The following is a 56516-nucleotide window of genomic DNA, read 5'->3' as shown; positions in this document are numbered from 1 at the left end:
GTGCCCTGGCCGGGTTCGCCGCGTTCACCGGCAACGAGGACGCCGCCCGGCACGCCCTGTTCGTGTCTGTCGTCACGACGTTCATGTGGGCCGGAGGGTTCGCCTGGTCCATCCTCACCGGCACCTCCGCCGGCTGGTCCGGGGTGATCGTGTGGTCCGCGCTCGCCGCGAAGGACCTCACGATGCTCCGCGACCCGCTGCGGAACCCGTTCGAGGACCTCGTCCGCCACGGCTCGCAGGGGTGAGCGTGCAGCTCGACCCGGCCCTCGCGACGGTCATCGTCGCCGCGATCGGCCTCCTCGGGTCCTGGTTCGCGACCCGCGCGACCCGCTCGGGGAAGGCGAAGGAGGCCGCACTCGCCCGGGCCGCGGAGGAGCGCGCCGACCGCGACGAGCAGTTCGCGTACATGGAGCGCTCCCGCGACGCGGCGATCGAGGACGCCGACCGCGCCCGCGCCGAACGCGACCGGATGCGCCTCGAGCGCGACGACTCCGAAGCCCACAACGCCGTCCTGATCCAGGCGCTCATCGCCGTAGGCCAGCCCGTCCCGTCCCGAACCGAGAGGTGACATCGATGCTGATCCTGACCCGTGCGTGGTGGGTGGCCGCCGGCCAGCGTGCCACGTACACCGCCCTGGCCGCGCTCCTGCCGCTCGCGGCGCTGCTGATCGCCGGGGACGTCACGGTCCTGTACGTGGGGTCCGTGACCGTCCTCGCGGCGCTCGTGTCGCTCACGACGTCCCTCGCCGGGCTCCCCGAGCTCAACGACGCGCACGTGCCGCTGTGGCGGGCTGTGCTGTCCCGGGCCGCGAAGACCGCCGGCCAGGTCGCTGCGCCCGTCCTGGGGTCGGTCGTGCTTCTGCAGGACGTCGGGTGGCGCGAGCTCGGAGTGACGGTCGCCGGTGCGGTGGCGACCACGATCATCCGCACGCTGCTCGCGAGGCTCCCCGAGACGGCCGACTGATGCACCCCTGCAAGGCCTGCGGCCGTAACTGGCCGTCGAAGCTCGCCGCGGCCGAGTGCTGCGACCCCGCATGGGAGCCGGAGCCGCAGCGGGCCCCGTGATGCGTCGTCGACGTCCTTCCCACGGTGTCAGTACTGCTTCGGGTCCTTCGACGCCACGTAGTCCGAGCCCTGCATGAAGGTGCACCAGAGCGCTCGTGCGCTGTACTCGCGACCGAGACGCAGCCGGCTGCACCCCTGCCACGTGAACACCTCCACGCGCGCGTGACCAAGGTCTAGCGCCGTCTCGATCGCGGGCATGAGGTCCGTGTCGCGGGAGGCGAGGATGAGAACGTCCGCGGACTTGTCGATCGCGGCACGCACAAAGTCGATCGCGAGGCGAACGTCAACGCCCTTCTCCCTCGCTCGTGTCCTCGGCCAGTCGCGTGGGTACCTGAGCGGCCTGTTGTACATCCGGACGCGGGGATCTCGGGACCACTCCGCCGACTGTGCTTTGTTCCGGGCGGCCTGCTCGACCTCGCGGTCAGAGCTCGGCTGGCCGCGGTACACGTGGATCTGTTCGAGCGTCCCTCCGAGCCCTTTCGCGGCGCGGCGGCCCATCAGTGCGTCGCCGAAGCGCCCCGGGTGGATGAGGGTCGTGTGAGGCGGGGTGCCAGGTGGGGCGAACGCCTCGCCGACCGATAGATGGACGTTCTGGTAGTCCACGAAAAGGTGTACCCGCTCCGTCACGGCGCCCCCAGGTAAGAAAAAGCCCCACCAGGCCCGGAGGACGGTGGGGAGCTATGGCTCGAAGGTAGGGCACCGTGTTGCGTGAACGCAACACTCGAGGGACGTGATGTCCGCCATACGGGCGAAGCGCTCAACCCTAGTGGAACACACGTTCGATGCCAAGGCAGTCGAGATTCGATCGTCGAGCCTGCCAGGCTGACCGCATGGATCGCGACGACCGGCCGGACGAGGCATGGCGCACCGCCGACCCCGCCACGGAGTGGTGGCCTGCACTGCCGCAGCGTGTCAGCCCCCCGGCGCACGATGCCGGGGTGGACCTCACGCAGACCACCCCCGGCGGCATGGCGCGCGTGCGCGCCGCCGTCCCCCTGCTCAACGCGCGCCCGGTCCCCCGCGGCACGCACCACGACGTCGACGACCCCATCCCCGTCTCCGTGACCCTGCGGTGGGCCACCGGCGATGAGCAGCTCGACACCGTCGCCGTCGAGTGGTGGGGCGCCGGCCCCGGCGCCGTCGTCCGCGTGCGCATCGGGGACCTGCGCGTCATGACCGGCGCCGTCTGGCTTCCGGCGGCGGACGTCCGGCGCCGGGACGTCAGCGGATCCGGCGCCTGATCGCCTGCCAGAGCAGCTCGTCGACCGCCCGGGACGCGGGGTGCGCGAGTACGCGCGCGAGGTCGTCGTGGGCCGGCCAGTCGGCGTGGCCCCACCATGCCGCGCGCGCCGAGAGCATCGTCCCGAGCACATCGGGCGGGAGGCCGGCGGCGAGGGCGCGGTCCATCGCTGCTGCCGCGGCGGCGACTTGCTCCGGGGTGCGGCGGGGCTGTTGCGGGGTGTCCACGTTGGGGGCTCCCTGGGGGCTCTGCGTTCCGGTCGATCCGCGTTTGCCCTGGTCAGGGCTGGTAAGCCGCGAGCCTCCATTCGGCCCCCAAGCCAGCGCCTGGCGAGTGTTTGCGCTGGTCAGGTGCCATGAAGTGCGGATGAGCTGGCCGGTACGCCGGGTTCTGTCCCCGTGCGCGGTTGCCCCCGCACGGGTGGCGGCCATCCATCTACGACGCACGTCGCCGTGCGCCTCCAGCGGCCTACCCGGGAGCTCGGGCGGGCAGCCCTCGAACGCTCCCTGTCTGGCCTTGCTCCGGGTGGGGTTTACCGAGCCGTGCCGGTCACCCGGCACGCTGGTGGTCTCTTACACCACCGTTTCACCCTTACCCCCTCACGGCCCGGAGGTCGTGCGGGGGCGGTCTGTTCTCTGTGGCACTGTCCCGCGGGTCACCCCGGGTGGGTGTTACCCACCACCCTGCCCTGTGGAGCCCGGACGTTCCTCGGCGAGCCTTCCGGCTCGACGCGGCCGCCTGGCCAGCTCATCCGCGGCCCCAGCCTACCCGGTCCGCGGACCCGCCGAGCGCCGCCTACAGTGCGGGGCGTGCTGATCCTCCTGCCGCCCTCCGAGGGCAAGACCGCTCCCGTGCGGGGCGACCGCCTGGACCTGTCCGCCCTGTCGGAGCCGGTGCTGACGCCGACGCGGGAGCGGGTGCTGGACGCGCTGGTCGCGGTGAGCGCGCGGCCGGACGCGGCGGACGTGCTCGGGGTCGGCGCGGGGATCGCGGACGAGGTCGCCCGCAACACCGCCCTGCGGGGGGCTCCGACGGCGGCAGCGAAGCGGGTGTACACCGGCGTGCTGTACGCGGCTGCGGGGCTGGACCGGCTGACGCCCTCGGCGCGGCGGCGGGCGGCCGGGTCGGTCCGGGTGGTGTCGGGGCTGTGGGGGCTGGTCGGCCCGGAGGACCCGATCCCGGCGTACCGGCTGTCGATGGGCGTCGACCTGCCGGGGGTCGGCCCGCTCGCGGCGGCGTGGCGCGAGCCGCTGCGGGAGGTGCTGGACCCGCGGGCGGCGTCCGGGGAGCTCGTCGTGGACTGCCGTTCGGCGACCTACCTCGCGGCGTGGCGGCCGGCGCGGGACGTGCACCGGACGTGGGTGCAGGTGCGGGTGCTGCGCGAGGTGGCGGGGCGCCGCTCGGTGGTCTCGCACCACGCGAAGCACACCCGCGGGGTGCTGACCCGCCACCTGGTCACGCGGCGCGGGCGCGAGCCACGGACGGCCCAGGAGCTCGCCCGGGCGGCGTCGGAGCTGGTGGGGACGGAGCTGCTCGCGGTGGAGCTGGACGCGCCGCAGACCGGCCCGGCGACGCTGTCGCTCGTCGTCGCCTGACGCGGCGCGCAGCACCCGCCCGGCTCAGCCCCGCCCGGTCCACCCCTCGCTCGGCGCACCGGCCACGGCGACCTCGTCCCGCTTGTCCTCGAACAGCCGGATGATGCTCACGGACGCCGGGGCGACGCGGAGCTGGCTCCACGAGCCGGGCTGCGCGCCCATGGTGCGACCGAGCGCCGCGCGGATCGCCACGGCGTGCGAGACGACCACGACGGTCCGGTCGGTGCCCGCGGCGAGCAGCCCGTCGAGCCCCGCGCCGATGCGCCGGCCGACATCGGCGATGGACTCGCCGCCCTCGGGCCGGACGTCCGCGCGGGTGTGCCAGGGCTCGAGCTGCCCGGGCCAGCGCTCCTCGATCTGCTCGGCGGTGAGCCCCTGCCAGGCGCCGAAGTCGGCCTCCTGGAACGCGGCGTCGACCCGCGGCGTGAGGCCGAGCTTCTGCCCGATCACGGCCGCGGTCTCCTGCGTGCGGACCATCGGCGAGGCGATCAGCTCGGTCGGGAACGGGATGTCGCCCCACAGGTCGTGACCGACGCGGCACACCAGCTCCCCCGCCGCCGCGGCCTGGGCGCGGCCCCGGTCGGTCAGGGACGGGCCGGGCTCGGACGAGCCGGAGTAGCCGCGCGAGACCGTCATCTCGGTCTCGCCGTGCCGCACCAGGATGACCGTCGTCGGCAGGGCGTCGTCGAACCGCACGCCCGCGCCGGACGGTCGCACCGGACGCCGCGACGACGGCGCGGGCGTGCCGGCCTCGGGCTCGAGCGACGCCGAGCTGTTCCCGGGGCCCGGCCCGTCGGCGGCCATCAGTACGCGTCCTCGCCACGCACGAGGATCCGGCCGGAGTCCTCGCAGTACACGATCTCGTCCTCGGGCGTCGCCTTGATCTTCGCCAGCTCGGTGGCGGGGACCGGCAGGCCGCTGCCCTCGGACCGGCCCCGGCGCAGGGCGGCCACCGCGACACCGCCGAGCCGCGAGCGCAGCCGGTCGTACAGCTGGATCAGCCGCTCCTCCAGGGGCGCGGCCATCGCGTCGCGCTCGGCCCGCACCTGCGCGGCCTGCTGGTCGAGCACCTCGACCTCGGCGTCCCGCTCCGCGGCGACCCCGGCGCGCTCGTTCAGCAGCGCGGCGTGGGCGGTCGTGAGCTCGCCGAGCGCCGCCTCGTGGGCCTCGAGCCGCTCCATCGCCTCGAGCTCGACGTCCTCCAGGTCCCCCTGGCGGCGGGCCAGCGACGCCAGCTCGCTCTGCAGCGCCTGGAGGTCCTTCGCGGAGCCCGCGCCGGAGTCGAGCCGGGCCTGGTCCCGTGCGGCGCGGTCGCGCACCTGCTGGACGTCCGCCTCGGCCTTCGTGACCTCCCGGCGGATGTCGCCGACGGCGGTGCGGGAGGCGGCGATGGCGGTGTCCAGGTCGGCGAGCTGGGCGTCGAGCTCGGCGATCCGCACGTGCTTCATCAGCGCGGCCCGCTTGTGCGCGATCTGGTCGAGCCGGGTGTCGAGCGCCTGGAGGTCGAGCAGCCGCCTCTGGTCCTGCGGGGTCGCCTTGGTCACGGGTGGTGTCCTTCCGACGGGTCGGTGCTGCGGGGGTCCGCCGGGACGCGGCCGGTCCACGGGTCGGTGCGCACGGTGCTGACGCGCGTGTCCACCGTAGTGCCGTGCGCGGCCAGGTCGGCGCGCAGGTCGCGCTCGGCCCCGGGCAGCCACGGCCACTCCGACGCGAAGTGCGCGGCGTCGACGAGGTAGGGCGGGCTGGCGGCCGCGCCGCGGGCGGCGAACTCGGCCTGCTCGCGGAGCTCGGAGGCCGGGTGGTGGCGCAGGTCGGCGGTGACGTAGACGTCCGCGCCGGAGGCTCGCACCGCGTCGAACAGGGAGTCGCCCGCTCCCCCGACGACCGCGACCGTGCGGACCGTCGCGTCGGGCGGCCCGGCGTAGCGGATGCCCTGGGCGGTGGCGGGCAGCGACGCGGCGACGCGCTCGGCGAAGCCGTGCAGCGTCAGCGGCTCCGGCAGGTGCCCGACGCGCCCCGTGCCGGTGGCGCCGTCCCAGCGCGCGAGCTCGAGCACGTCGAACGCCGGCTCCTCGTACGGGTGGGCGGCCCGCATCGCCGCCACGACGGCCGCCCGCGACCGGCGCGGCGCGACCATCTCCACGCGCGCCTCGACGACGCGCGCGACCTCGCCCACCCGGCCGATCGCGGGCGACGCGCCCTCGGTCGGCGTGAACGTCCCCTCGCCCGTGGCGGTCCACGCGCACCGGCGGTACTCCCCCAGCGCGCCGGCGCCCGCCGCGGCCAGGGCGTCGACGAGGCGCTCGGCGTCGGCCGCGGGGACGAAGACGACGTGCTTGTCGAGCGCCTCGGCCGGCGCGGGGACCAGCGGGCGCGTGTCCTGCAGGCCCAGCAGCCGGGCGAGCTCGTCCGCGACCCCGCCGACCGCCGCGTCCGCGTTCGTGTGCGCGGCGTACAGCGCGATGCCGGCGCGGATCAGCCGGTGCAGCAGGGCGCCCTTCGCGGTGGTCGCTGCGACGGAGTGCACGCCGCGCAGCAGCAGCGGGTGGTGCACGACCACCAGGTCCGCACCCCACGCGACGGCCTCGTCGACCACCGCCGCCACCGGGTCGACGGCCAGCAGCACCTTGCGCACCGGCTGGTCGGGGTCGCCGGTGACGAGGCCGACACGGTCCCACGACTCCGCGGAGCCCGGCGGGTACCGGCGCTCCAGCAGCCGCACGACGTCGGCGAGCGTCGCGACGGTCGCGCTCGCGGCGCCGCCGGGGGAGGTCGGGGTGGGAGGGAGGTCGTGCTCGGGCTGGTCCACGCCGCCGAACCTACCCGCGGACGCGGGCCCGCGGCGCGTGGTCCCCAGGGCGGATCAGGGCAGCAGCATGGACTTGATCGCGCGCCGCTCGTCCATCGCCGCGTAGCCCTCGGCCACCTGGTCCAGCGGGAGCACCAGGTCGAAGACCTTCCCCGGTGTGATCGCCCCGGACCAGACGTCACGGGCGAGCTCCTCGAGGTGCGCCCGGACCGGGGCGACACCGCCGCAGACGCCGACGTTGGTGCCGAACATCTGCTGCACGGGCAGCTCCGGCCCGCCGGCCGGGACGCCGACGAACCCGACGCGACCGCCCGGCCGAGCCGTGTCGAGCGCCTGCTGCATGGACTCCTTGGTCCCGACGCACTCGAGCACCTGGTCCGGGCCCACCCCGCCGAGCAGGTCCAGCACCGCCGCCGCGCCCTCGTCGCCGCGCTCGGCGACCACGTCGGTGGCGCCGAACTCGCGCGCCAGCGCCTGCCGCGACGCGTGCCGGGACATCGCGACGACCCGCTCCGCACCGAGCCGGCGTGCCGCGAGCACGGCGCACAGGCCGACCGCGCCGTCGCCGACCACCGCGACCGTCGATCCTGGCCGGACGCCCGCCGACAGGGCCGCGTGGTGCCCCGTGCCCATCACGTCGGTCAGCGCCAGGACGCTGGGCAGCAGGTCCTCGTCCGGGTGGTCGGGCATCGCCACGAGGGTGCCGTCGGCGAGCGGGACCCGGACGTACTCGCCCTGGCCCGCGTCCGTGAACACGCCCTCGGCGTCCGGCCCGCCCCAGCCGCTCGACCGCTCGCACGACGTGTGCACCCCGTTGCGGCAGTGCACGCAGGTGTTGTCCGAGACCATGAACGGCGCGACGACGAACTGCCCGGGCCGCAGGGTCCGCACGTCTGCGCCGACCTCCTCGACCACGCCGACGAACTCGTGCCCGATGCGGCGCGGTTCGCGCGTCGGGCGGATGCCCCGGTAGGGCCACAGGTCGGAGCCGCACACGCAGGCCGCGACGACACGCACGAGGGCGTCGGTGGGGCGCTGCAGCGTCGGGTCGGGGACCTGCTCGAGGCGGATGTCGTGGGGGCCGTGGATGAGGGTCGCGCGCACGACGGCAGCCTACGACCGGCGCGGTGGCCGCGTGTCGGTGACCGGCCGCACACTGGCCCCATGTGTGGCCGCTACGCCCAGACCCGCGCCGCCGACCAGCTCGAGCGCGACCTCGCCGTCGACAGGATCCTCGGCGAGCGCCGGGGCCCGTCCTGGAACGTCGCGCCCACGCAGGACGTCCCCGTGGTGCTCGAGCGCGTCGAGGACGACCGGCCGCAGCGCCAGCTCCGCACCGCCCGCTGGGGACTGGTGCCGTCGTGGGCGAAGGACGTGTCGATCGGCTCCCGCATGATCAACGCGCGCTCGGAGACGGTCCTGGAGAAGCCGGCGTTCCGCAAGGCCGCGGCCCGCCGTCGCGCGCTGGTCCCGATGGACGGGTACTACGAGTGGCAGGCGCACGAGCGCGGCCCGAAGACGCCGTACTTCCTGCACGGGGCCGAGCCGCTCGCGGCGGCCGGGCTGTACGAGCTCTGGCGGGACCACACGAAGGCCGACGACGACCCGGACCGCTGGCTGTGGTCCGTCACGATCATCACGCGGCCCGCCACGGACACGCTGGGCCACATCCACGACCGCTGCCCCGTGCTGCTCCCCCGCCCGCTGTGGGACGACTGGCTGGACCCGGCGACCACCGCGGCGGACGAGGTCGGCGCGATGCTCGTCCACGTCCCCGAGCCGCACCTGACGCCGCGCGAGGTCGGACGCGCGGTGGGGAACGTCGCGAACGACGGCCCGGAGCTGGTGGTGCCCGTGCACCCCGGGGAGTGACCTCGCCGGGACGTCGGACGCCGGCTGGGCCCTGGGTCCGTGGCGCGCACCGGGCGGCGTGTGGCGGGATGGAGGGGTGGACGGCCCCCGCATCGAGCTCGCGTGGATCCCGCTCGGCGCGGGCGGCTCGCCCGTCGTCCGCTTCAGCGGCCGCGCGTACGAGGCGCTGCTCGCGCGCCGGGACCACCGGGAGCGGTGCGCGCTGGTGCACGCGGCCCTGCTGCTGACGCACGACGCCGGGACCACGGTCGTGGAGGTGACACCCGTGTGGGGCCAGCCGCCCGGGGACCGCGGCGTCGTGGCGGAGGGCCCGGTGGGCGCGCGGGTCCTGGGCCGCAGCCGGTGGTTCCGCTACGAGGTGCGGTGCTGGCGCGGGGGCACGGTGCCCGACCTGGCGTGGGCCGTCGAGCGCCGCACGGTCGCGTCCGGCGAGGCGCCCGTCCGCGCTCTGCTCGCGGCGGCCCCGGCGGTGCCCCGGCACGTGTGGGGGCGCGACGCGCTCCGGTGCGGCGACATGTGGAACTCGAACTCCGTCGTCGCGTGGCTGCTCGCGGCCGCCGGCGTGGAACCGGCGCCGCTCGCCCCGCCGCCCGGACGGCGCGCCCCGGGATGGGCCGCCGGCGTCGCCGCCGCGAGCCCGGCCCGGCCCGCCCCGGGCGACCGGGTGACGGGTCCTTGACCGCCCCGACGCCCCGCGGGACGCTGGCCGGACCACGACGACGTGAAGGGGGCAGCCATGCGATCTCTGAGGTGCCGGTTCGGACGGCACGCGTGGCGCGTCGAGCGCAATCCCGACCAGGGCGGGCCGGAGGCGATCACCGAGGTGTGCGCCCGCTGCGGTGCGGACCGCCGGGTGTACGAGCCGACGTCCGGCACGTGGATGGCCACGGGGATGATGCGCGGGCCGAGCTGACGCGCTCCCGCACCGCCCGGCGCGCGCTCGACCGTGGCGCCGCCGGGCTCGGGGCCGACGACGCCGCCGGCGACGTGTCGGACACGCGCCGCGCCTCGCGGCGCGTGTCAGGCGTACGGCGTGCCGGGGGTGCCGGGCTGGCCGGGCGTGCCGTACGGCGGCTGTGCGGCGGGGTCGTACGGCTGCTGCGCGAGCGGCTTGCCGTGCTTGATCGTCGCACCGCCGAAGACCGTCACCGCGTGGACCTCGAGCACCGGCGCGTCCGGGTCGAACGGCGCCACGGTCTTGTCGTCCGTGCCGCCGAACACGGGCAGCGTGACCATCTGCACCCGCCAGGTCGGCGGCACCTTGATCTCCACGCCACCGAACATCGTGAAGACGTCCACGCGCGCCCGGCCCTGGATGGCCGCGGCGCGCAGGTCGAGGTCGATGCCGCCGAACACCGCCGTGAGCGACGCCGACCGGAACTGCTGGGACAGCGACCGACGGTCCCCGCCCCAGAAGAACACGAACAGCCGGACCCGGTCCGCGTCGTCACCGCGGCCCGTCGACGCCAGCAGGATCGACAGCCCCAGCACGGCGACCGCCACGGGGAGCGCGAAGGTCCACGGGCTCTCCTGCACGACGTCGAGGGCGTCGAGCAGCCAGAGCCCGCCGGCGGCGATGACGATCACCGGCCCGAACCACGCCCGCGGGACGAGCGCCAGGGCGGCGGCGCCGACGGCGACCACGGCCGTCGGCACGAGCACGGACCAGACGCTCGAGGCCCGCAGGACGTCGAGCCGGTCGAGCAGCAGCACCACGCCGGCGAGCACGAGCAGGGCACCGACGAGGACCTGACCACCGGAACGTCGTGACATGGCCCCACCGTAGCGAGGCAGGGGGTGGCGGGTCCGACGGTTTCGGGGCCTGAGTCGTCGCGTTCCCGCGTCCGCCGCGCTGTGCCCTCACCGTCCTCGCGGTGTCGGACCCTGCGCCTACGGTGCTGCGCATGACGATCACGTACGCGCAGGCGCTGGAGTGCCCCCTGACCAGGCAGCACCTGGTGTCCGGTGCGGCGTCCGCTGTGGACGTCGTGCGCCGGCTCGCCGCGGTGCCCGCGTGGTCCGGCGACGCCGAGCTCGCCGTGCGCCGGCGGCTCGCCGACCCGGAACCCGGCGCGGTCGCGGACGCGGTGCGGGACGGCGTAGGTGAGCCCGGGCTCGTGGCCAGCGGCGGCGGTGACGTCCTCGCGGTCCTCAGCCTCGGCCACCGGGCCGGCCGGGTCGACCGCGTGCGGGTCGTGCGCAACCCCCGCGAGCTCGGTGCCTGGCGTGGGACCGGGTCCCGAACCCACGCCTGACGGTGAGGCCCCGGCCCGGTCCCGTGGGCCCGGCCGGTGTCGACCGCGCGCCCGCAGGTCGGGTGTCGGACGTCCGTGCGGCGGACGTCCGTGGGCGACGACTCCTTCGCCGACCCCGTCGGCAGGTCAGCAGTGGCGGTCGTCGTACTCGTGCGTGCGTGCGTGCGGTGGCTCGTTCGTCCATGGTCCTGGCTGGCGCCGGCGTCGGCCCGGACGACCCGATCCCTCGACGGCCGGCACGGCCGCCGGGTACCCGACGCCGCGCTCGCGCAGGTCAAGGCTGGTCAGTGCGTCGTACGGGTCGGACGCCACCACGTACTCCCTGACGAATCCGATCACCCGATCTCGCAGGCTCTTCGTACGCCACTCCGTCACGGCGCACCGGCCCGCCGGGCGTACTCGGTGGCGATGCGAGCCACCGAGTCGGCGTACTCATCGGAGCGGTTGTACGTCAGGACCGCAGCGCGCCACCCCTCGCTCGTCGTCATGGTGGCGTCCGCACACAGGTACCGCGCCGCAGCCAACGCCGCGTCGTCGAGCACATCAGGATCAGAGATCCCGTCGCCGTCAGCGTCCGCGCCCCACCGTGCCCAGGTGGTCGGGATGAACTGCATCGGACCCACCGCCCGGTCCCACACGACATCCCCGTCCCAGGTGCCGTCATCAGTATCCGGGATCGCCGCGACCCCGTCACCGTCCAGCGGGACGCCGCGGATCTCCGGGACCGAGCGGCCGTCGTCGCCCAACACGGCGCCGCCATGCGACCCGTGCCCGGACTCGATACTGCCGATGGCCGCGAGCGTGTTCCAGCCCAGCCCGCAGCCAGGCTGCTCGGCGTCGACGGCCAGATCCGCCGCGCCGTACGCGAGCACGGCACGCACCGGGATGCCCGTGCGGGCGGCGATGCGCTCGGCCCACAAGACATCGACGTGGTACACCGCAGCTGTGCCCGGTGCCGCGTCGTCGCGCGTCGCCCCGGGCAGCGCGGCCATCACAGGAGCGTCTCCCGACAGGAGCGCGACCGGGGCGGGCGGCGGGGCGAGCTCCAGCGCGATCGTGGCGCCGGCCAGGGGCAGCACGAGGCCCACGGTGAGCAGCACGCGCCGCGTCCACCCCGGCCGCCACACGTCAGGTGTCGTCGGGGCGGTCATGCGCCCGACCCCGCAGACGGTTGCTCGGTCGGCGCCGCGGTGGGCGCGGGTTCCTCTCGCACGACCGTGATCGCCGACCCCACACGCAGGACCGCACCTGCGCCCGGCAGAGTCCCGGTGACGCGGGCACCCGACGTCGCCGCGGGGTCACCCTGCACGACGAAGCCGGCCACCTCGAGCGTGGCGGTCGCCGAGGCGACGGTGAGGCCCGCCACCGCGGGGACCTCATTCGCCCCGGACGCGACCACCACGTCCACGGCAGTGCCCGGCGCGACGGGGCTGCCCGCGGCCGGCACCTGACCCAGCACGACGTCGGCCGCGAGCGGCGAGTCCTCGTCCTGCACCCCGCCGAGCACCAGACCCGCGAGCAGCAGAGTCGCCTGGGCGTCAGCGAGCGACCCGACCAGCACCGGGACCGCGACGGCGGACGGCGCCTCGGCGACGGCGGGTGGCGAGGTCGCGTCCGCAGGCGGCGGGACGGCGACCGGTGCGGTGCTCGGAGCCGACGTCGCCGCAGCCGACGCCGACGGGGACGCCGCCGGCGGCACGGCGACTTGCGGGGCGGCGTCCCCGCCCAGCACGCCCCAGGTCGCGAGGCCGACCACCAGCGCGACCGCGACGCACGCGAGCACCCCGCCGGTCGGCACCCGTGCGGCCGCGGAGTGCGGCCCTCGCGGCTCGGGCCCATCGGCGGCGGCCAGGTACGCGAGGTCGCCGGCGGCGGGCAGCGCCCGGGTGCGGGAGACCTCCGGAGTGGCGTCAGCAGTCGTCCAAGCGGGCGGGTCCGGCTGCGTGAGGCCCACCAGGACCGCGGCCAGGGCCGACCGCATCTCCGCCGCGTCTCGGTACCGGCGCAGGGGGGTCTTGGCCAGAGCCCGGGTCACCACCCGGTCGAGCGGCCGCGCGGCCGGCACCAGGGCCGACGGAACCGGCGGCGGAGCGGTGACGTGCGCCTGCAGCACCTGCACGGCGGTCGCACGCGGGAATGGCGGCTGCCCGGTCAGCAGCAGGTGCGCCAGGGCACCCACCTGGTAGACGTCGCCGGCGGGGCCGACCGGCAGTGCCTGCGCCTGCTCGGGCGACAGGAAGTGCAGGTTCCCCACCACGGACGCCGACCCATCACGCACCGGGGCGCGCAGCACGTCGCTGCCCGCGGCCGTGCGCCCGGCAGCGTCGGCGAGCCCGAAGTCGACCAGCCGGACGTCGGCTGCCCGAATCGACCCGGTCCCCCGCGCGAGCAGCACGTTGCCGGGGCTCACGTCCCGGTGCACCAGCCCACGGGCGTGCGCGGCCTCGAGCGCCGCGAGAACGCCGTCCAGCACCGCACCCGCGGCGAGCGGCGTCATCGGCCCCTCCGCAGCGACCCGGTCGCCGACGCTGCCGCCGGGAACCAGGTCCAGCGCGATCCAGGCCATCGTCACGCCGCCGGCCTCGTGCAGACCTGAGCCGTGCACCGCCGCGACGTTCGGGTGCCGAAGCCCCTGAACAGCGCGCGCCTCGGCGAGGAACGCGTCGCGAGTCCAGGCGTCCGCACCCAGGTGCGGGTGCAGCACCTTGACGGCGACCCGGACCGGCGCGCCGTCGTCGTCGCTGCGTTGCAGGTCCTCCGCCTCGTAGACCGAAGCCGATCCGCCGACGCCGAGCAGGTCGCCGATGACGAACCGGCCGCCGAGAGTCGCGTCGGCCGTACCGGTCACCCGAACCGCCCGTTCACGTAGTCGTACGTGCGGGGGTCCTGCGGGTCGGCGAACATCGCGTCGGTGTCGCCGTGCTCGACGATCGCACCGGGTGTGCCCTGCGCGGCCAGGAAGAACGCGCACTGCTGGGAGACACGCTGCGCCTGCTGCATGTTGTGGGTGACGATGACGATCGTGACTTCCTGGCGCAGCTCGGTCATCGTCTCCTCGATGACCCGGGTCGAGGTCGGGTCAAGGGCAGAACACGGCTCGTCCATCAGCAGCACCTTGGGCCTGATCGCCAGCGACCGGGCGATGCACAGCCGCTGCTGCTGTCCACCGGACAGGCCGCCGCCGGGCTGCTTGAGCCGGTCCTTGACCTCGCGCCACAGGCCCGCGGAGGTGAGGGAGCGCTCGACCAGCTCGTCCTTGGTGTCCCGGGACGCCTTGGTCCCGGTGAGCTTGAGCCCGGCCACGACGTTGTCGTAGATGCTCATGGCCGGGAACGGGTTCGGCTTCTGGAACACCATGCCGATGTCCTTGCGCGCGTCCTGCAGCTTGCGGCGCCGGTCGTAGATGTCGACGCCGTCCAGCAGCACCTCGCCCGCGAGCGCCGCGGACGGGACGAGCTCGTGCATCCGGTTGAGGATCCGCAGGAACGTCGACTTGCCGCAGCCGGACGGGCCGATCAGCGCGGTGACCTGGCCTGCGGGCATCGACAGCGAGACGCGCTCGAGCACCTGGTGGCTGCCGAACCACGCGGAGATCTCGCGCGCGTCGATCGAGGACAGCGGCTGCACCGGGACGCTGGGCGCGGGCACGCCGAGCGCGGGTGGCGCCGGGGCGGCGTGCGCGGGGCGCGTGTCGGCGATCTCGGCATCGGCCTCGCGCTCGGTGGCACGGGCGGGCGCCGGGAGCGGCGCCGGGACGTCCGGCGCCTCGGTGCCGACGGCGGGCAGCACAGTCGTGACGTTCTGGTCGGGCGGCGTGACGTGCACGCGGGAGGTCGTGGTCATCATCGGGTCCTCGGGTCTCGGACGGTCACAGGACGTTGGGCAGGGCGTTCATCACGACGTCGGCGCCCGCGACGCCGAGGGCCAGCAGGACGGGCACGCCGACCAGCCAGGAGTGCCAGCGGCCCCAGGTGTTCCAGAGCCACCACAGGCCCACACCGGCGGCCACCAGGAAGACGAGGACGAAGAACGCGGTCCACCACGCCCCCGCGTCCTGCCCCATCGCGCGCTCGGCGGCGGGCAGGGCCTCGTACGCGATCACCTGGCGAGGGGCCTCCTGCACCTCGGACACCAGCGCGGCGTCGACGTGCAGCACGCCCGACGGGAACAGCGCGAGCCCGTCCGCGGTCTGCAGCTCGAGCCGACCCTCCCCGCGGCGCACCGCGGCGGGTTCGGGGTCACCGGCCCGACGCAGCCCGAGCACCCGATAGGTGTGCGTGCCCTGCCCGGTGGTGACCGTGATGTCGTCGCCGGGTGCCAGCTCGCTCAGCGCGCCGAACGGGCCGCCGTAGGTCGTCTGCCGCCCGACCAGCACCGTCGTGCCGGGCTGCCCCGGCATCGCGGTGTCCCGGCGGTGGCCCGGCCCGGACCGCAGCACCTCGGCCGTCGTGCCCTCGGTGACGACCTCGGACAGCCCGACGGCGGGGATCTCCAGCAGCGCGACGGGCGTGCCGGCCGCGACCAGTTCCTCGTCGACGTCCAGCGGCCCGACGGGCGTCTCGGCCCGGGCCAGCGAGTCGCGCAGCTCGCCGTAGGACAGCGTCTGCGCGCGCTTGTGCTGGAACCCGGAGAGCACGGCGACGTGCGCGACGAACGCGAGCAGCAGCACCGACACCGTCAGCAGGGCCGCGCCGGTCCACCACCGCCCGTCCCGTGGCGCGAGTGGACGCGGGGCCGGGGCGGGCAGCCGCGACCGGCCGGGGACCGCGGGTGCGCCGCCACCGGACCGGCCGTGGCGCGGCACCGCGTTCCCGCGGTCGATCCGCTTCCGCCCGGGTGCCTGCACCTGCCGCCCGGCCCGCCGCTGCCCCCGGCGCTGCCGCGGCTCGCGCCGGGCAGGAGGCGCGGGCGCGTCCTGCTCCGACTCCACCGCGGTGCCCGCGGTCACGAGAGCACCGGCGCCATCGCCGCCACCGGCGCACGCATCGCCCGCAGCAGCCACCAGCCGCCGACACCGGCCCCGGTCAGGCCCACCCCGCCGCCCGCCCACCAGGCCCACGCCGGCACTCCCTGCGTGCCGGCGTCGTCCGCGGTGGCGGACCCGATCAGGACGTCACCCAGCGCGATCCCGGTGCACCACCCCCTCAGCTGGACCGCCAGCCGTCCCGCGGCGGTCTGCTCCGCGACCGGAACGACGGCCTCGACCGACCCCGCCGCGTCCGCGGTGAACGTGCCGACGACGGCCGGGTCGGCGAACAGCACCAGCTGCACCCGCTCCCCCGCCGGGAACCCGGCCGCGGTGACCGTCATCTGCTGGCCCGGCAGGTACACCGTCCGGTCGGTCGCCACCGGCTCGCCCGCGGACTCCGGCGTCGTCGGGACCGCGGGCTCCGTCGGCACGCACGGGGCGGCGTCCGCCGGCGGAGCGTCGGTCTCGACGGTCGTCGTGCCGCCACGGGTGCCCGCGCCCGGCTTCGTGGCCGCCGGCGGAGTGGTCCCGGGCCCGGTGACCGGCGGTGTCCCCCCGGGGGGTCGGGTCGACGGGCCGGGCTGTGCCGGAGGCGTGGACGCGGGACCCGGGATCGTCACCGTGAGGTCCGGGCCGGCCGGGTCGGCCGCGTGCGCGGTGCCCGCGGCGAGGCTCGACCAGGCGACGCCCGCCAGGACGACCGCCAACAGGGTGCCGGCGGCGCGCCGGGTGCGCGTGGGAGGGGTGCGGGTCATCGGGCGCTCTCGCTCTCGTGGTCGTGGTGGTCGGGTCGGCCGGCGAGCGCCTCGGCCCGCACCTGGTCGGCGTAGGCGGCGAGGTCCTCGCCCAGCAGCCGGCGGGACCGGCGGCGCAGCAGCACGGTCGCCGTCACGCCGCCGGCGACGAGGACCAGGAGGCCGAGCGCCGCCCACGGCACCGCCCAGGCGCGCACGGAGGCGGTGACGACCTCGCCCGCGGGTGTCGCCGGGTCCTCGGGGCCGGACGGGGTGACGGTGATCGCGCCGGACAGCAGCAGCGCAGGCGGGACGCCGGGAAGCTCAGCCACCACGTGCGCGGTGCCCCCGGGCACCAGGTCGGCGACCGGGTCGAGCGTCACCGTGCCGAGGTCGGTCCCGAAAGGGCCCGTGAGCCGCACGACCGGCTCGGCCGACATCAGCGTGTTCCCGGCGTTGGTCAGGTCGAACGCGACCTGGGCCGCCGTGCCGCCGAACGGCCACGCCGCCCCGGAGTACCCCGCGACGGCGCCGGAGACGGTCAGCACACTGGTCAGCGGCCCGTCCACCCGCAGGTGCAGCCGGGTGCCGACGCGCTGGGCGACCTGGACCGCGGAGCCGGCGGCGTCGGTGCCGGTCGACGTGTACGACGCGACGACCCCCGCGGCGTGGTCGCCCGGGGTCGCGTCGTGCGGCACGGTGATCGCGACGGGCAGGTCCACCCGCTCCCCCGCCCCGACCGTGACCTCGACGCCCAGCCCCGCGACGCAAGCGGCCTCGGCAGCCGGGTCCTCGGTCACCGGGCAGACCGACGCGGCCGAGTCGACGGCGGTCCAGGCGCCGAGGTCGGTGGACGCCTGGTCCGCGCCGACCAGCGTGAACGCGCCGGTCTCGTAGTCGGTGGTGGCGTCCGCGGCGTACACCCGGAACGTCGCCGGGGTGGCCGAGTAGTTCGACACGGCGACCCAGTCGGTCACGGTCGTGCCCGGGGCGACCTGGTAGGTCAGCTCGGTGCGGCCGTCGGGGCCGGCCGGGGTGGAGGGCTGGACGCTCCAGGTCACGTCGCCCTCGGCGGCGGGCACGCGGGCCTGTGCGGCGGGGGCGGGTCCCGCGACGAGCGTCGCGAGCAGCGCCAGCGCGAGGGCGGCGCGGGTGGGGGCGGTCATGGACGCCTCTCGGTCACGGACGGGACAGGGGTGCGGGACGGGCGCGGCCGTGCGGCCCGCCCGGTCCGAGGTGGACCGGGCGGGCCGCCGGGACGCGGCGTGGCGATCGGGCCTCCGCTCAGATGAGCGTCAGCGTGAGGGTCGCCGTGTACTCGCCCGCGGCGACGTCGGACGGCGCCTTCAGCGCGATGCCGGCCTCGACGCGGGTCTCGTCCCCGGTCACGCCCGCGGTCGCCTGGGCCAGCGCCTTGTCGGTCGACAGGCCGCCGTTCGCGCCGGGGGCGACCGCCGCACCGGCGGTGCCGGCGTTGCCGGTGCCGACCAGCGCGGGGGTCCAGCCGAGCGCCGACGCCGCGAACGTCTTCGTGGCGTCGGCCTTGTTCACGAACGCACCGGCCCTGCCGTTGAGCGTCCACGGGGTGCGGGTGGTGCGGCTGTCCGACACGGTGACGGCACCGAGCGTGCCGCTGGCCACGTAGGAGGTGCCGTCCAGGGTCGCCTGGCTCAGCGCCACCGCGCCCGGGGTCACCGTGAACTTGAGCCCCGTCGCGGACGCGGGGATCGTGACGGTGATGTCGGTCTGCTGCGGCGGCTGCGGCTCGGCCACCGTGGTGACGACGGCCTCGTTCGACTCTGAGCCGTTGTGCGCCGCGTCGCCGCCGTAGACGGCCTTGAACCGGTACTCCGTGCCGGCGGTGAGCCCGGCCACGGTGGCGGACGCCGAACCGTCTGCGAGGGTGCCCGCACCGACCTGGGCGCCGGTCGCCGTGTTCACGAAGGACACCGACCCGGTGGCGGCGGGCACCACGGCCGCGGTGAGGATGACCGAGCCGTCGTTGCCGGCGGTCGGGGTGAGCGTGGTGGTCGTGTCGACCTTCTCGACGGGGGCGGCGTCCACCGCCCAGGTCTTGGCCTCGGTGTCGATCCGGACGTCGACCGAGAAGTACTTCGCGGTGCCGACCGGGTCGGTCGTCGCGGGGTAGGTGCCGTCCGGGGTCTCACCCGGGTCGCAGGTGACGACGTAGGTGGCCAGGCCGCTCTGGAACGCGCTCGCGGGGAACCCGGCGGTGATCCACCGCGCGGCGGATGTGCCGGTGCGTGCCATCGGCTGCCCGTCGAGCCCGTTGCCGGCCGCAGCAGCAGCCTGCACGATGCCCGGCCACTTGCTCGCCTGGGTGCCGTCCTCCCAGATGAACAGGACGCGCGAGGACTTGCGGAAGCCGTCGGGGCACCCGACGGCGGTGGTCAGCCCCGTGGGGCCGCCACCCGTGGCGAGCGCGCCCGACGACGGGGTCAGCGTGATGTCGCCCAGCCGGTTGGCCGGGTCGAGCACGCCGTTCGCCGCCTGGGCGGGCATCGCCGTGAGCGTGGCGGCGGCCACGGCCGCCGCGACGAGGGCGCCGGCGCGGCGCAGGAAGGAGGTGCGAGGCATGGCAGGGGTCCTGTCTCGGGGAGCGGAGGGGTCCGGGCGGTGGTGCGGGGTGCGCCCGTCCCCGACCGGGACGGGCGCACCCCTGCCGGTCAGGCCGGCGTGGTGGTGCTCAGTTGGTGCGGAAGTTCACGGCGTCGCCGGCGCGGTAGGTCTCGCCGGCGATCGTGACGCCGTTGACCTCGGAGTCCCGGTTGATCAGGGAGCCGAAGCCGAAGTCCTCGATGACCCAGGACTCGCCCGAGGGGCTCTCCGCGGTGTAGACCGCACCCTCGGTCGCGGCCGTGGCCGGGTTGTCGACGAACGCGAACGCGAGGTCCGTGTTCGTGCCGATGGCCGCGTTCTCCACCACGGTGAACACCGGCCGGGTGATCTGGAACGCCGTGTTCAGCACCCCGTCGACGACCGGCGCCTGGGCGCCGACGGTGCCGAGCTCGGCACCCTTCCGGCGGTCCAGCACCTCGACGCCGTACGAGCTGGTCAGGTCGTCGGCGTTGCCCTGCGCGATCCACTGCGCGACCGAGAAGGGCACGAGGCCCTTCGGGTCGGCAGCGAGCACGCTGCCGTCGTGCTCCTGCACGGAGCCGCCGGAGAACACGTCCTTGACGGCCGAGCCCTTGGTGGTCTCGGTCAGGCCGAGCTGGGCCAGGAAGAACGCCCGGGTCCCGGAGCCGGACTGCGGCAGGTACGGGTGGATGGCCGCACTCGCGCCGCTGCCGACGACGTAGGGCGTGCCGTCGATGACGACCGACGCACCCTCCGCCGCGCGGTAGATCGCCGTGAGCTCGGACAGCTCGAGCTGCTCCGGCAGGGAGCTGGCCGGACCGAACGCGTAGGTGACGGCGTCGACGGCCAGCGGGACGTACGAGTACGCGCCGGAGGTGCTGGCGGGCACGCCGCTGGAGGAGCGGGCGAACTGGAGGTCCGACCGGCTCAGCGGCGCGTTCGAGGTGCCCCGCGCGTTGGACAGCACCGAGCCGGTCACCGTGGCCTTCAGCGCGGAGACGCCCTGGCCGGAACCGTTCGGGCGCGGGATCGACGTGCCACCCGTGTGGGTCTGGATGAAGTTGTCGTCACCGGCCGGGACGGTGGCGTCCCAGGAGCCCAGGATGAGCTGACCGTTGCGCTCGACCACCGCGGACAGGCCGTTGTTCAGGTCCTGGGTGGTGTCCGAGCCCGAGCCGTTCAGCGCGCGGTTGAGCGTCGGCGCCCCCGTGTCCGGGTTGATCGGGTCGGCCATGGCGGCCGAGCCCGACGCGAGGACGGCGGCGAGGCCGAGGGTGGTGATGGAGAGCCACTTCGTACGCTGTTGCATGACACGTGCCTTCCAGGTAAAGTCCCCCTGAATTTCGCCCCTCGTGGGCTCCGGCCCCCCCCACCTCGGTTCGCAGCCCGGTGGGGGGGCTTCCTCGTCCCGGCCGGGGAACACGGGCCGGGTCGGGTGCTGTGGCGGCGCGGGCGTCGCCCGCGCCGGGTCAGGTCATCCGGTGCCCCGGCGCCGGAGGAGGAACGGAGAGGCGAGCAGACCGCCCGCGCCCGCCAGCAGGCTCGCGCCCACGACGCCGCCGACCGGGCTCGCAACCCGGGGCGTGCGCTCCGCGACCGGGGCCGCGGACCGGCTCACGCCGGTCTGCGGCGCGGCGGCGCCCTCCGGTGGAGGCGACGCCTGCGGGGCCGCCGCCGATCCGGTCGGCACCGTGACCGTGGCCCCGCCCACCGGCGGGGCCGTCCCACCGCCCGCGGTCGAGGCCGGCGTCCGGAGCAGCTCCGCGAGCTCCCGCGTCGCCGCGACCTGATCCGCGGTCAGCGGCACGTAGCCCTCGGGCAGCCCGCCACGCTGCCCGGTGTGCACGTTGCCGGCGCCGGCCGCGTAGTCCAGGAGGTGCGCATACTCGGAGCGTGCGACCTGGTCCAGGTCCGTCGAGGCGAGGTCGACCGCGGCGTACACGGTGGTCGCGAGCGGGTAGGCGCCGGCGGGCAGCGCCCCCGGGTCGGGGGTCGCCACCCCGGTGCCCTCGACGTCCCGCTGGACGGCGACCGCCGCGGCGACCGAGGCGTCGTCCGGCGCCACGAACTCGCGCGCCGAGCCGACGGTGTCCGCGGCCGTCCGACCCGGCAGGGGCAGTGCCAGGCTCGCGGAGCTGATCCCGTGGGTCAGCGCCGACGCGGCGGAGGTCGGGCCGAGGATCAGGCGTCCCGCGACCGTGTCCGCCGGGTTCTGCGGACCGTCCGACACCCAGAAGCCGACGTTCGTCCCCGAGAACTTCTGCGGGTCCCACACCGTCACGCGCTTGCTGTCCACGTGCGCGATCCGGCTGGCGTTCGCGGCGAACGAGGTGGAGTACGGGGAGTACGTCGTCCCGTCGACCTGCAGGCCGCGGTAGTTCGCCTTCGCTTCGGTGGCATCCGGGGAGACGGTCTGGTCGGCCTTGGGGAACGTGTCGAGCGGCTGGGAGAGCAGGTCCAGGCCGCCGCCCACCGCTTGCGCGTGCCCCGGGGGCAGGTAGTAGGGGTTCACCGTCATGCCCCAGGGGTCTGGCTCGCCTTCCAGGAACGCCCGGGCGTCGGCGTCCGCCAGCACGTACTGCCAGAGCAGCCGGGTGGCGTCGTCGCCCTGCGGGCCGACCACCACCCAGGCGCCCCAGCCGAGGGAGCCGGCGAAGTCCGTCGGGTTCCCGACGGCCGCCCACTCGGGGTCGGTCAGCACCGAGACCACGGTCCGGCTGCCGAGCGACTCGCCGACGGAGGAGGACGCCAGCTGCGGGAGGTCACCGGCGTAGGACTGCGTGAGCAGCTTCGCGAGCAGCCGAGGCGTGAGCCGCAGATCCCGGTGCAGGACGCTTCCCGGGCTCTCGGCGACGAACCCGATCGTCAGCGCCGTGTTGACCAGCGGGGCGTACCCGGGGTCGGCGGACTCGAGGAGCGCCGGGTCCGTCCCGCCGATCGTCTCCCGGGTCAGCGGCGCCGAGACCGCGGCCATGCCGACCTGCCCGGTCAGCAGCTGCGCGCGGGTCAGGTCTCCCGAGTTCGTGGTCAGCCCGAACGCTGCGCCTTCATCGCCGCCGCAGAGGCGGGGCTGCCAGGAGCTGATCGCCTCGGTGACCAGCTCGCTGCCGACCACGCGCCGCTCGGCCGAGCCGGCGGGGCAGCGCAGGTACGGGTCCTCGAAGTCGAGCGGCACCACGACCCGGTCGTGCCACGACGTGCACTGCGTCGGGTCCAGCGGGGTGCCGACCTGCTTCGTCACGATCTCGCCGTAGCGGGACGACCCGCAGGCGGTGCCGTCCTCGAGCGAGTTCGAGTGGGACCCGCGCGGGACGACGACGAGCCAGCACCGGCTGCCGGCCGCCGAGTCGCCGTCCCCGCAGCCCAGGTACGGCTGGGAAGCGGCGGACTGCACCGTGAAGCTGGTGGTGGCGGTGCCGTCAGCGCGCACCGGGACGAACGGCTGCTCGTTGGACGACGAGGGGTCGAAGAACCGCCCGAGGCCGTTGTTCACGTACTCCGCGGCCCCGTCGCGGACGGAGACCTGCTCCTGCACCTGCCCGGTGACGGCGCGGAACGTCACGCCGCCCCGGCCGAGGACGTCCCGGCTGCCGAACGTGCCCGTGAGCTTCGACGCGTTCCCACCCACCTCGGCCCAGTCGTACGCCCCCCACTGGCACGTGCGCGCGAAGTCCGCGGCGGCGGGATCGCCCCAGCACTGGAACACCTGCAGGAAGTTCGTGATCTGCTGCGGCTTCACGACCGTCGGCGCCATCCCCGACGCGGTCACGGTCACCGCCTGGTCGATCAGCCCGCGGGTCTGGCTCACGGTGACGCGCAGGTCGCGGAAGTCGTCCCAGTGCCCGGACCCGGCGTCCTTCCCGGCGCCGTCCGACGTCAGCGCGGCGTGGTCGGGCTGGTGCTGCTGGATCTCGGGGTCGTTGCCGCCGGCCCAGGCGACCGTCACGGCCGACTCGGTCTCCCCCGCCGCCTGCGCGGGCGCGGGGAGGCCGACGGCGGCGAGGCCGGCCACGGTGGCGAGCGCGACGGCGAGCGCCGTCAGGCGCGCGGCTGCGCGGGTGGTCGAGCGCACGGGCTCAGGCTCCTTCGGGGTGGGTCGGAGGGCGCGGGGCGGGCAGGAGGTTCCGGCGGGAGCGGCGCCCGAGCAGGGGGGGCAGTGCGGCGGCGGCGAGCATGCCGGTGCCGGCGCCGGCGACGGCGAGCCGCGGCAGGATGCCGGGAGCGGCGCCCGGCAGCTCCTGCGGGCTGCCGGCCACGGTGGCGGGTGCGGCGGAGCCGTCGAGCAGCCCCGCGTCGGCGCCCAGGGACCCGTCGCCGGCGACCGCGGCGTCGTCGGTCGCCGCCGCGCCCCCCGCGGCACCGCCCGCCGCCTGGTCCGCCGCCTGGTCCGAGGTGCCGGTCTGCGCGGTCGGGGTCTCGGCTGCGCCGCCGGTCCCGGTGGCGCACTGCGTCGGCCCCTGCTTGTCGCACTCGGGCGGGTACGGCGCCTCGTTCGCCAGCCGGTTGGAGCCGTCCGGGCTGAACGTCGGGTTGTTGCAGTCGCTGATGCCCTTGATCACGGGGTCGCCACCCGGGATCTTCTGGATCTGGGCCTGCCCGGCCTGCACCAGGTTGATCGGCAGCGGCGAGTACCCGAGGGTCTCCGCGCTCTGCTGGCCCTCGCAGAGGAAGTACGCACCGAAGTCGGCGAGCGTCCTCCCCTTGTCCGGCGAGAACCCGGCGTCCTGGGAGGTCGGCAGGATGATGTACGAGTAGCTGGAGAGCGGGTAGGTGCGTGCGTCGGCCGACCGGTAGACCTGCGAGAGGTCCTGCGTCAGGTAGTCCGGGGACGCGGTGTCCTCGTTGATCTGCGCACTCAGCAGGCCGACCGCGACGTTGCTGGCCGTCGGCTCGGTGTAGTAGCCGGAGGCGTTGAGCACCTTGGCCACGGGGTACCCGGAGTTCAGCGCGTACGAGTACTCGACGAAGGTGATCGACCCGACCGCGTGCCCCTGGGCGACGTAGCCGGCGACGCCGTTCGACCCGGACTTGGCGACGAAGCCGGAGCCGGGCACCACCGGGTAGTTCGAGGTGACGCCGCAGTGGCCGTCGATCAGCGGGCGACCCACCTTGCCGCAGTACGCGTCCCAGAGGGCGCTGTGCTCCTGCCGCAACCAGATGGACACCTGCGCCGTCGCGCCCGACCCGTCCGACCGGACCACCGGCACGATCGGTACCGCGGGCAGGGCGAGCGCCGGGTTGTCGGCCTTGATCTGCGGGTCGTCCCAGCTGGTGATGACGCCCGTGAAGATCTTGGCGACGGTGTCGCCGGACAGCCGCAGGTTGGTGACCCGCTTGCCGCCGATCTGCAGGTTGTACATGAATGCGGTGCCGCCCGCGACGATCGGCATGTACGCGAACCCGCGTCCGGGCCGCTGGTCGCCCTCGTTCGAGTTCGCGATGCCGTACGGGATCTCCGAGACGCCGAAGTCGGCCGTGCCGTTCGCGAAGTCGTTGCGGCCCTGGGTCGAGCCGGACTCGGAGAAGGTGATCTTCCACTGGTAGTTCGCCCACACGTTGCGGATCCACGCCTGGAGCGCGTTCGCCGACCAGGTCGAGCCGGACCCGATGATCGGGGCGTGCACGCCGGGGTTCCCGACCGAGGCTCCGGCGACGCCGCTCCCGCCGACGACGATCAGCAGCACACCGAGCAGCGCGACGGTCAGCCGCACGGGACCCCACGCGGGGCCGGCGATCCGCCGGGCGCTCACCGGGTCACCGCCGTGGGTGCGTCGGTGGTCGCGGCCGCCGCGACGAGCTCGCGCCGCTCGAACCGCGCCGCGAGTCGCACGGAGGCGGCCCGGGCGCGCCGGAGGCCGCGCGGCGTCAGCACGCCCGGCCCGCGCCCGCCGATGAGCCGCGCGACCATGAACAACACGAAGACCAGCACCATCAGCACGGCCGCTGCGCCGAACCCGCGGGCGATCTGCGTCGGCTCCGGGCTCTTCACCAGCGTGAACGTGGCGAAGGGCAGCGACACCATCGGCCCCGAGAACGGGTTCCAGTTGAAGAAGGTCGTGTACCCGGCGGTCAGCAGCACGGGCGAGGTCTCGCCGATCCCGCGGGCTGTGCCGAGCACCACCGCGGTGGTCAGCCCGGATCGGCTGGTCGGCAGGACCACGTGCCAGACCGTCCGCCACTGGCTCGCCCCGGTCGCCAGCGACGCCTCCTTGAGCGTGCCGGGCACCAGCCGCAGCACCACGTCGGAGGACCTGATGATGATCGGCAGGATCATGATCGTGATCGCCAGGCTCGCCGCGAACGCCGACTTGTCCATGCCGAACATCAGGATGTACGTGGCGTAGATGAACAGCCCGCACACGATGGACGGCAGCGCGGTCATCGCCTCGGTCACCGTGCGCACCACCCGGGCGAACGGCGACGGGAACTCCGCGAGGAACACCGCGCACAGCAGGCCGAGCGGGATCGCGACGGCAAGGGCGATCGCGATCATGAACAGCGTGCCGACCGCTGCGTGCGCCATGCCCCCGACCGTCATCGGGTCGAGCGGCCCGGCCATCGACAGGTCCTGCGTCCAGAAGTTCGCGTGCCGGAACGCGTCCGACCCCCGCCCCAGCGTGAACACCACCACCACCGCGAGCGTCAGCAGCAGCAGGACGGCCGCCGAGTGGATGACCACCGACACCACCCGGTCGACGATGGTCACCCGGTCCTCGTCGAAGCTGATCAGCACGACCGTGAACAGCAGGAACAGCGCGTAACCGATCAGCACCGCCGGCAGCACGCCCCGGACGGGCAGCACCTGGGTGCAGAGCCACGCCGTGGCGGCGACCGCGGCGGCCGCCGCGCCCACCAGCCGCAGCACGTCCTCGCGTCGCAGGGTCGACAGGTTCCGCCGGGCCTGCGGGGCGGCGGGGCCGGCGGTCGGCCGGGCGCCGGGCACCGCGGTGCGGGGGCGCGGCACCAGCGGGGCCGCCGGTGCGTGGAGGACCGCGGGCGCGGTCTCGGTCGTGGTCATCGACAGGTCCTTCAGCTCGAGGCGCCGGAGCGCGAGCGCTGGATGATGAAGCCGGCGGCGAAGTTGACGAGCATGGTGATCGTGAAGAGCACGAGGCCCGCCGCCATGAGGCCGGAGAGCTCGAACTGGGACGCCTCGCCGTAGCGGAGGGCGATCAGCGAGGAGATGGAGTTCGTGCCGGTGGAGAGCACGTGCCAGTTGATGACGAACACCGGGCTGATCACGAGGTAGACGGCGATGGTCTCCCCCAGCGCCCGGCCGAGGCCGAGCATGGTGCCGCCGATCATGCCGCCGAGCCCGAACGGGTAGACGACGTTCCGGATGACCCCCCACCGGGAGGCCCCGAGCGCGAGTGCGCCCTCCCGTTCGCCGACCGGCGCCTGCGAGAACACCTCGCGCATGATCGAGGCGGCGATCGGGGCGACCATCATCGCGACGACCAGCCCGGCGAGGAACGCCGAGGCGGTGAAGACCGTCGGGGTGGCCAGCGGGTCGTCGGCGTCGAAGGCCGGTACGTCGAAGACCGGGATCCAGCCGAGGTAGGTGCTGATCCACTTCGCGACCGGCAGCAGGTTCCCCTCGAGCCAGAACATCCCCCAGAGGCCGTAGACGACGCTGGGGATCGCTGCCATCAGGTCGACGACGCCGATCAGCAGCCGCTTCAGCCCTTCGGGCGCATACTCGACGATGTAGGTCGCCGTGCCGATCGCCAACGGGACCGCCACCGAGATCGCGACGAGCGCGATGCTCACCGTGCCGAACAGGACCGCGGCGATGCCGAACCGGCCGGAGTTCGGCTCCCAGTCCTGCTCGGTGAGGAAGTCCGGGCCCGCCGCGCCGATCGCCTCGGCGCCGCGGATCGCGAGGAACAGGCCGACCAGGGTCATGATCGCCAGCACCAGGACGCCGCCGCCGTGCGCACCGATCGTGAACACCCGGTCCGAGGTGCCGCGGCGGGCTCTCAGGGTCCGCGGGACCGCCGGGCCGGGTGCGCCGCCCGAGCCGGGTGCGCCGCCCGCGCCGGTCACGTCGCGCTCGGCCTCGGTCGTCATCGCCGCCCTCTGCTGCTCGTTGCCGCTGGTGCCGGGAGACATCCGGGCGGGGATCGGCCCCACCGCTCCGGCGCGGCACATCGTGCAGCAGCTCGAAACGAGTTGGCAAACCACTTCGTCGGTCAACAACTGCCGCGGTGAGATCACAGGGGAATGGCGGATGAACGCAGGGTGAACGCGCGAAGGGTCCGGCATGCGATGCGCGTCCGCACCAGTACCGTTCGGCAGCATTGTCGGCATCGGCGACTATGCCGAGCGACCACCTCGGCGCACTCGGAGGTCGCGCAAGATGAATTCTCGTCGCGCGGCGCGGCGCGACCCGACGGGATGACGCGTCAGGCGGTGCCGACCCGCAGTCCGGGCTCGACCAGCCGCCACATCCGACCCACGCGGGTCACTGCGTCGACGTCGCGGGTGGCGGGCGCCGGCGTCACGCACGCCCCGTACAGCGCCTCGACCAGGGTCGCCGCCACCTCGCGGATCGCGATCGCGTCCGACACCTGCGCGTCGGCGATCGCTTGCTGCAACCCTCGGATGACCACGTCCTGCCAGGTCACGAACGGGGATGCGGCTTCGGGAGTGCCGATCTCCTCCGAGATCCTCAGCACCGCGCGAGCGCGCACGTCGGCGCCGAGGCGCGCGGCCACCGCGAGCGCCACCGCCTCGACCGCGGCTAGCCCGCGCAGCTCCGCCGGCACGACGAGCGCCGCGCGCCACTCCGCGTCCTCGCCCTCCGCCAGCGCCTGCGCCAGCTCCAGCTTGCTCGTGAAGTGGTGGTAGAGCCCGCCCTTGGTGACGCCGGCGCGGTCCAGCACGTCCTGGATCCGCGCGCCCCCCAGCCCGTGCAACCAGAACTCCTCGGCCGCCGCATCGAGCAGCAGCTCCCGGGTCCGCTCGGCCTGCTCCCGGCGCATCATCGGTCGATCCACGTCGCACACCCTATGCCATTCGACCTATCCCGTTCATCCAGGTCGCCGCGGGTAAACGTTAGCCCGAAAGAGGGTCGCTCGACCTCGAGAATGCTCCGGACCCGGCGGCACCGGTTACGAAGGACCGGGCGGTGGCTACGATTGCTGCTGCGCGCTCCTCCTCCAAAGCGTGCTGCGTGACACCCGTTCGCCGACCGGATCGTCGGTGAAGGGTCCGACCCCGTCCTGGGAGCCGTCTTGCCCGCACAGCCCGCGGCACCGCCGCGTCTGCTCCTGCCCGACCCCGCCTGGGCCGTCCTGCTGGGAGTCGCGTCCGTCGGGTACTTCCTGCTGACGATCGCCGTCGGCACCAGCTTCTTCACCCACGGCCCGGGGCCGTCCGTCACGGCCGGCAGCGTGTGGGGCAGCGTCGCTGTGCTGGCGGCCCAGTCCGTGCCGATGCTCTGGCGCACGCGCCGGCCGGTGCTGAGCTTCTGGCTCGTGTTCGCCTGCTTCCTCGCCGCGACGGCCATCTCGATCGACCGGAATCTCACGGTCTCGCCGACGCTGCTGTTCGCGGTGTTCAGCGTGACGGCCCGCACCAGGACCCGGACCTGGGCCACGACCGCGGGCGTCGCCGCGGGGATCGACACGACGGTGCAGCTCGTGCTCGGGGTGATGTTCGGCGGCGTGCTCACCCCGGTCGCCGTCCTGGCCGTGCTGACCCGGGTGGTGCCCACGTACCTGGCCCCGTGCCTGGCCGGCCTGCTCTACGGGTCCCAGCGCCGGCGCGCGGAGCTGGCCGCCGCCCAGACCGAAGCGCTGCGCGAGGCGGCCGAGGCGCAGACCGCCGCCGCCGTGGCCTCCGAGCGCAACCGGATGGCCCGAGAGCTGCATGACGTGGCCGCGCACCACCTGTCCGGCATCCTGCTGCAGACCCGCGCCGCGATCCGGGTACGCGAGTCGGACCCCCGCACCACCGGCGTGCTGCTGGAGTCCATCCAGTCCGAGGGCGAGCTCACGATGCTCAACCTGCGGGAGGTGATCGGGGTGCTGCGCGAGGACAGCCCGGTCGCGGGCGTCCCGGCACCGACCCTCGCCAGCCTGCCGACACTCCTCGCCGCGGTCCGCGACCTGCACCCGGAGCTCGCCCTCGCCGTGACGGGTGACCTCCACGACCTGTCCCCTGCGACCTCGCTCGCCTGCTTCCGGATCATCCAGGAGTCGCTCACCAACGCGCGCAAGCACGCCCCCGGTGGGGCGGTCACCGTCGTCATCCAGCGGAACCCGCGCGAGGTGGTGGTCGAGGTCCGCAACGCGGCCGCCACCGACCCCGCCCCGCCCGGCGCGCCGGAGAGCCGCCGGGGTTACGGGCTGGTCGGGATGCGCGAGCGTGCCGCGATGCTCGGCGGCGTCCTGGAGACGGGCCCGGCCCCCGACGGCGGGTGGCGCACCCTGGCCGTCATCCCGCTGGACCGGCAGGTCGCCGCGTGATCCGGGTGCTGGTGGTGGACGACCAGCTGGTGGTGCGCCGCGGGTTGCGGGTGCTGCTGGACGACTTCCCGGACATCACCGTGATCGATGAGGCGAGCTCGGGCCCGGATGCGCTCGCTGCGGTGCACCGGCTCCGGCCCGACGTCGTGCTGATGGACGTCCGGATGCCCGGGGGCGACGGCATCGCCGCCACGCGAGCGCTGACCTCGGAGCCCGAGGCGGTGCCGGTCATCGTCATCACGACGTTCGACCTTGACGAGTACGTGTTCGGCGCGCTCGAGGCCGGCGCCTCCGGCTTCCTGCTGAAGAGCGCGGACCCGGACGACATCGCCGCCGCCGTCCGGGTCGCCGCGCGGGGCGACGCCCTGGTCGCACCGTCGGTGACCCCACGGGTGATCGCCGAGTTCGCCCGGCGCCGGCAGATCCCGGCCGTCCCCACGGCGTCCCACTCGCTCACCCGCCGGGAGCTCGACATCGTGCGCGCGCTCAGCCAGGGACAGAGCAACGAGCAGATCGCCGAGCGGCTGCACCTGGAGGCGGGCACGGTCAAAGCGCACCTGTCTCGCGTGATGGCCAAGCTGGACGCCCGCAGCCGCGTGCAGGTCGTGGTGTGGGCGTTCCGGAACGGGATCGCTTCATGACCTGCGGACCTACGCCGAACGGCAGGGCCGGATGATGCCGTTCGGCAGAAGCGGCGCCCACCACCGGCTGACGATGATGTGACCGCCGCGCCGCACCCCGAAGCGGCGCACGCCGAGAGGCAGACCGTGGACCCGTTGTACCTGCGCTTCGCTCGCACCGACCCGTTGTTCTACGACCGGCCGGACAGCCGCCGCTCCCGGCGCCGTCCGCTGCAGCCCGACCTCGGCCGGGACTGGACGGCCTGGCGGCACGCCGACGACGGGGACTGGTCGTCGTGGGACCCGGGCCTGGTGCTGCCGGACCAGGGCTGGAAGATCCACGTCTCCGCCACCCCGGCCGTTGCGCGCGAGGTGCTGCGCGCCGTGTCGGGCTACTGCCACACGCACCGGCTCGCGTTCAAGCACGTGCCGGACGCGGACACCCTGGTCGCCCGGAACGCGAAGGACGCCGACCGGGCCGCCGCGGGCAAGTTCATCACCGTGTACCCGCGGGACGAGGCCGAGCTGCTCGCCACTCTCGACGGGCTGGAGGCGCTGGTCGGTGGCTTCCCCGGGCCGTACGTGCTGAGCGACCTGCGCTGGAACGCCGGACCGCTGTACGTCCGGTACGGCGCGTTCGCCTCTGCGTGGACCCGGGACCAGGCCGGTCGGCCCGTCGCCGCGCTGCGCGACCCGGATGGCGTGCTGGTCGAGGACCGCCGCACTGCGGCGTTCACGCCACCGCCGTGGGTCCGGTTGCCGGACGCCCTGCGCGCGCAGCGGGACGCGCTCGGCGGCACCGCGGCGCCCTCGGACTTCCCCTACACGGTGACCCGCGCGCTGCACCACTCCGCCGCCGGCGGCGTCTACGAGGCCACCGACGCCGACGGCCACCGGGTCGTCCTCAAGGAGGCGCGTCCGCACGCAGGGCTCACCCCGGACGGCCGGGACGCCGTCGACCGGCTGCGCGCCGAGGAGCAGCACCTGCGGGCGCTCGCCGGGCCGGACGTGGTCGGGGTGCGCGAGGCGGTCACAGTGCACGGCCACCGGTTCTTGGTGCTGGAGCACGTGCCCGGCACCGCGCTGCACACCGAGGTGGTGGCGCGCTGCCCTGCGATCCGGTCCGGGGCCACGCCCGCGCAGCACCTGGAGTACCGGCAGTGGGCGCTGGACGTGTCGGGCCAGGTCGAGCGGGCCCTCGCCCGGGTGCACGCAGCCGGGCTGACCCACGGCGACCTGCACCCCGGCAACGTCCTGGTCACGCCCGAGGGGCGCGTCGTGCTGCTGGACCTGGAGATGGCGGCCTCCGTGGACAGCGCACCGGCGCCCGTGATCGGCGCGCCGGGGTTCGTCGCGCCAGACGGCCGCGGCGGCGCTGCGGCCGACCGGTACGCGCTGGCGTGCCTGCAGCTGTTCCTGTTCTGCCCGCTGACGGCACTGCTCGCGCTCGACCCGCTGAAGGCCGACGAGCTGCTCGACTTCGCAGTCCGTACCTACGCCCTGCCGGAGTCGTGGCGTGCCGCCGTGCATGCCAACCTCGCCCTGCCGGGCGCGGAGCGGCTCGACGACCGCTCCCGGTTGGCCCGGGTCGCCCACTCCGCCGTCCGGGCCTGGGAGACGAGCACAGAAGACGACCTGCTGGGCCTGCAGGTGCTGATCGGTCGGTCCGTGGCGGCGAGCGCCGACCTGGCCCGGCGCGACCGCGCCTGGCCGGGCGACCCGCAGCAGCTGTCCGAGCAGGGTTACGGCCTGGCGCACGGGGCGGCGGGCGTGCTGCACGCGCTGGAGGCGTGCAGCCTGGACGTCGAGCCGCAGGGTTGGGACTGGCTGGCCGACGCCACCCACCCGCGCCGGGGCGGCTCCCCGACGCACCTCGGCCTGTACGACGGGCTGGCGGGCGTCGCGTGGTTGCACCGCCGCGCGGGGCACGACCGCGAGGCCGACCGGCTGCTCGGCCACCTGCTCGCGGTGGATCCCGGTACGCTCGGACCAGACCTGTACGGAGGGACCGCCGGGCTCGGCCTGTACCTGCTGTCCGAGGCGGACCGGGACCCGGCGCTGGTCGGCCGGGCCGCCGACCTTGCCCGCGGGTTGCGCGCACAACTCGACCTGCGCGGCCCGGCCGACTCCGTGGCTACCGGCACCGGCGGGCTGATGCGCGGGCCATCGGGCACGGCGCTGCTCGCCCTGCGGCTGTACGAGCGGACCGGCGACGCGGCGCACCTGCGCCTGGTCACCGACGCACTCGACCAGGACCTGGCGCACTGCGCCGTCGCCGACGACGGGTCGCTGCAGGTCCATGAGGGCTGGCGGCTCCTGCCGTACCTGGGCTCCGGCTCAGCCGGTGTCGGGCTCGTGCTCGCGCAGACGCTCTGCCACCTGCCGGACCCCGAGCGGTACCTGCCCGCACTGGACGGCATCACCGCCGCGGCGTCCGCCCCGTTCGTCATCGAGCCGGGGCTGTTCCAGGGCCGCGCCGGTCTGATCCACTACCTCGTCCTGCTCGCCCGTCTCGGACTCGCTACCCCTGCGTCGGACGCCGCGCTGGCGGCGCACGTGGACGCGCTGAGGCTGCACGCCGTCCGGCACGCGACCGGGATCGGGTTCCCCGGGCAGGGCCTGCTGCGGTTGTCGTGCGACCTGGCCACCGGCTCCGCGGGCGTCCTCGTGGCGCTGCAGGGCTGGACGATGCTGATCCACGACGAGGCCCGCACCGGCTGGGAGGCCCTGCTGCCGGGTCTGCTGCCTCCCCCCGCGCCCGCCCGGCACGACCCGCGCCGGACCCAGATGTCAGGAAGGGGGTGAATGACCCCGTGGGCTTCCTCCTCAGCCTCCAGACGCTCGACGAGCGCCCGGACGCCCGACAGCACGCCGAGATGGCCAGCACGTACAGCCTGACCGTCTGCATCAGCACGACCTCGACGCTGATCTGCTGACCCACCGGCCGGCGTCCCCGTGAGGGGGCGTCGGCCGCGTCCGGGTTCCCGACCCGGCAGGTCGGCGCGACGGGCACCGGCGTCGACAGCCAGTCCCTGGACCAGCCGGGCGGCCATCTCGGGAGGACGTTCTCCCGGGCGGAGCAGGCCGAGGCCCGCTCGAGGATCTCGACCTCGATCGCCAGCACCCCGTTGCGGCACCGCAGCTCGACCAGCTCACGCCGCTCCTCGGAGCTCACGCCCTCGCAGCGACCGGCATCGAGGTCGTCCTGCGCCATCCACCGGCGCAAGCACGACTCGTTGATGCCGAGATCGGCCGGGCCTTCGCGACCGGCTGCTGACCCGAACGAGCCAGGTCCCCTGCTCGACGCCGGAGCTCCGGCGTCTTGGCTGCACCGATGGCACTCCGGCGGGCCGTGCTCTTGCTCCGCCGTCTGCCAGCACTCGTTGCACACCCAGTACCCGCCGGCGCCTTCACCGGTCCCCGCGCGGCTCGCCACCCGTTCCTGGAAGGCACCTCGGCGCGTGTCGCGACCCCAGCTCGTCTTGACTGGCTGTGCCCCTACACGCCAAGCAGATCGGTCATCACCCGGGACGGTCGACCGGACGCCCGGATCGGAGCGACGACCGTCCCAGACGGACGGAGAACTCACGCTCGTCGGACCGATCTCGGCTTCGAAGAGGAGCTTCCGGCGCTACCTGCGGCAGTGCTGGAGGTCGCATCCGCGGCTCCTGCGCGCGCTGTCGAGGCGGACCGACAGGGTGGCGCCGCGAGCGACTCGGGCGCGCCGTACGTGCAGGTCAGGGCGCTGCTGCGTTTGGTCGACCGAATGGCAAGGTTCTCAGCGACTTCTCCTCGGTGGGCCCGGCCGGTCTCGAACCGGCGACCTCCGCGGTGTAAGCGCGGCGCTCTGACCAACTGAGCTACAGGCCCCTCGTGTGCGGTGCGCAAGCCTACCGGTGCCGTCCTCCACGGCCCGCTCCCGGCGGCTAGAGCACCGAGAGGCCAGCAGCCGGGCGTCGCGCGGCCGGGCACCCCGGGAGGTGGCCTCTCGCCGCGCCCGTCCGACGCGCCCCGGCCGGGGTCAGAGCCCCGCGACCGCCTCGCGGTACGCCGCGAACGGCCGCGCCCGCCCGCCGGGGTGCACGAGCGTCCACCGCACCACCCCGCCCGCGTCGAGCAGGAACGACCCGCGCCGCGCGAAGCCCTGCGCGTCGTCGAACACCCCGTACGCGCGGGCCGCGGCGCCGTGCGGCCAGAAGTCCGACAGCAGGTCGAACCGGTACCCGTCCTGCTCGGCCCAGGCCCGCAGCGCGAACACCGGGTCGCAGGACGCCGCGACCACGCGCACGCCGGCGGCGCGGAGCTCCTCGAGCCCGTCCTGCAGCTCGGTGAGCTCCGCTGTGCACGTGCGCGAGAACGCGAACGGCACGAAGACCAGCAGGGTCGCCGACGCCGACGTGCCACCGACGGTCACGGAGGCCCCGTGCGTGTCGGGCAGCGTGACGACCGGCGCGACCGCGCCCTCGGGGAGCGGACCGCCGGTCACGACGTCAGCGACCGCGGCCGCGGCTGCCGAGCCGGGTGGCGGACCAGTCCCCCGCGATGGAGAACGTGCTGGTCGCGTGGAGGCCCGCCGTGGTGGCGGCCTCCTCGATGTCGTCGTGGCCGACGTGGCCGCCGCGCCCGGGCTTCGGCGTGAGGACCCACATGACACCGCCGTCGTCCAGGACGGTCATGGCGTCCATGAGCGTGTCGGCCAGGTCTCCGTCCTCGTCGCGGAACCAGATGACCACGCCGTCGACCACGTCGTCGTAGTCCTCGTCGACCAGCTCGGCGCCGGTGATGTCCTCCAGTCCCGAGCGCAGGTCCTCGTCGACGTCGTCGTCGTACCCGAACTCCTGGACCACCTGCCCCGAGGTGAACCCGAGACGACCCGCCCCCTGGGAGGCGTCGTCCGTGCTGGATGCCACGTCCCGACCCGTTCCTTCCGTCCGGGCCGCCGTCCCGTGGGAGCGGCGGCCTGCCGTTCGATCACCGAACGGTAGCCCACCGCACCGCCGCCGCGCCTGGCAACCCCTCCGCACCGCACGGGGACGACACGAGGTGACCGGCGCCACGTCCGCGGACCTGGTCAGGCACGATTGTCACGGACGTCACGCAACCCGGGGTGTGGACGGGGAGACTTTCACCTCCCGGGGGGCGGACAATGGTCCTACTACCCGCCCGGTGGCGAGGCGCACCGAACGTCGCGCGCACACCGGCGGGCCGAGATGCGCACCGGGGCCGACCGGCCCCCGCGTGGAGAGGCGAGGAGCACTGGTGGCTTCGAAGGACGAGCGCGGGCCGCTCATCAACGGCCTGCTGAGCCAGGTACCGGACGTGGACCCCGAGGAGACCTCCGAGTGGGTCGAGTCCATCGACGGGCTCATCGACGACAAGGGCGGTCCCCGGGCGCGGTACGTCCTGCTCAGCATGCTGAAGCGGGCGCGCGAGCGGAACGTGGCCATCCCGGCCGACCTGAACACGCCGTACGTCAACACCATCGGCGTGCACGAGGAGCCGTACTTCCCCGGTGACGAGGTGCTGGAGCGCAAGTTCCGGTCCTGGAACCGCTGGAACGCCGCCGTCATGGTGACGCGCGCGCAGCGGCCGGGCGTGGCGGTCGGCGGGCACATCTCCTCCTACGCGTCGGTGGCGACGCTGTACGAGGTGGGCCTCAACCACTTCTTCCGCGGCAAGGACCACCCGGGCGGCGGCGACCAGGTCTACTTCCAGGGCCACGCCTCCCCCGGTGTGTACTCCCGCGCGTACCTCGAGGGCCGGCTGACCGAGCACCAGCTCGACGGCTTCCGCCAGGAGGTGTCGCACCCGGGCGGCGGCCTGCCGTCGTACCCGCACCCGCGCCTGATGCCGGACTTCTGGGAGTTCCCGACGGTGTCGATGGGCCTGGGCCCGTCGTCGGCGATCTACCAGGCGTGGACCAACAAGTACCTGCACCTGCGGGGCATCAAGGACACCAGCCAGCAGGACGTCTGGGCGTTCCTCGGCGACGGCGAGATGGACGAGCCGGAGTCCCGCGGCATGCTGCAGCACGCGGCGCAGCAGGGCCTCGACAACCTGACGTTCGTCGTCAACTGCAACCTGCAGCGGCTCGACGGCCCGGTGCGCGGCAACGGCAAGATCATCCAGGAGCTCGAGGCGCAGTTCCGCGGCGCCGGCTGGAACGTCATCAAGGTCATCTGGGGCCGCGAGTGGGACGCCCTGCTCAACGCGGACAAGGACCGCGCCCTGGTGCACCTGATGAACACGACGCCGGACGGCGACTTCCAGACGTACCGGGCCGAGAACGGCGCGTTCATCCGGGAGAACTTCTTCGGGCGCGACCCGCGCACCAAGGCCCTCGTCGAGCGCATGACGGACGACGAGATCTGGGCGCTCAAGCGCGGCGGCCACGACTACCGCAAGATCTTCGCGGCCTACAAGGCGGCGCGGGAGCACACCGGCCAGCCGACCGTCATCCTCGCGCACACCATCAAGGGCTACGGCCTGGGCTCGGGCTTCGCGGGGCGCAACGCCACGCACCAGATGAAGAAGCTCAAGGCCGACGAGCTCAAGACGCTGCGCGACTCGCTGCACATCCCGATCACGGACGAGCAGATCGACGCGAACCCGTACCTGCCGCCGTACTACCACCCCGGCCAGGACGACCCGGCGATCCAGTACCTGCAGGAGCGCCGCCGTGCGCTCGGCGGGTACGTGCCGGAGCGCCGCACCACGCACAAGCCGCTGACCCTCCCGGGCGAGAAGTCCTACGAGCTGCTGAAGAAGGGCTCGGGGCACCAGGAGGTCGCCACGACGATGGCCCTCGTGCGGCTGTTCAAGGACCTCATCAAGGACAAGGAGATCGGGCCGCGCCTGGTCCCGATCATCCCGGACGAGGCCCGCACGTTCGGCCTGGACTCGATCTTCCCGAGCGCGAAGATCTTCAACACCAACGGCCAGAACTACCTCGCGGTCGACCGCGACCTCATGCTCTCCTACAAGGAGTCCGAGGCCGGCCAGATCATGCACACCGGCATCAACGAGGCCGGGTCCGCGTCCGCGTTCCAGGCGGTCGGCACGTCCTACGCCACGCACGGCGAGCCGCTGATCCCGTTCTACTTCTACTACTCGATGTTCGGGTTCCAGCGGACGGGCGACCAGTTCTGGGCGGCCGGCGACCAGATGACCCGCGGGTTCCTGGTCGGCGCCACCGCGGGCCGCACGACGCTGACCGGTGAGGGCCTGCAGCACGCCGACGGCCACTCCCCGCTGCTCGCGGGGACCATGCCGCACGTCGTGCACTACGACCCGGCGTACGGCTACGAGATCCGGCACATCGTCAAGGACGGCATCCAGCGCATGTACGGCGAGGACGGCCGCGACCCCGACGTCATCTACTACCTGACGGTCTACAACGAGCCGATCGTCCAGCCGGCCGAGCCGGAGGACGTCGACGTCGAGGGCATCCTCAAGGGCATCTACCTGCTGTCCCCGGCGGAGGGCGACGGGCCGCGCGCCCAGATCCTCGCGTCGGGCGTCGCGGTGCCGTGGGCGCTCGAGGCGAAGAAGCTGCTCGCCGAGGACTGGGGCGTCCAGGCCGCGGTGTGGTCCGTGACCTCCTGGAACGAGCTGCGTCGCGACGCGCTCGCCGCCGAGGAGCACGCGTTCCTGCACCCGGGCGAGGAGGAGCCGGTGCCGTACCTCACGGCGAAGCTCCAGGGCGCCGAGGGCCCGTTCGTCGCCACCACGGACTACGACCACCTCGTGGCCGACCAGGTGCGGCAGTGGGTCCCGGGCCGGTACGCCACGCTCGGCGCCGACGGGTTCGGGTTCTCGGACACCCGCGCCGCCGCCCGCCGGCACTTCAAGATCGACGGCCCGTCGACGGTGGTCCGCGTCCTGCAGCAGCTCGTCCGCGAGGGCAAGGTCGCGCCGGAGGCCCCGGCGCAGGCCATCGAGCGGTACCGGCTGTACGACGTCACCGCCGGCACGTCCGGCAACGCGGGCGGCGAGTCCTGAGCCGACCCGCCCCGGCACAGCACGCACGAGGGGCCCCGCACCGGATCCGGTGCGGGGCCCCTCGTGCGTGCGGGACGGTGCGGGGACCGGAGCGGCGTCCCGGAGGTCCGGGGCCGACGCCGCGCTCGGGTCAGGCGCCGGCGCTGCGCTCCGCGTGCTCGACCAGGCGGGTGAGCTCGCGCCGCAGGTGGGCGATCTCGTCCTGCTTCGGGTAGAGGTCCAGCGAGGCCAGGTGCTGCTTGGCGTCCATCGGGCGACCGGCCTCGACGGCGGCCAGCACGAGCTCCCGCCCGACCTCCGGGTCGTGGTCGCGCGGGTGCCAGTGGCCCGTCCCGAGCGACAGCGCGTCGACCGGCAGCCCCGCCTCGCGCAGCAGCCGCAGCCCGGCGACGAGCGCCTGACCGGACGGGTCGCGCTCCGCGGCGGTGGTCAGCCGGCGGATCGTGCCCTCCAGGTCGTCGCGGACGGAGAGCCGGGCGACCTCGACCAGCGGGTACCAGGCGCGGGGGTTGCCCGCGAGCTCCTCCCCGAGGGACCAGACGGCCAGGTCGGCCGCACGCTGCTTCTCGGCATCGTCGGCCTCGGCGGTCAGCGGGTCGTCGTCGGACCCCGTCACGGCGTGGCGGCGGACGATCTCGGCCAGCGCGGCGAACGCGCGCTCGTCGTTGGGGTCGTCCCCCAGGCGCGAGCGCAGGGCGTCCTCCTGGGGCACGTCGCCGTGCCGCTGGGTGGTGGACGGGCGACGGGCGCCGACACGGGACGCGGGCGCGGGCCGGCCCAGCAGGCGGCGCAGTCGGGACAGCAGAGCCATGACGCGACACTATCCGCTAGGCCCGCGACGCACTGGTCGAACGGTCGGCCGGCGGCTGCGACGCGTGCGCACCCTTTGTCGGGTCCCCACAAGGCGTCCCCGTATGCTCGGGGAATGGCCGAGCCCCGCCGGACGTCCGCGGCACCCGCGACGACCTCCTCGACGACGACCGCGACCCGACCGCAGGACGCACCGACCGGCGCGGGCGCCCCTGCCACGACCCCACCAGCGCACGAGGGGCTGTCGCCCGCCCGCAACCGGACTCGCGCGGGCCGCGTCGCGACGGCACCGGACGCCACCAACGGCGAGACGCTGCGCCGGGTGCGCGAGGGCGGCGGCGTCCTCGCGGCGGCGGCCATGCGGCGGCTCGACGAGGACCTGGACTGGTACCGCGCGCTGCCCGCCGACGACCGCTCGTGGGTCGGCCTGGTCGCGCAGGCGGGCATCACGGCGTTCGTGACGTGGTTCGCCGATCCCTCCAAGCCCCCGCACGGCGTCGGCGAGATCTTCGCGACCGCCCCGCCCGAGCTGACCCGCTCCATCTCCCTGCAGCACACCCTGCAGCTCGTCCGCGTCGTCGTGGACGTCGTCGAGGAGCACGCCGACCGGCTGGCGGCGCCCGGCGGCGAGCGCGACCTGCTGGAGGCCGTGCTGCGGTACTCCCGCGAGGTCGCGTTCTCCGCGGCGGAGGTCTACGCCCGAGCCGCGGAGATGCGCGGCGCGTGGGACGCCCGGCTCGAGGCGCTGGTCGTGGACGCGTTGTTGCGCGGGGACGTCGACGACTCGTTGCGGTCCCGCGTCGCGGCACTCGGCTGGAGCGGCCGCGGCCGCACGCTCGTCGTCGTCGGGACCACCGCGTCCCCGCTGGACGACGTCCGCACCTCGGACCTGCGGCGCGCCACCCGGCGAGCGGCGGACGACGCACTCGTCGGCATCCAGGGCGACCGGCTCGTGGTGTTCCTCGGCGGGACGGGCGACCTGCGCGAGGCCGCGACGTCGCTGATCCCGCGGTTCGGACCCGGGCCGGTGGTGCTCGGGCCCACGGGCGACGACCTGGCCGACGCCGCACGCTCCGCCCGGGCCGCGCTCGCCGGGCTCGCCGCCGTCGCCGCCTGGCCGCAGGCCCCGCGCCCCGTCCTCGCCGACGACCTGCTGCCCGAGCGGGTGCTCGTCGGGGACGTCGCCGCGCGGGAGGTGCTGGTGCGGCAGGCGTACGTCCCGCTGCTCGCCAGCACCGGGTCGCTGCTGGAGACGCTGACGGCGTACCTGGCGGCCGGCCGGTCGCTGGAGGCCGCGGCGCGCACCCTCTACGTGCACCCCAACACCGTCCGCTACCGCCTGCGCCGCGTCGCGGAGGTCACGGGCTGGGACCCGCTCGACCCCCGCGAGGCGTACGTCCTCCAGCAGGCCCTGGCGGTGGGCCGCCTCGACCACCCCTGACCCGCTCCCGGCCCCGCCGGCCGCCGCCCCCCCCCCCCCGGCCTCCGGCCTCCGCCGAGTTCGGCAGTCCCAGGCGAGTTCGGCAGCCGCAGCTGCCGAACTCGGCGCCGCGGTTCCGGCGCCGCGGTTCCGGCGCCGCGGTTCCGGCGCCGCGGTTCCGGCGTCGTGGAGTTGTGGGAGGGGTACAAGCGCGGGTCGGCATCGTGGTGCGGGTCGTGGGCGGGCAGGCAGGGTCGCACCGGGCAGAGTGGTCGGGTGCTCGCGATCGTCTGCCCCGGACAGGGCGCCCAGACCCCCGGCATGCTCGCCCCCTGGCTCGAGCTGCCCGGCACCGCCGACCGCCTCGCGGTCCTGTCGGAGGCCGCCGGCGTCGACCTGGCGTCCCACGGCACGACGTCGGACGCCGACACCATCCGGGACACGGCGGTCGCCCAGCCGCTGATCGTCTCCGCCTCGCTGCTCGCGCTGCGGGCGCTGGAGGACGAGGCGGGTGCGCCCGTGCTGCCGGACGCGACCGCCGGGCACTCGGTGGGCGAGTTCGCCGCCGCAGCCGTCGCCGGCGTGTTCGACGACGCCGGCGCCGTGGGCCTGGTGTCGCACCGCGCGCGGTTCATGGCGGAGGCCGCCGCGGCCGAGCGGACGGGCATGACCGCCGTGCTCGGCGGCGACCCGGAGGAGGTCGCCGCGGCGATCGAGGCCGCGGGCCTGTGGCCGGCGAACGTCAACGGTGGCGGCCAGACCGTCGCAGCGGGTTCGCTCGAGGCCATCGCCCGGTTCCAGGAGAACCCGCCGGCCCGGGCGCGCGTCGTGCCGCTGCAGGTCGCCGGCGCGTTCCACACCCCCTACATGCAGAGCGCGCTCGACGCGTTCGGCGCCGTCGCGGCCGGCTGGGCGAGCGCGGCGCCCCGCACCGCCCTGCTGAGCAACGCCGACGGCGCCTCGTACGGCCCGGACGCCACAGGTGCCGACGTCGTGGCGCGTCTGGTGTCGCAGATCGCCTCGCCGGTCCGCTGGGACCTCTGCCAGGCGACGCTCGCCGAGCTCGGGGTCACCGGCCTGCTGGAGCTCGCCCCCGGTGGTGTCCTCAAGGGCCTGGCCCGGCGTAGCCTGCCCGGGGTGGAGACGGTCGCGATCACGTCGCCGGCCGACCTGCCCGCCGCCCGCGACCTCGTGGCCCGCCACCTGACGGCCGCCGGTGGCCCGGTGCCCGACCCGCCCGCACCGTCCGACGACTCCCGGGAGACCGCCCAGTGACCCGCCCCACCCTGACCCAGGCCACCGGCCCCGCCCACACGCGGATCCTCGGCCTGGGCGCCGCTCGCGGCGAGAACGTCGTGCCGAACGACGACCTCGTCGGGCCGATCGACTCCTCCGACGAGTGGATCCGGCAGCGCACCGGCATCGTCACGCGGACCCGCGCCGGCGCCGACACCGACGTGCTGGACCTCGCGGAGCGAGCCGGCCGCCAGGCGATCGAGAACGCGGGCCTGCAGGGTTCCGACATCGACGCCGTGATCCTGGCGACCGTGACGTACTTCCACCAGACCCCGTCGGGCGCCGCGATCCTCGCGGACCGGCTGGGCGCCACGCCCGCCGCGGCGTTCGACATCTCGGCCGCCTGCGCCGGGTACTGCTACGGCATCGGCCAGGCGGACGCGCTGGTGCGCTCCGGCGCGGCCCGCCACGTGCTCGTCATCGGCGCCGAGAAGATGAGCGACTTCATCGACCCGACCGACCGCAGCATCTCGTTCCTGCTGGGCGACGGCGCCGGCGCGGTCGTCATCGGCCCGTCCGACACCCCCGGCATCGGCCCGACCGTGTGGGGCTCGGACGGCGCGCAGGCGCAGGCCATCCGCCAGACGCACTCCTGGATCGACGTCCGGGACCACGGTGCGGGCTGGCCGACGCTGCGCCAGGAGGGCCCGAGCGTCTTCAAGTGGGCCGTGTGGCAGATGGCCCCGGTCGCGCAGAAGGCCCTGGACGCCGCGGGCGTCACCGCCGACCAGATCGACGCGTTCGTCCCGCACCAGGCGAACATGCGGATCATCGACCAGATGATCAAGCAGCTCAAGCTCCCCGAGACCGTGGCCGTGGCCCGCGACATCGCGGACACCGGCAACACCTCGGCGGCGTCGATCCCGCTCGCCGCCGAGCGGCTGCTGCGCGAGGGGCAGGTGTCGAGCGGAGCGCTCGCGCTGCAGATCGGCTTCGGTGCCGGTCTCGTCTACGCCGCCCAGGTGGTTGTGCTGCCCTGAGCGGGCACCGGCCGCAGTACCGTTCATCGACCGCACGACCGTCGTCGCACCCCCGGTGCGGCGCAGTACACACCCAAGGAGACACCGATGGCGCACAGCGAGCAGGAGATCCTGGCCGGCCTGGCCGAGATCGTCAGCGAGGAGACCGGCCTGCCGACCGACTCGGTCCTGCCCGAGAAGTCGTTCACGGACGACCTCGACATCGACTCGCTGTCGATGATGACGATCGTCACGCTGGCCGAGGAGAAGTTCGAGGTCCGCATCCCCGACGACGAGGTCAAGAACCTCGCGACCGTCGGCGACGCGGTGTCGTTCATCTCGAACGCCCAGGCCTGAGGCTCGCCGACCGGGGTCCGCGCCGCGCGCCGGCCACGTGCCGGCGTCGTGGGAGCCGTCCAGGCACCCGCGGCGCGGACCCCTGTCGCGTCCCGGCCCACCCGTCACCCCCGTCACCCGACACCCACAGGAGCACCCGATGAGCTCTCCGAGCAGCACGCGAGTCGTCGTCACCGGACTCGGCGCCACGACCCCGCTCGGCGGGGACGTCCCGAGCACCTGGCAGGCCGCCCTGGCGGGCACGTCGGGCGCGCGGACCCTCGACAACGACTGGGCCGAGACGTACGGGCTGCCGGTCGACTTCGCCGCGACCCTCGCGGTGCGCCCGGAGGAGGTCCTCCCCCGGCCCGAGATCAAGAAGATGGACCCGTCCGCGCAGTACGCGATCATCGCGTCGCGCGAGGCGTGGGCCGACGCCGGCGCCCCGGAGGTCGAGCCCGAGCGGCTCGGCGTCGTCGTGTCGTCCGGCATCGGCGGCATCTGGACGACCCTCGACGCGTGGGACACGCTGCGCGAGAAGGGCGCCCGCCGCGTCCTGCCCATGACGGTCCCCATGCTCATGCCGAACTCGCCGTCCGCGTACGTCGAGCTGGAGTTCGGCGCCCACGCCGGCGCGCACGCGCTGGTGTCGGCCTGCGCGTCCGGCGCCGAGGCGATCGGCTACGGCGTCGAGATGATCCGCAGCGGTCGCGCCGACGTCGTGATCGCCGGCGGCACCGAGGCGACGATCCACCCGATGCCGATGGCGGCGTTCGCGGCGTCGCGCACCCTGTCGACCCGCACCGACGACCCGGCGCGCGCGTCCCGCCCGTACGACGTGGACCGCGACGGCTTCGTCATCGGCGAGGGCTCCGGCATCGTCGTGCTGGAGTCCGCGGAGCACGCCGCCGCCCGGGGGGCCACGGTCTACGCCGAGGTCGCCGGGGTCGGCCTGTCCTCCGACGGCTACCACATCACCTCCCCCGAGCCGACCGGCCGCGGCCAGATCGCCGCCATGCGGATGGCGCTGTCGGACGCCGGCGTCGCGACGTCGGACGTCAAGCACGTCAACGCCCACGCGACCTCGACCGTCGTCGGCGACCTCATCGAGGCCCGCGGCGTCCGGGAGACGCTCGGCTCCGACGCGGACGGCGTCGCCCTGTCGGCGACCAAGTCGATGACCGGCCACCTGCTCGGCGGCGCCGGTGCCCTGGAGACGGTGTTCTCCGTGCTGGCCGTCCGCGACCGCCAGGCGCCCCCGACGATCAACGTCGAGCAGCCCGACCCGGAGCTCGTGCTCGACCTCGTGCGCGACACCCCCCGGGCGCTGCCCGCCGGCGACATCGCGGTGGTGAACAACTCGTTCGGCTTCGGCGGGCACAACGTGGCCCTGGTGGTCACGAACGCCTGAGCCCGGGAGGCTCCCACCGGGCCGCCGCGCCACGGACGCGGCGGCCCGGTACTCACCGAGCGGCCCTCCGGCACCCCGTCCGCGGCCGCGGACCCTCGATCCGGGCCGCCGTCACCCCAGATCCTGCCCGGCGACCACCTGAACCGGCTGTCGGTCGTTGCCGCGCGAAGCCGCGCGTCACAGCGTGGGGCCCGTGCCCGCACTGCGGCACGGCCGGTCGACGGCGACCGGCCCGGGACGGACGGGGAGGTCACCATGGCACACCGCTCACTCGCACGAGGCGCCCGGTGTCGCGCAGCGTCGGCCCTGACGGTGCCGTGAGACGCGGGTGGCCGGTCGCACTCCTCCCGGTCGGCCTGGCCGCGGTCCTCGTCCTGTCCTCCCGGTTCCCCGTGCGCGACAGCGCCCTGTGGGCCGTCGACGCCGCCCTGACGCAGGTCGTCGTGCTGTGGCCGGTGGTCGCCGGGCTGGCGGCGGCGGACGTGATCCGGCTCCGCCGCAGTGGCGCCGAGGAGCTGCTGCGGTCGGCGCCCGTCGCCGCCCGCGCGCGGCTGCTGCTGGGACGCAGCGCCGGGATCGCCGTGTGGGCCTGCCTCGGGCTGCTGCTGGGCGTCCTGGGAGCGACCGCGCTGGCGGCGCCGGCCGGCTCCCCGCCGCCCTGGTCGGCGTGGCCCGATGTGCTCCTCGCGCTGGCGGGTGTCGGAGCCGCGGCCGCGGTCGGGACCGCACTGGGCTCCGTGCCGGGCCTGCGGGGTCAGTGGGTGGTGCCCCCGCTCGTCGCCGCGCTCGGCTATGCAGCACTCGCGCTCGATCTCGGCGGTGCGTCGCGCCTCGTCGCGTTCACGGGGGCGACGGATGCGTCGGTCACGGCGATCGAGGTCCGCACGAGCGTGCTCGTCGCCCAGCTGGGCGTCCTGCTGGTCGGCGCCGTCGTCGCGATCGCCGCCGTGGTCGCGTCGTGCGGCGGCGGGGTCCCCGCGGTGGCAGCGGCCCTGGCGGCCGCGATCCTGGCGGTCCCCGCGGCGACCGCCTGGCGCGACCAGGTCGACGCCGGTGTCCACGCCTGGTCGGACGCGGCCGGGTGGCCGTGCGCGGAGGCAGGCGACGACGCCAGCGCCTGCCTGCCGCCGGACCAGTCGCGCGACCTCCGCCGGCTCGCCGCCGAGGTCGCGCCGCTCGACGCCCGGCTCCGCGAGCTGGACCCGGCGATCGGCGCGCTCCGGTACCAGCCGGGCGACCCGGGCACACCTCGGCCCGGCACCGTCGTGGTCGGTCCTCCGGTCGGCGACGAGGCCCGCCCGGACGGGCTCACGTGGGACGTCGTGCTCGGGGCGTCGGGCTGCGCGGACGAGGGCGGGCGCGCGTGGACGGACGGCGACCTGACCGCCCGGGTGCGGGCCGAGGTGGCCGTCGCACGGTGGCTGTCGCCCTCGGTCGACGTCTCCGGCGTCGTCGGCGCGTGGGCCGAGGCCGGAGCGGCGCCCGTCGAGACGCCTCCCGGCCTCGAGGAGGCCCGCGCCGCCCTCGTCGTGCTGAGGTCGTGCCGGGGCGCCTGGTGACGGCCCGGCCGCTGCCGGTGCTGTTCGTGGTGTCCCGCGGCGGCGCGCGCCCGGTCGTCGCCGCGGTCGCCGCCGCCGTGCTCGTGGTGGGCTGGGTACCGCTCGGCCTGCGGGACGTCCCGCTGGCCGACGGCGTCGCCCTCGTGACGCTCGGGGTCTGCGCCGTCTTTCCCGCGCTCTGCTGCCTCGGTTCGCTCGTCCCCCCGGGACGCGGCGTGGAGGCGACGCTGCCGCGCGGCCGTCTCGCGGGGCTGCGCGCATCGTGGGCACTCGCGCTGACGGTCGCCGTCCTCGGCACCGGAACCGTGGTGGGGGCGGTCCGGGGTCTGGACCCCGACAGCACCGTCCTCGTGCTGCGCGGCGGCCTGCTCGGGCTCGGGGCGGTGCTGGTCAGCGCCGTGCTGCTCCCCCCGGCCGCGGCGTGGCTGCCGCTCGCCCTGTTCGCGATGGTCAGCTGGCTCGCGGGCTCCCGTGACCTGGCCGGGACCGCGCGGTGGTGGGCGGTGCTGAGCCACCACCCGGGCAGCACGTCGGCCGCCGCGCTCGCCGTCGCGCTGTGGCTCGCCGGCGTCGCCGCGTACTCACGGTGGGACGCTCGCGGGAGATGAGGCGGCCGGGTGCCGCCGTCGGTCGTCAGTACCCGCTGAACGCGTCCGTCCGCACGCGCCGCACCCCCGCCCGGCGCAGCAGCGCGCGGGTGTCGTCGACCATCGCGGGCGGCCCGGAGACGTAGGCGTCGCGCTGGTCGAGGTCCGGCACCGCCTCCGCGAGCGTCTCCTCCGAGAGCCGGCGCTCCCCCAGGTGCTGCCAGCCGTCGGGCAGCCCGTCGAGCCCCGGTGTCGGGGAGAGCACGAGGACGCGCGCACCGACAGCGCGGGCGGCGTCCGCGTAGGCGAGGTCCGCGTGGTCGGACACGGCGTAGAGCAGCACGACGTCCCGGCGCTCTCCGGCGGCGGCCGCGGCGGCGAGCTGCGCGGCGAACGGGGTGACGCCGATGCCGCCGGCCACCAGCAGCAGGGGGCGCGACGGGTCGGCCGGGAGCACGAAGTCGCCGCCCAGGCCGGTGGCGCGGACGCGGGCACCGACCGGGAGGGCGACGAGCGCGCGCTTGAACGTGCTGGCGCGCTCCGGGACGGTGAGGGCGACCGTCAGCTCGTCGGCGGCCGGCGCGGACGACACGCTGAACACCCGGCGGCTGCCGCGGGCGTCGGGACGGGGGTGCGGGACGGTCAGCTCGACGTACTGCCCGGGCGCGTACCGCACGGGGCGGTCCGCCCGGAACGCGAGCTCCACGGTGCGCGGGGTCAGCCGCGTCTGCCGGGTCAGCGTGAGCCGGACGGCGCCGCGCTGCCCCCACGCGAACGCCAGCAGGTTGCCCACCACGAGGGCAGCCTCGGGCGTCGAGTACAGCGGCCCGACGTGGTACGACACCGCGAGCAGCACCCCGACGACCCCGGCCTCCACGAGCTGCTGCCACCGCCGCGGCGGCAGCGTCAGCGGCTCGGTCAGCATCACGCCGCCGAGGAACAGGATCGGGTAGGACACGAACGCGGTGCCCAGCGCGCCGGTGACCGCGGCGCCCTCGACGACCTGGCGCACCGTGACGGCGAGGACGGCGACGACCACGAAGGTCCCGACGAGGGCGTACCGGCGGGTCCGGACGACGACGACCAGCGTCAGCAGCAGCACCGGCACGAGCAGCCACCGGTCCGCGACCCACCACGTCGTCGCGTCCCACCCGGTGAGCCCCGCGAGCAGCGCCCCCGCGGCGGCGGGGTTCAGCACGTGGCGGCCGCGCCAGGCGAGCAGGTACTTGGACGCGTTCGCGAGCACGGCGGCGAGTGCGAGCGTGCCGAGCGAGCGGGCCTCGAGCGCCGGCCAGAACAGGAACAGCAGGATCAGCCCGGTGATGACCGCCGACTCGGTGTGCGGGCGGGTCCGGAACGCCGCCGCCAGCCCCCAGGCGCTCGCCACGGACACCGCGACGGCGACGAGGGCGCTGACGAGGATCGGCAGCGGCTCGACGAACAGCCGGCCGGCGAGGGACAGCACCAGCGCGCAGCCCGCCAGCGCCACGAGGCCGAGCGTCAGGAGCCGGTACATCGTCACGCGGCCGAGCCGCTCCTCCACGGCGCCGATCACGCGAACACCTCCCCGTCCAGGTCGAGCGACCAGCGCAGGCTGCCGTCGCCGCGCAGCACGACGTACCGCACCCCGAAGCGCGAGGCGACCAGGTCGGGCTCCGCGAAGAACAGCGCGGTGGCGGCCAGGTCGGCGGCGAGCGCGGTCGGGCCGACCGCCCACGTCGCCCGGACGTCCGAGGTGGGCGCGCCCGTCCGGGCGTCGACGACGTGGTGCACGCCCTCGCCCCACGCCCGGCGGTTGGTGGCGGAGCCGCAGAGCGCGCCGGCGCCGAGCCGCACCACGCCGAGCGCCCGCGCCGGATCACGCGGGTCCTCGAGCGCGACGGTCAACGGCTCGGGGACGGCCGCCCGCAGGTCCCCGCCGGCGTCGACGACGTGCTCGGCGACGCCGTGCTCGGCCAGCACGCCCGCGACGAGGTCGACCAGGTAGCCCTTGCCGCCCGCACCGACGTCGATGAGGGCGGGCGCCCCGAGCGTGAGCGTGCTGCCGTCGCGGCGCGCGGTCGTCCGCCACGGAGGCGCAGGCGTGGTCAGCAGGGCACCCTCGGCGTCCCGGCGCGGTCGCAGGGAGTACGCCGCGTCGTAGCCGAGCTGCTCCAGGCAGCGCCCCACCAGCGGGTCGACGGCCCCCGCCGTGCAGCGCTCGGCGACGTCGTAGCCGTCGAGCAGCGGCCCCGCGTCGTCGGGCAGCCGGTACGTCCCGGCACCGGCGCGCGCGACCTCGCTCACCCAGGAGTCGTCGCGGAACCGCGACCAGTCCGCGTCGAACCGCGCGATGCGCGCGTGCACCGCGGCGAGGACCTCGGCCGCGAGCGGCTCCGGGGTGTCGAGCTGCCAGTGCGTCCCGATGGCCTGGAAGCCGACGCTAGGCCGCGGCATCGGCGCGGATCTCGTCGAGCGCCGCGTTGAAGCCGTCGCCCGTGAGCGAGGAGCCGGAGACCTTGTCGACCGACAGGCCCGCGAGGTCCTGGCCCACGACGACGTCCGCGATGCCGGAGGCGAACTCCTCCTGGAACCGCGCGGCGTTGCCGCCGGTCGCCTCGGGCGTGACGGTCACGTCGGTGACGACGCCGTCGGCGACGGTGAGCTCCACCTGGATCGACTCCTGGCCGCCCGGTGTGCTGTAGGAGCCCTCGGCGTCGTACGTGCCGTCGGCGAGGTCGCCGGATCCCGCGGATCCGCTGCCGGCCTCGGTGCCGGCGCCGGAGCCGGCACCGGGCGCGTCGTCCTCGGTGGCGGCGCCGGCGCCGGCGCACGCGGCGAGCGCCACGACGACGGAGATTCCGGACAGCAGGCCGAGCGTGCGGCGTCGGACGGAAGGCGCCATGGTCGTGACCTCCTGGAGCGGGCCCGGTCCCCCGGGCTGGTTGAAACCGAACGGATCGGCGAGGACCTCCGACGCTAAGCACGGTTCCTGCGAACCGCCTGGGAACCGGCCCGGAGGCTGGCTAGTGTCGACCGCGTGCCGACGTTGACCATCCTGACGGGCGGCCCCGCGCGCGTCACCGTGCGCGCGGACGACGGCACCTGGTGCCGGCCCGCCGGGGCCGTGCGGGACCGCACCGCCTCCGACAGCCCCGAAGTCCTGGGCATGGACCGGCCCGGCGACGGCTCGGCCGTCCGACCCGGATACGTGGAGCACGCCCTCGTGGACGGGACCGCCGAGGTCGTCGTGCCGCGCGGCGGGTGCACGGTCGTCGTCGAGCGCGGGCCCGAGCACCGGCGGGTCGAGCGCCGGGTGGACGTCGGGCCCGCCGGCGCCCGGGTCACCGCCGTGCCGGAACGGTGGTCCGACCTGGCGGCCGAGGGCTGGTGGTCCGGCGACCTGCACGTGCACCGCCCGCTCGCGGACGCCGCCGCGATCCTGCGCGCCGAGGACCTGCACCTGGGGGCGTTCGTGACGGCGTGGACCGGGCGGGAGACCGCGTCACCGCGCCGGGAGGAGCGGGCGCAGGTGCACGACCAGCGCCCACGCGCCGCCCTCACCGTGGACGGCGACCGCCACGCCGTCGCCCCGGTCACCGAGGACGAGCGGGGCGGCGGCGCGTGGCTGCTGCACGGCGTGGAGGTGGCCGACCTCCCGCCGACGGAGGCGTGGTGGTCGCCGCCCGGTCGCGGCATCGTGGACCGGGCCCGGGCGCAGGGCGCCTGGTTCGACTGCGAGAAGCTCACGTGGTGGGAGACGCCCGTCATGGTCGCGACCGGCGCGCCCGACTCGGTCGGCGTGCTGAGCAACCACTACCTGCCGGGCGGCGTCGTCGCGAACGAGGCGTGGGGCCGGCCGCGCGACCGGTCCGTGTGGCCGGGGACGGCGGGCGCGTGGCGCTACCAGCTCCACCTGTACTACCGGTACCTGTCGTGCGGGCTTCGCCTGCCGGCGTCGGCGGGTTCGGCGTCGGGCGCGCTCCCGGCCCCACCGGGCTACGACCGCGTCTACGTGCAGGCGCCCGGCCCGTTCACCGTCGACGCGTTCTACGCCGGCCTGCGCGCGGGGCGCTCGGTGGTGACGAACGGGCCCCTGCTGACGCTCCTCGTCGACGACGCGGGCCCGGGCGGCACGGTGGCGGCGCGGCGCACCCCGGTCCGGGTGGTGGCACGAGGCGCGACACCGGTGGACGGCGTCGAGCTCGTGGTCGACGGCCGCGTCGTGGCCGGAGGCCGCGGGCCCCTGCTCGAGACCACGCTCGACCTGCGGCGCGCGGGCTGGGTCGCCGCGCGTGCCTTCTCGCCCGATCCCGTCACGGTCCGGCTCGCGCACACCGGCCCGGTGCACGTCGCCGGACCCGGGTCACCCGACGCGGCCACCCACCGCGGGTTCTTCGCCCGCTGGGTGGCCGATCTGACGTCCGCCGCGCGCAGCGACCGGCACCGCTTCCCCACACCGGCGGCGCGGGAGGAGACGCTCGACCTCTACCACCGTGCGGCCCGGTACTGGGCCTGACGGCCGTCGGCGTGGGCGGCTCAGCCCACGCGGTGCAGCCAGCGCACCGGCGCACCCGCGCCGGCGTACCGGAACGGCTCCAGCTCGTCGTCCCACGACTGCCCGAGGGCCAGCGCGAGCTCCTCGCGCAGCAGCCGCGCGTCGCCCTGGTCCAGCGCCGCGCGGATGCGGTCCTCCGGGACGACGACGTTGCCGTGCACGTCGGTCTGCGCGTGGAAGATGCCGAGCTCGGGCGTGTGGCTCCAGCGGGCTCCGTCGCTGCCGTGGCTGGCGTCCTCGGTCACCTCGTAGCGCAGGTGGGTCCAGCCGCGCAGCGCCGAGGCCAGGCGCGCACCCGTTCCCTGCGCGCCCTGCCACGAGTGCTCGGCGCGGAACATGCCCGGCGCAGCCGGCTGCTCCGTCCAGTCCATGGACACACGCGAACCCAGCACGTTGCCCGCCGCCCACTCGAGGTGCGGGCAGAGCGCGCGCGGCGCTGAGTGCACGAAAAGAACACCGCGGGTGATCGCACCTGCCATGTCATCCCTCCCGGATCGGCTCGAGGTTCGTCTTCCCCAACGACCTCGTCCCGCCGGTGACGCACGGTTCGGTGCACGGCTCTCGCGGCGTGCAGGGCCCAGCATGCCCGATGCGGGCCGTCCGCACCAGCGTCCGGCCCGCGTGGTGTCACAGCGTCTCGCGGATCGCCCGCATGGCCTTCTTCCGCACGGACCGGTCGAGCCGGTCGATGTACAGGTGGCCGTCCAGGTGGTCGACCTCGTGCTGGAGGCAGCGCGCCATGAGCTCGACGCCCTCGACGACGACCTCCTTGCCGTCGAGGTCCGTCCCGACCACCCGTGCGTACCAGGCGCGTCGCGTCGGGAACCACAGGTCCGGCACGGACAGGCAGCCCTCGTCGCCGTCCTGGAAGTCCTCGGAGAGCTCGACGATCGTCGGGTTGAGCACGTAGCCGAGCTCGTCGTCGATGTTCCAGGAGAACGCGCGCAGGCCGACGCCGATCTGGTTGGCCGCGAGCCCGGCGCGCCCGTCGTGGTCGACCGTCTCGAGCAGGTCCTCGACCAGGCCCTTCACCCGGGCGTCGATCGTGGTCACCGGGTCGCACGGGGTGCGCAGCACCGGGTCGCCCACCACGCGGATCTCTCTCATCGCCATGCCCGCGATTCTTCCACGACCGCGGTGTGATCCGCGGAACAGGCGTCGGCCATGACACGGGTCCCACATCGTCCTATCTTTGAACTGACCGGTCAGTGCAAACGACACCGACCGCGGCACGACCGACCGGAGGACCCGTGACCACCCCGCACGACCACCCGCAGCGCGCATCCGGTGCACCGCGACACCACCGCACGACGACGACGTCGCCGCTGCCGACGACCGCGCCCACCGCTGCGCCCGCACCGACCTCCACCGCGACCGTCGCGGACGCGTCCCCGGGCGCGGACCCCGCCCCCACCGTGCTCGCGGTGCACGCCGAGCAGCTGCGGCTGCACGGGCGGCGCGGCGTCGTCTACGGGCCGGTCGACCTCGAGGTGCCCACGGGGACGCTGGCCGTGGTGCAGGGCCCCCAGGGCGGCGGCCGTTCCAGCCTGCTGCTCACGCTGGCCGGGCGGATGGTGCCCGACGACGGCTCCCGGCTGACCGTGCTCGGCGAACCGCTCCCCCGCCGCCGGACGGCCGTGCAGCGGCGTGCCGCGCTCGCGGGCTTCGCCGGCATCGACGACCTGGACGAGTCGGTCTCCGTCGGGGACGTCGTCCGCGAGCGCCTCGCCTGGCTCAGCCCGTGGTACCGGCGGACGCCGCGCGTCGACCAGGGCACCTTCGCGCGTCTCGCCGGCCCGGTGTTCGGCGAGCGGCCGCTGCCGCGCACCAGCACCCTCGTGTGGGACCTCGACGAGGTCGACGCGATGCTGCTGCGGGTCGCCCTCGCGACCGCCCAGCACCCGGACCTCCTCGTCGTGGACGACGTGGACCAGGTGCACGACTCCCGGCGCCGGCAGACCGTGTGGACCCGCCTCGAGGCGCTCGCCGCCGCCGGCACCACCGTCGTCGCGTCGGTCGCCAGCCTCGACGAGGTCGCCCGCATGCAGTGGGCCACCCTCCCCCAGCAGATCACCCTCGCCACCGGGCCCCACGCGGTGCCCGCCGCCTGAAGCAGGACGTCACCCCATGCTCTCGTTCACCTCCACCGGCACCGAGCTGCGCCGGTTCCGCCGCGGGCTGCTGCCCCGCCTCGCCGTCGGCGCGATGGTCCTCGTGCCGCTGCTCTACGGCGCCCTGTACCTCTGGGCGTTCTGGGACCCGACCGGCAACCTCGACCGCCTACCGGTCGCGCTGGTGGACGCCGACGAGGGGTCGACCCTCGGGGACGAGCCGCTGCACGCCGGTGCGCAGGTCACCGACGAGCTGCTCGACTCGGACGACCTGGACTGGCGGGTCACCGACGCCGACGCGGCCGCCGCCGGGGTCGCCGACGGCACCTACTACTTCGCCGTGACGATCCCGTCGGACTTCTCCGCGGACATCGCGTCCGCCGGGGGCGACGACCCGACCGACGCGCGCATCGAGGTCACGTACAACGACGCGAACTCGTTCCTCGCCTCGACGCTCGGCCGCACCGCCATGGCGCAGGTGCAGTCCGCGGTGTCGTCCTCCATCGGCGAGCAGGCGGTCGACCGGGTCCTCGTCGGGCTCGGGTCCGCCCGCGACGGGTTCGCGACCGCCGCCGACGGCGCCCTGACGCTGCGTGCGGCCAGCGGCGACCTGTCCAGCGGCGCGCACCAGGTGGCCGACGGCGCCGCCTCCGCCGCCGACGGCGCCTCCCGCCTCGCCGACGGCTCGCAGACGCTCGCCGCCGGGACGGACTCGCTGGCCGGCGGCGCGACGCAGCTCGCGTCCGGCGCCGCCACCCTGTCGGACGGGGCGGGGCGGACCGCCACCGGCGCGGCCTCGCTCGCGGACGGCGCGGGCCGGCTCGCGCAGGGCGCGCAGGACGCGGTCAGCTCGACCGTCCCGCTCGTGGACGGGGCGGAGGCCGTCAGCGCCGGCGTCGACGAGCTCGCCGCGTCGACCCGGACGAACGCCGCCGCGTCGCAGACGCTCACAGCCGCGCTCCGGACCCTCCAGGCCTCGCTCACCACCGTCGCCCAGCAGAACGCCCAGGCCGGCGACCTGGCCACCGCCGGCGGGATCCAGCAGGCGCTGACCACGCTGGGCACCACCGTCGAGGGCCTGCACCTGCCGACGGCCGCGGAGCAGCAGGCCGCGCTGGGCCGCCTCCCGGCGCTCGAGCAGGGCGCGCGCGACCTCAGCGCCGGGGCCGCCGACCTGCACGCGGGCCTCGGCACGCTCGCCGGCAAGGCGGGCGAGCTCGCCTCGGGCGCCTCCCAGGTCGCCGACGGCACCCAGCAGGTCGCGGCCGGGGCCTCCCAGCTCGCGGACGGCGCGGGCACGCTGTCCGGCGGCGCCACGCAGCTCCGGAGCGGGTCGCACGACCTGGCCGACGGCGCCGCGGAGCTCGCCGGCGGGACCACCACGCTCGCCCAGGGGGCCGGTCAGGTCGCCGACGGCACCGACCAGGTCGGCGACGGCGCGCAGCAGCTCGCCGACGGCCTGGAGGACGGCGCCGCGCAGATCCCCGACGACTCCGACGCCACGCGCGCCGACCGGGCCGAGGTGCTGGCCTCGCCGGTCGCGCTGGACTCCTCGGACGTGGCCCGCGCGGAGGGGTTCGGCGAGGGCTTCGCACCGTTCTTCATCCCCCTCGCGCTGTTCGTCGGCGCGCTCATCACCTGGCTGCTGCTGCGGCCGGTGCCCACGCGCGCCCTCGGGACTCCCGCGGCCGGGTGGCGCACCGCGGCCGCGGGGTTCCTGCCGGCGCTCGCCATCGGCGTCGCCCAGGTCGCGGTCATGCTCGGCGTGATCCACTGGGGCGTCGGCCTCCAGCTCGACACCGCGGTGGGCACGATCGCGTTCACCCTGCTCGTCGCCGCGACGTTCCTCGCCCTGCAGCAGATGCTCATGGCGGTGCTCGGCCCGGCCGCCGGCAAGGTCGCGGTGCTGGCCCTGCTCATGCTGCAGCTCGCCTCGTCCGGCGGCACGTACCCGGTCGAGACCACGCCGGCGTTCTTCCGGGCCATCCACCCGCTGCTGCCCATGAGCTACGCGGTGACCGGGCTGCGCCAGACGATCACCGGCGGGGCCGACGGCCGGCTGTGGCTGTCCGTCGCGGTGCTGGGGGCCGTGCTCGTCGGGTCGCTCGCGATCACCTCGTGGCGCGCCGGGCGGCTGCGGACGTGGACGCTCGCCCGCCTGCACCCCGCGCTGTCGATCTGACAGGCTGGGCACCATGAGCACCGCGCCCGGCCCGGCCGACCCCCGCCCGTCGGCCGGGCCGCGGCGCGTCGACGACCCGCGCCGCGGCACCCGCGACGCCATCATCGACTCGACGGTCGCCCTCATCGCCGACCGCGGGTTCTCCGCCACGTCGGTCGACGACATCGCCGCGCACGCCGGCGTCGCCAAGGGCAGCGTCTACTACAACTTCGGGTCCAAGGCCGCGCTCTTCGAGGCGGTCATCGTCGAGGGCGTCGAGCGCCTCACCGCCGACCTGCGCGGCGCCGCCGAGGGCCGCACGGGCCGCGACGCCGTCGGCGCGCTGGTCCACGAGCTGCTCGCGCAGATCCAGGCGCACCCCGACTTCGCCAAGCTGCTGGTCGCCGAGGTGTTCCGCACGGGCCGGGACTGGCAGGACGCCGTCCGGCAGGTGCGCGACCGGTCGTTCGCGGTGTTCGCGGAGGTCGTGGCCGCGTCCTGGCCGCACCGTGACCCGTCGATGACCGCGGCGGCCATGTTCGGCGCGACGCTCGTCGCGGGGCTGGAGTGGCTGGCGTTCCAGCCCGAGCGCACGGTCACGGACGTCCGGCGGGCCGTGCTGGCGACGCTGCTCGACCCGCTCTAGGGCGCGGCCGCGGGACGCGGGGCCAGGCCCCCGGTGCCGGAAGGTGGAGGAGCCGGCTGCACCGGCACCGGCACCGACACGGACGGGCCCCCGAGCTGCTGCTCGGGGGCCCGTCGGCGTGTCAGGGGTGGCGGCTCAGAAGCGGCCGGCCTGCTGCGGCACCGCGCCCAGCAGCTCCATCACCTCGGACTCGAGGAAGCGGCGGTGGCCGCCGAGGGTGCGGACGGCGGACAGCTTGCCCGCCTGCGCCCAGCGCGTGACCGTCTTCGGGTCCACGCGGAACATCACCGCGACCTCACCCGGCGTCAGCAGGGAGGACGTCGCCTGCGTGGGGAGCTGGGTCTCGAGGGGGTACGTCATGATGACTCCTTGTCGGTTCGGTAGCCCGGCTGACCCGAAGGGTCCCGTGGCTTTGCGTCCCTGCCTCGCAGCAGGTTTGCCGTTGTCGCTC

At 75.1% G+C, this 56516-nt stretch carries 54 protein-coding genes, 1 tRNA gene, 1 other RNA gene and 1 riboswitch (1 of these 57 only partly in view); of the genes, 25 read left to right on the top strand and 31 right to left on the bottom strand.

What is annotated here, in order from left to right:
* The 3 genes in view from K5O09_RS07100 to K5O09_RS07090 are tightly spaced (at most 5 nt apart) and all read left to right on the top strand, a layout consistent with a single transcriptional unit that may run on beyond the window.
* A protein-coding gene (locus K5O09_RS07100) for a hypothetical protein (RefSeq protein WP_222172065.1) crosses the window boundary here: on the top strand, positions 1-245 show its 3' portion. The gene continues 223 nt to the left of window position 1, outside the view; only the last 245 of its 468 coding nucleotides appear in the window; its start codon lies off the left edge, out of view; the stop codon is at positions 243-245.
* Complete coding sequence (locus K5O09_RS07095) at positions 242-568, top strand: hypothetical protein (RefSeq protein WP_222172064.1); 327 nt, start codon at positions 242-244, stop codon at positions 566-568. Before K5O09_RS07100 ends, K5O09_RS07095 begins: the two co-directional genes overlap by 4 nt.
* 5 nt (positions 569-573) lie before the next feature.
* Positions 574-963, top strand: a complete 390-nt coding sequence (locus K5O09_RS07090; protein ID WP_222172063.1) for a hypothetical protein — start codon at positions 574-576, stop codon at positions 961-963.
* Between the two features lie 128 nt (positions 964-1091).
* Here K5O09_RS07090 and K5O09_RS07085 read toward each other — a convergent pair whose 3' ends face one another.
* Positions 1092-1691, bottom strand: coding sequence for an NYN domain-containing protein (locus tag K5O09_RS07085; protein WP_255596184.1), 600 nt, complete (start codon positions 1689-1691; stop codon positions 1092-1094).
* A 203-nt stretch (positions 1692-1894) separates the two neighbouring features.
* Here K5O09_RS07085 and K5O09_RS07080 point away from each other — a divergent pair, with 203 nt between their 5' ends.
* Positions 1895-2305, top strand: coding sequence for a hypothetical protein (locus tag K5O09_RS07080; RefSeq protein ID WP_222172061.1), 411 nt, complete (start codon positions 1895-1897; stop codon positions 2303-2305).
* Here the strand turns inward: K5O09_RS07080 and K5O09_RS07075 are convergent.
* Entirely contained in the window at positions 2286-2531 is a 246-nt protein-coding gene (locus tag K5O09_RS07075; RefSeq protein ID WP_222172060.1) for a hypothetical protein, read from the bottom strand. The two genes, K5O09_RS07080 and K5O09_RS07075, sit on opposite strands and share 20 nt — an antisense overlap.
* Positions 2532-2667: 136 nt before the next feature.
* Positions 2668-3054, bottom strand: an RNA gene (gene rnpB / locus K5O09_RS07070) — RNase P RNA component class A.
* A gap of 59 nt (positions 3055-3113) precedes the next feature.
* Here rnpB and K5O09_RS07065 point away from each other — a divergent pair.
* Positions 3114-3899: a YaaA family protein gene (locus tag K5O09_RS07065; RefSeq protein WP_222172059.1), complete on the top strand. Its 786-nt coding sequence runs from the start codon at positions 3114-3116 to the stop codon at positions 3897-3899.
* A gap of 24 nt (positions 3900-3923) precedes the next feature.
* Here K5O09_RS07065 and K5O09_RS07060 read toward each other — a convergent pair whose 3' ends face one another.
* The 4 genes from K5O09_RS07060 to K5O09_RS07045 form a co-directional block, all read right to left on the bottom strand.
* Positions 3924-4703, bottom strand: a complete 780-nt coding sequence (locus K5O09_RS07060) for a histidine phosphatase family protein (RefSeq protein ID WP_222172058.1) — start codon at positions 4701-4703, stop codon at positions 3924-3926.
* A complete protein-coding gene (locus K5O09_RS07055) occupies positions 4703-5443 on the bottom strand; it encodes a zinc ribbon domain-containing protein (RefSeq protein WP_222172057.1) in 741 nt (246 codons plus the stop codon). Before K5O09_RS07055 ends, K5O09_RS07060 begins: the two co-directional genes overlap by 1 nt.
* Positions 5440-6621: a Nif3-like dinuclear metal center hexameric protein gene (locus tag K5O09_RS07050; protein WP_255596310.1), complete on the bottom strand. Its 1182-nt coding sequence runs from the start codon at positions 6619-6621 to the stop codon at positions 5440-5442. Before K5O09_RS07050 ends, K5O09_RS07055 begins: the two co-directional genes overlap by 4 nt.
* Before the next feature lie 141 nt (positions 6622-6762).
* Positions 6763-7812 (bottom strand): zinc-dependent alcohol dehydrogenase family protein, encoded by a 1050-nt coding sequence (locus K5O09_RS07045; protein WP_222172055.1) that lies wholly within the window; start codon positions 7810-7812, stop codon positions 6763-6765.
* Positions 7813-7872: 60 nt separating this feature from the next.
* Here K5O09_RS07045 and K5O09_RS07040 point away from each other — a divergent pair, with 60 nt between their 5' ends.
* The 3 genes from K5O09_RS07040 (at position 7873) to K5O09_RS07030 (ending at position 9493) form a co-directional block, all read left to right on the top strand.
* Positions 7873-8580 carry an SOS response-associated peptidase gene (locus tag K5O09_RS07040; protein ID WP_222172054.1) on the top strand — a complete coding sequence of 236 codons (708 nt, stop codon included), beginning with the start codon at positions 7873-7875 and terminating at the stop codon, positions 8578-8580.
* Positions 8581-8656: 76 nt separating this feature from the next.
* The gene (locus tag K5O09_RS07035) at positions 8657-9259 is read left to right on the top strand and encodes a hypothetical protein (RefSeq protein ID WP_222172053.1); all 603 of its coding nucleotides are present in this window, start codon (positions 8657-8659) and stop codon (positions 9257-9259) included.
* Between the two features lie 57 nt (positions 9260-9316).
* Positions 9317-9493: a hypothetical protein gene (locus tag K5O09_RS07030; protein ID WP_222172052.1), complete on the top strand. Its 177-nt coding sequence runs from the start codon at positions 9317-9319 to the stop codon at positions 9491-9493.
* Positions 9494-9600: 107 nt separating this feature from the next.
* On the opposite strand, the gene K5O09_RS07025 is transcribed toward K5O09_RS07030, so the two are convergent.
* A complete protein-coding gene (locus K5O09_RS07025; protein ID WP_222172051.1) occupies positions 9601-10353 on the bottom strand; it encodes a cell wall-active antibiotics response protein in 753 nt (250 codons plus the stop codon).
* Positions 10354-10484: 131 nt separating this feature from the next.
* Here K5O09_RS07025 and K5O09_RS07020 point away from each other — a divergent pair, with 131 nt between their 5' ends.
* Positions 10485-10835 (top strand): hypothetical protein, encoded by a 351-nt coding sequence (locus K5O09_RS07020; protein ID WP_222172050.1) that lies wholly within the window; start codon positions 10485-10487, stop codon positions 10833-10835.
* A 371-nt stretch (positions 10836-11206) separates the two neighbouring features.
* Here the strand turns inward: K5O09_RS07020 and K5O09_RS07015 are convergent, their stop codons facing one another.
* The 13 genes from K5O09_RS07015 to K5O09_RS06955 all read right to left on the bottom strand — a co-directional run bounded on the left by K5O09_RS07015 (position 11207) and on the right by K5O09_RS06955 (position 28138).
* On the bottom strand, positions 11207-11986 hold the full coding sequence (locus K5O09_RS07015; protein WP_222172049.1) for a lytic murein transglycosylase: 780 nt from the start codon (positions 11984-11986) through the stop codon (positions 11207-11209).
* Positions 11983-13683: a PASTA domain-containing protein gene (locus K5O09_RS07010; protein WP_222172048.1), complete on the bottom strand. Its 1701-nt coding sequence runs from the start codon at positions 13681-13683 to the stop codon at positions 11983-11985. The genes K5O09_RS07015 and K5O09_RS07010 overlap by 4 nt, the downstream gene beginning before the upstream one ends.
* Positions 13680-14462 carry a phosphate ABC transporter ATP-binding protein PstB gene (gene pstB / locus K5O09_RS07005; protein ID WP_370635573.1) on the bottom strand — a complete coding sequence of 261 codons (783 nt, stop codon included), beginning with the start codon at positions 14460-14462 and terminating at the stop codon, positions 13680-13682. Before pstB ends, K5O09_RS07010 begins: the two co-directional genes overlap by 4 nt.
* A 241-nt stretch (positions 14463-14703) precedes the next feature.
* Entirely contained in the window at positions 14704-15783 is a 1080-nt protein-coding gene (locus K5O09_RS07000) for a sortase (protein ID WP_222172047.1), read from the bottom strand.
* Positions 15780-16559, bottom strand: coding sequence for a hypothetical protein (locus K5O09_RS06995; protein ID WP_222172046.1), 780 nt, complete (start codon positions 16557-16559; stop codon positions 15780-15782). The genes K5O09_RS07000 and K5O09_RS06995 overlap by 4 nt, the downstream gene beginning before the upstream one ends.
* Positions 16556-17704, bottom strand: coding sequence for a DUF916 domain-containing protein (locus K5O09_RS06990; protein WP_222172045.1), 1149 nt, complete (start codon positions 17702-17704; stop codon positions 16556-16558). Before K5O09_RS06990 ends, K5O09_RS06995 begins: the two co-directional genes overlap by 4 nt.
* Positions 17705-17822: 118 nt before the next feature.
* Complete coding sequence (locus tag K5O09_RS06985; RefSeq protein WP_222172044.1) at positions 17823-19136, bottom strand: Ig-like domain-containing protein; 1314 nt, start codon at positions 19134-19136, stop codon at positions 17823-17825.
* Between the two features lie 109 nt (positions 19137-19245).
* Positions 19246-20448, bottom strand: coding sequence for a substrate-binding domain-containing protein (locus tag K5O09_RS06980; RefSeq protein ID WP_222172043.1), 1203 nt, complete (start codon positions 20446-20448; stop codon positions 19246-19248).
* A 165-nt stretch (positions 20449-20613) separates the two neighbouring features.
* Positions 20614-23211: a hypothetical protein gene (locus tag K5O09_RS06975; RefSeq protein WP_222172042.1), complete on the bottom strand. Its 2598-nt coding sequence runs from the start codon at positions 23209-23211 to the stop codon at positions 20614-20616.
* Between the two features lie 4 nt (positions 23212-23215).
* On the bottom strand, positions 23216-24889 hold the full coding sequence (locus K5O09_RS06970) for a phosphate ABC transporter substrate-binding protein PstS (protein ID WP_255596183.1): 1674 nt from the start codon (positions 24887-24889) through the stop codon (positions 23216-23218).
* On the bottom strand, positions 24886-26157 hold the full coding sequence (pstA, locus tag K5O09_RS06965) for a phosphate ABC transporter permease PstA (RefSeq protein WP_222172041.1): 1272 nt from the start codon (positions 26155-26157) through the stop codon (positions 24886-24888). Before pstA ends, K5O09_RS06970 begins: the two co-directional genes overlap by 4 nt.
* Positions 26158-26168: 11 nt before the next feature.
* Complete coding sequence (gene pstC, locus K5O09_RS06960; protein ID WP_255596182.1) at positions 26169-27251, bottom strand: phosphate ABC transporter permease subunit PstC; 1083 nt, start codon at positions 27249-27251, stop codon at positions 26169-26171.
* A gap of 293 nt (positions 27252-27544) precedes the next feature.
* Positions 27545-28138, bottom strand: a complete 594-nt coding sequence (locus K5O09_RS06955; protein WP_222172040.1) for a TetR/AcrR family transcriptional regulator — start codon at positions 28136-28138, stop codon at positions 27545-27547.
* A gap of 237 nt (positions 28139-28375) precedes the next feature.
* Here K5O09_RS06955 and K5O09_RS06950 point away from each other — a divergent pair, with 237 nt between their 5' ends.
* The 4 genes from K5O09_RS06950 to K5O09_RS06935 all read left to right on the top strand — a co-directional run bounded on the left by K5O09_RS06950 (position 28376) and on the right by K5O09_RS06935 (position 33167).
* Positions 28376-29611, top strand: a complete 1236-nt coding sequence (locus tag K5O09_RS06950; protein WP_222172039.1) for a sensor histidine kinase — start codon at positions 28376-28378, stop codon at positions 29609-29611.
* Positions 29608-30252 carry a response regulator transcription factor gene (locus K5O09_RS06945; protein WP_222172038.1) on the top strand — a complete coding sequence of 215 codons (645 nt, stop codon included), beginning with the start codon at positions 29608-29610 and terminating at the stop codon, positions 30250-30252. The genes K5O09_RS06950 and K5O09_RS06945 overlap by 4 nt, the downstream gene beginning before the upstream one ends.
* A gap of 126 nt (positions 30253-30378) precedes the next feature.
* Positions 30379-33036 (top strand): class III lanthionine synthetase LanKC, encoded by a 2658-nt coding sequence (gene lanKC, locus K5O09_RS06940; protein WP_222172037.1) that lies wholly within the window; start codon positions 30379-30381, stop codon positions 33034-33036.
* Positions 33033-33167 (top strand): SapB/AmfS family lanthipeptide, encoded by a 135-nt coding sequence (locus tag K5O09_RS06935; protein WP_222172036.1) that lies wholly within the window; start codon positions 33033-33035, stop codon positions 33165-33167. The genes lanKC and K5O09_RS06935 overlap by 4 nt, the downstream gene beginning before the upstream one ends.
* Before the next feature lie 860 nt (positions 33168-34027).
* Here the strand turns inward: K5O09_RS06935 and K5O09_RS06930 are convergent.
* The 3 genes from K5O09_RS06930 to K5O09_RS06920 all read right to left on the bottom strand — a co-directional run bounded on the left by K5O09_RS06930 (position 34028) and on the right by K5O09_RS06920 (position 35141).
* A tRNA-Val gene (locus tag K5O09_RS06930) sits at positions 34028-34101 on the bottom strand.
* Positions 34102-34252: 151 nt separating this feature from the next.
* Positions 34253-34717 carry a redoxin domain-containing protein gene (locus K5O09_RS06925; RefSeq protein WP_222172035.1) on the bottom strand — a complete coding sequence of 155 codons (465 nt, stop codon included), beginning with the start codon at positions 34715-34717 and terminating at the stop codon, positions 34253-34255.
* Positions 34718-34721: 4 nt separating this feature from the next.
* Positions 34722-35141 carry a DUF3052 domain-containing protein gene (locus K5O09_RS06920; RefSeq protein WP_222172034.1) on the bottom strand — a complete coding sequence of 140 codons (420 nt, stop codon included), beginning with the start codon at positions 35139-35141 and terminating at the stop codon, positions 34722-34724.
* 349 nt (positions 35142-35490) lie between these two features.
* Here K5O09_RS06920 and aceE point away from each other — a divergent pair, with 349 nt between their 5' ends.
* Positions 35491-38232, top strand: a complete 2742-nt coding sequence (aceE, locus tag K5O09_RS06915; protein WP_222172033.1) for a pyruvate dehydrogenase (acetyl-transferring), homodimeric type — start codon at positions 35491-35493, stop codon at positions 38230-38232.
* A 130-nt stretch (positions 38233-38362) separates the two neighbouring features.
* Here aceE and K5O09_RS06910 read toward each other — a convergent pair whose 3' ends face one another.
* Positions 38363-39043, bottom strand: a complete 681-nt coding sequence (locus K5O09_RS06910; protein WP_222172032.1) for a hypothetical protein — start codon at positions 39041-39043, stop codon at positions 38363-38365.
* 114 nt (positions 39044-39157) lie between these two features.
* Between K5O09_RS06910 and K5O09_RS06905 the strand changes: the two genes are divergently transcribed.
* The 7 genes from K5O09_RS06905 (at position 39158) to K5O09_RS06875 (ending at position 46631) form a co-directional block, all read left to right on the top strand.
* A complete protein-coding gene (locus K5O09_RS06905; protein WP_255596181.1) occupies positions 39158-40483 on the top strand; it encodes a CdaR family transcriptional regulator in 1326 nt (441 codons plus the stop codon).
* Between the two features lie 255 nt (positions 40484-40738).
* The gene (locus K5O09_RS06900) at positions 40739-41737 is read left to right on the top strand and encodes an ACP S-malonyltransferase (protein WP_222172031.1); all 999 of its coding nucleotides are present in this window, start codon (positions 40739-40741) and stop codon (positions 41735-41737) included.
* Positions 41734-42738, top strand: a complete 1005-nt coding sequence (locus K5O09_RS06895) for a beta-ketoacyl-ACP synthase III (RefSeq protein WP_222172030.1) — start codon at positions 41734-41736, stop codon at positions 42736-42738. The genes K5O09_RS06900 and K5O09_RS06895 overlap by 4 nt, the downstream gene beginning before the upstream one ends.
* 87 nt (positions 42739-42825) lie before the next feature.
* The gene (locus K5O09_RS06890) at positions 42826-43074 is read left to right on the top strand and encodes an acyl carrier protein (protein ID WP_146838928.1); all 249 of its coding nucleotides are present in this window, start codon (positions 42826-42828) and stop codon (positions 43072-43074) included.
* Positions 43075-43213: 139 nt separating this feature from the next.
* Entirely contained in the window at positions 43214-44464 is a 1251-nt protein-coding gene (locus K5O09_RS06885) for a beta-ketoacyl synthase (protein WP_222172029.1), read from the top strand.
* Positions 44465-44781: 317 nt separating this feature from the next.
* Positions 44782-46023: a hypothetical protein gene (locus K5O09_RS06880; RefSeq protein ID WP_222172028.1), complete on the top strand. Its 1242-nt coding sequence runs from the start codon at positions 44782-44784 to the stop codon at positions 46021-46023.
* Positions 46005-46631 (top strand): hypothetical protein, encoded by a 627-nt coding sequence (locus K5O09_RS06875; protein ID WP_222172027.1) that lies wholly within the window; start codon positions 46005-46007, stop codon positions 46629-46631. Before K5O09_RS06880 ends, K5O09_RS06875 begins: the two co-directional genes overlap by 19 nt.
* Positions 46632-46656: 25 nt before the next feature.
* On the opposite strand, the gene K5O09_RS06870 is transcribed toward K5O09_RS06875, so the two are convergent.
* From K5O09_RS06870 to K5O09_RS06860, 3 genes are read right to left on the bottom strand one after another with little or no spacing between them, the layout of a single operon-like run.
* Entirely contained in the window at positions 46657-48165 is a 1509-nt protein-coding gene (locus K5O09_RS06870; protein WP_255596180.1) for an FAD-dependent oxidoreductase, read from the bottom strand.
* Positions 48162-49046, bottom strand: coding sequence for an FAD:protein FMN transferase (locus K5O09_RS06865; protein ID WP_222172026.1), 885 nt, complete (start codon positions 49044-49046; stop codon positions 48162-48164). The genes K5O09_RS06870 and K5O09_RS06865 overlap by 4 nt, the downstream gene beginning before the upstream one ends.
* A complete protein-coding gene (locus K5O09_RS06860) occupies positions 49033-49494 on the bottom strand; it encodes an FMN-binding protein (protein WP_222172025.1) in 462 nt (153 codons plus the stop codon). Before K5O09_RS06860 ends, K5O09_RS06865 begins: the two co-directional genes overlap by 14 nt.
* A gap of 135 nt (positions 49495-49629) precedes the next feature.
* On the opposite strand from K5O09_RS06860, the gene K5O09_RS06855 reads away from it, so the two are divergent.
* Positions 49630-51108 (top strand): CehA/McbA family metallohydrolase, encoded by a 1479-nt coding sequence (locus tag K5O09_RS06855; RefSeq protein ID WP_222172024.1) that lies wholly within the window; start codon positions 49630-49632, stop codon positions 51106-51108.
* A gap of 20 nt (positions 51109-51128) precedes the next feature.
* Here K5O09_RS06855 and K5O09_RS06850 read toward each other — a convergent pair whose 3' ends face one another.
* Both K5O09_RS06850 and def read right to left on the bottom strand, forming a co-directional pair.
* Positions 51129-51626 (bottom strand): DUF3145 domain-containing protein, encoded by a 498-nt coding sequence (locus tag K5O09_RS06850; protein ID WP_222172023.1) that lies wholly within the window; start codon positions 51624-51626, stop codon positions 51129-51131.
* 148 nt (positions 51627-51774) lie between these two features.
* Positions 51775-52260, bottom strand: coding sequence for a peptide deformylase (gene def / locus K5O09_RS06845; protein ID WP_222172022.1), 486 nt, complete (start codon positions 52258-52260; stop codon positions 51775-51777).
* A 137-nt stretch (positions 52261-52397) separates the two neighbouring features.
* On the opposite strand from def, the gene K5O09_RS06840 reads away from it, so the two are divergent.
* From K5O09_RS06840 to K5O09_RS06830, 3 genes are read left to right on the top strand one after another with little or no spacing between them, the layout of a single operon-like run.
* Positions 52398-53258, top strand: a complete 861-nt coding sequence (locus K5O09_RS06840; protein WP_255596179.1) for an AAA family ATPase — start codon at positions 52398-52400, stop codon at positions 53256-53258.
* A gap of 16 nt (positions 53259-53274) precedes the next feature.
* Positions 53275-55440 carry a YhgE/Pip domain-containing protein gene (locus K5O09_RS06835; protein WP_222172021.1) on the top strand — a complete coding sequence of 722 codons (2166 nt, stop codon included), beginning with the start codon at positions 53275-53277 and terminating at the stop codon, positions 55438-55440.
* A 13-nt stretch (positions 55441-55453) separates the two neighbouring features.
* Positions 55454-56065, top strand: a complete 612-nt coding sequence (locus tag K5O09_RS06830) for a TetR/AcrR family transcriptional regulator (protein ID WP_222172020.1) — start codon at positions 55454-55456, stop codon at positions 56063-56065.
* A 135-nt stretch (positions 56066-56200) separates the two neighbouring features.
* Here K5O09_RS06830 and K5O09_RS06825 read toward each other — a convergent pair whose 3' ends face one another.
* Positions 56201-56425, bottom strand: a complete 225-nt coding sequence (locus tag K5O09_RS06825; protein ID WP_222172019.1) for a BldC family transcriptional regulator — start codon at positions 56423-56425, stop codon at positions 56201-56203.
* 16 nt (positions 56426-56441) lie between these two features.
* Positions 56442-56516, bottom strand: a riboswitch (cyclic di-GMP riboswitch).

Source organism: Cellulomonas sp. C5510, from assembly GCF_019797765.1.
Classification (GTDB): Bacteria; Actinomycetota; Actinomycetes; order Actinomycetales; family Cellulomonadaceae; genus Cellulomonas.
Note: the sequence above shows the minus strand (reverse complement) of the source record. Positions and strands in the feature narration are given on the sequence as shown.

What these genes read in the sequence shown, in the direction of transcription:
- K5O09_RS07080 (WP_222172061.1), top strand. Translation starts at nt 1,895, where the DNA reads ATGGATCGCGACGACCGGCCGGACGAGGCATGGCGCACCGCCGACCCC.
- K5O09_RS07025 (WP_222172051.1), bottom strand. Translation starts at nt 10,353, where the DNA reads ATGTCACGACGTTCCGGTGGTCAGGTCCTCGTCGGTGCCCTGCTCGTG.
- K5O09_RS06860 (WP_222172025.1), bottom strand. Translation starts at nt 49,494, where the DNA reads ATGGCGCCTTCCGTCCGACGCCGCACGCTCGGCCTGCTGTCCGGAATC.
- pstA (WP_222172041.1), bottom strand. Translation starts at nt 26,157, where the DNA reads ATGACCACGACCGAGACCGCGCCCGCGGTCCTCCACGCACCGGCGGCC.
- K5O09_RS07020 (WP_222172050.1), top strand. Translation starts at nt 10,485, where the DNA reads ATGACGATCACGTACGCGCAGGCGCTGGAGTGCCCCCTGACCAGGCAG.
- pstC (WP_255596182.1), bottom strand. Translation starts at nt 27,251, where the DNA reads ATGTCTCCCGGCACCAGCGGCAACGAGCAGCAGAGGGCGGCGATGACG.
- def (WP_222172022.1), bottom strand. Translation starts at nt 52,260, where the DNA reads ATGGCGATGAGAGAGATCCGCGTGGTGGGCGACCCGGTGCTGCGCACC.
- K5O09_RS06825 (WP_222172019.1), bottom strand. Translation starts at nt 56,425, where the DNA reads ATGACGTACCCCCTCGAGACCCAGCTCCCCACGCAGGCGACGTCCTCC.
- K5O09_RS06985 (WP_222172044.1), bottom strand. Translation starts at nt 19,136, where the DNA reads ATGCCTCGCACCTCCTTCCTGCGCCGCGCCGGCGCCCTCGTCGCGGCG.
- K5O09_RS06990 (WP_222172045.1), bottom strand. Translation starts at nt 17,704, where the DNA reads ATGACCGCCCCCACCCGCGCCGCCCTCGCGCTGGCGCTGCTCGCGACG.
- K5O09_RS06865 (WP_222172026.1), bottom strand. Translation starts at nt 49,046, where the DNA reads ATGCCGCGGCCTAGCGTCGGCTTCCAGGCCATCGGGACGCACTGGCAG.
- K5O09_RS07030 (WP_222172052.1), top strand. Translation starts at nt 9,317, where the DNA reads ATGCGATCTCTGAGGTGCCGGTTCGGACGGCACGCGTGGCGCGTCGAG.
- K5O09_RS06905 (WP_255596181.1), top strand. Translation starts at nt 39,158, where the DNA reads ATGGCCGAGCCCCGCCGGACGTCCGCGGCACCCGCGACGACCTCCTCG.
- K5O09_RS06850 (WP_222172023.1), bottom strand. Translation starts at nt 51,626, where the DNA reads ATGGCAGGTGCGATCACCCGCGGTGTTCTTTTCGTGCACTCAGCGCCG.
- K5O09_RS06910 (WP_222172032.1), bottom strand. Translation starts at nt 39,043, where the DNA reads ATGGCTCTGCTGTCCCGACTGCGCCGCCTGCTGGGCCGGCCCGCGCCC.
- K5O09_RS06885 (WP_222172029.1), top strand. Translation starts at nt 43,214, where the DNA reads ATGAGCTCTCCGAGCAGCACGCGAGTCGTCGTCACCGGACTCGGCGCC.
- K5O09_RS06995 (WP_222172046.1), bottom strand. Translation starts at nt 16,559, where the DNA reads ATGACCCGCACCCCTCCCACGCGCACCCGGCGCGCCGCCGGCACCCTG.
- K5O09_RS06890 (WP_146838928.1), top strand. Translation starts at nt 42,826, where the DNA reads ATGGCGCACAGCGAGCAGGAGATCCTGGCCGGCCTGGCCGAGATCGTC.
- K5O09_RS06835 (WP_222172021.1), top strand. Translation starts at nt 53,275, where the DNA reads ATGCTCTCGTTCACCTCCACCGGCACCGAGCTGCGCCGGTTCCGCCGC.
- K5O09_RS06980 (WP_222172043.1), bottom strand. Translation starts at nt 20,448, where the DNA reads ATGCAACAGCGTACGAAGTGGCTCTCCATCACCACCCTCGGCCTCGCC.
- K5O09_RS06830 (WP_222172020.1), top strand. Translation starts at nt 55,454, where the DNA reads ATGAGCACCGCGCCCGGCCCGGCCGACCCCCGCCCGTCGGCCGGGCCG.
- K5O09_RS07015 (WP_222172049.1), bottom strand. Translation starts at nt 11,986, where the DNA reads ATGACCGCCCCGACGACACCTGACGTGTGGCGGCCGGGGTGGACGCGG.
- K5O09_RS07040 (WP_222172054.1), top strand. Translation starts at nt 7,873, where the DNA reads ATGTGTGGCCGCTACGCCCAGACCCGCGCCGCCGACCAGCTCGAGCGC.
- K5O09_RS07060 (WP_222172058.1), bottom strand. Translation starts at nt 4,703, where the DNA reads ATGGCCGCCGACGGGCCGGGCCCCGGGAACAGCTCGGCGTCGCTCGAG.
- K5O09_RS07090 (WP_222172063.1), top strand. Translation starts at nt 574, where the DNA reads ATGCTGATCCTGACCCGTGCGTGGTGGGTGGCCGCCGGCCAGCGTGCC.